This window comes from Nocardia rhamnosiphila NBRC 108938, from assembly GCF_000720425.1.
GTDB classification, from domain to species: Bacteria; Actinomycetota; Actinomycetes; order Mycobacteriales; family Mycobacteriaceae; genus Nocardia; species Nocardia rhamnosiphila.
The window spans coordinates 742,471-800,141 of sequence record NZ_JOAJ01000001.1 but is presented as its reverse complement, the minus strand read 5'-3'; the positions used below and the strand labels follow the sequence as shown (position 1 = coordinate 800,141).

38 protein-coding genes are annotated in these 57,671 nt (G+C 69.2%); 18 read left to right on the top strand and 20 right to left on the bottom strand.

Annotated elements, in window-relative coordinates:
- Positions 1 to 51: 51 nt before the first annotated feature.
- Positions 52 to 558: a DUF4232 domain-containing protein gene (locus IG75_RS0103705; protein ID WP_030519714.1), complete on the top strand. Its 507-nt coding sequence runs from the start codon at positions 52 to 54 to the stop codon at positions 556 to 558.
- A gap of 171 nt (positions 559 to 729) precedes the next feature.
- Positions 730 to 2,466: a ubiquinone-dependent pyruvate dehydrogenase gene (gene poxB, locus IG75_RS0103700; protein WP_030519713.1), complete on the top strand. Its 1,737-nt coding sequence runs from the start codon at positions 730 to 732 to the stop codon at positions 2,464 to 2,466.
- A gap of 79 nt (positions 2,467 to 2,545) precedes the next feature.
- Here the strand turns inward: poxB and IG75_RS0103695 are convergent, their stop codons facing one another.
- The 3 genes from IG75_RS0103695 to IG75_RS0103685 all read right to left on the bottom strand — a co-directional run bounded on the left by IG75_RS0103695 (position 2,546) and on the right by IG75_RS0103685 (position 5,457).
- A complete protein-coding gene (locus tag IG75_RS0103695; RefSeq protein ID WP_030519712.1) occupies positions 2,546 to 4,219 on the bottom strand; it encodes a bifunctional 3'-5' exonuclease/DNA polymerase in 1,674 nt (557 codons plus the stop codon).
- A gap of 144 nt (positions 4,220 to 4,363) precedes the next feature.
- Entirely contained in the window at positions 4,364 to 4,876 is a 513-nt protein-coding gene (locus IG75_RS0103690; protein ID WP_156058608.1) for a hypothetical protein, read from the bottom strand.
- Between the two features lie 134 nt (positions 4,877 to 5,010).
- Positions 5,011 to 5,457, bottom strand: coding sequence for an SPW repeat domain-containing protein (locus tag IG75_RS0103685; protein WP_081876610.1), 447 nt, complete (start codon positions 5,455 to 5,457; stop codon positions 5,011 to 5,013).
- Between the two features lie 99 nt (positions 5,458 to 5,556).
- On the opposite strand from IG75_RS0103685, the gene IG75_RS0103680 reads away from it, so the two are divergent.
- The 3 genes from IG75_RS0103680 (at position 5,557) to IG75_RS0103670 (ending at position 7,644) form a co-directional block, all read left to right on the top strand.
- Positions 5,557 to 6,111, top strand: coding sequence for a TetR/AcrR family transcriptional regulator (locus IG75_RS0103680; protein ID WP_030519709.1), 555 nt, complete (start codon positions 5,557 to 5,559; stop codon positions 6,109 to 6,111).
- Between the two features lie 176 nt (positions 6,112 to 6,287).
- Positions 6,288 to 6,455 carry a hypothetical protein gene (locus IG75_RS40090; RefSeq protein ID WP_245713101.1) on the top strand — a complete coding sequence of 56 codons (168 nt, stop codon included), beginning with the start codon at positions 6,288 to 6,290 and terminating at the stop codon, positions 6,453 to 6,455.
- A 52-nt stretch (positions 6,456 to 6,507) separates the two neighbouring features.
- Positions 6,508 to 7,644: a 3-ketosteroid-9-alpha-monooxygenase, oxygenase component gene (locus IG75_RS0103670; RefSeq protein ID WP_030519707.1), complete on the top strand. Its 1,137-nt coding sequence runs from the start codon at positions 6,508 to 6,510 to the stop codon at positions 7,642 to 7,644.
- Here the strand turns inward: IG75_RS0103670 and IG75_RS0103665 are convergent.
- From IG75_RS0103665 to IG75_RS0103645, 5 genes are all read right to left on the bottom strand, one after another.
- On the bottom strand, positions 7,627 to 8,256 hold the full coding sequence (locus tag IG75_RS0103665; RefSeq protein WP_051714374.1) for a TetR/AcrR family transcriptional regulator: 630 nt from the start codon (positions 8,254 to 8,256) through the stop codon (positions 7,627 to 7,629). The genes IG75_RS0103670 and IG75_RS0103665 overlap by 18 nt on opposite strands.
- A 162-nt stretch (positions 8,257 to 8,418) precedes the next feature.
- Positions 8,419 to 9,171 carry an IclR family transcriptional regulator gene (locus tag IG75_RS0103660; RefSeq protein ID WP_030519705.1) on the bottom strand — a complete coding sequence of 251 codons (753 nt, stop codon included), beginning with the start codon at positions 9,169 to 9,171 and terminating at the stop codon, positions 8,419 to 8,421.
- 162 nt (positions 9,172 to 9,333) lie between these two features.
- Positions 9,334 to 9,987: an IclR family transcriptional regulator gene (locus tag IG75_RS36000; protein ID WP_036512124.1), complete on the bottom strand. Its 654-nt coding sequence runs from the start codon at positions 9,985 to 9,987 to the stop codon at positions 9,334 to 9,336.
- Positions 9,988 to 10,168: 181 nt separating this feature from the next.
- Positions 10,169 to 11,095 (bottom strand): biphenyl-2,3-diol 1,2-dioxygenase, encoded by a 927-nt coding sequence (bphC, locus tag IG75_RS0103650; RefSeq protein WP_030519703.1) that lies wholly within the window; start codon positions 11,093 to 11,095, stop codon positions 10,169 to 10,171.
- 36 nt (positions 11,096 to 11,131) lie between these two features.
- Complete coding sequence (locus tag IG75_RS0103645) at positions 11,132 to 12,304, bottom strand: acyl-CoA dehydrogenase family protein (protein WP_030519702.1); 1,173 nt, start codon at positions 12,302 to 12,304, stop codon at positions 11,132 to 11,134.
- A gap of 248 nt (positions 12,305 to 12,552) precedes the next feature.
- On the opposite strand from IG75_RS0103645, the gene IG75_RS0103640 reads away from it, so the two are divergent.
- The gene (locus IG75_RS0103640) at positions 12,553 to 13,038 is read left to right on the top strand and encodes a nuclear transport factor 2 family protein (RefSeq protein ID WP_030519701.1); all 486 of its coding nucleotides are present in this window, start codon (positions 12,553 to 12,555) and stop codon (positions 13,036 to 13,038) included.
- 129 nt (positions 13,039 to 13,167) lie between these two features.
- Here the strand turns inward: IG75_RS0103640 and IG75_RS0103635 are convergent, their stop codons facing one another.
- The 3 genes from IG75_RS0103635 to IG75_RS0103625 are packed head-to-tail and all read right to left on the bottom strand — an operon-like array spanning position 13,168 to position 15,370.
- The gene (locus IG75_RS0103635; protein ID WP_030519700.1) at positions 13,168 to 14,310 is read right to left on the bottom strand and encodes an oxidoreductase; all 1,143 of its coding nucleotides are present in this window, start codon (positions 14,308 to 14,310) and stop codon (positions 13,168 to 13,170) included.
- Positions 14,311 to 14,316: 6 nt separating this feature from the next.
- A complete protein-coding gene (locus IG75_RS0103630) occupies positions 14,317 to 14,850 on the bottom strand; it encodes a nuclear transport factor 2 family protein (RefSeq protein ID WP_030519699.1) in 534 nt (177 codons plus the stop codon).
- Between the two features lie 16 nt (positions 14,851 to 14,866).
- Entirely contained in the window at positions 14,867 to 15,370 is a 504-nt protein-coding gene (locus tag IG75_RS0103625; protein ID WP_030519698.1) for a flavin reductase family protein, read from the bottom strand.
- A gap of 261 nt (positions 15,371 to 15,631) precedes the next feature.
- Between IG75_RS0103625 and IG75_RS35995 the strand changes: the two genes are divergently transcribed.
- Positions 15,632 to 16,000, top strand: a complete 369-nt coding sequence (locus IG75_RS35995) for a hypothetical protein (protein ID WP_030519697.1) — start codon at positions 15,632 to 15,634, stop codon at positions 15,998 to 16,000.
- A gap of 21 nt (positions 16,001 to 16,021) precedes the next feature.
- Here the strand turns inward: IG75_RS35995 and IG75_RS0103615 are convergent, their stop codons facing one another.
- A complete protein-coding gene (locus IG75_RS0103615; protein ID WP_030519696.1) occupies positions 16,022 to 16,627 on the bottom strand; it encodes a TetR/AcrR family transcriptional regulator in 606 nt (201 codons plus the stop codon).
- 115 nt (positions 16,628 to 16,742) lie between these two features.
- Here IG75_RS0103615 and IG75_RS0103610 point away from each other — a divergent pair, with 115 nt between their 5' ends.
- The 9 genes from IG75_RS0103610 (at position 16,743) to IG75_RS0103570 (ending at position 27,969) form a co-directional block, all read left to right on the top strand.
- The gene (locus IG75_RS0103610) at positions 16,743 to 18,299 is read left to right on the top strand and encodes an acyl-CoA synthetase (protein WP_030519695.1); all 1,557 of its coding nucleotides are present in this window, start codon (positions 16,743 to 16,745) and stop codon (positions 18,297 to 18,299) included.
- A 12-nt stretch (positions 18,300 to 18,311) separates the two neighbouring features.
- A complete protein-coding gene (locus IG75_RS0103605; RefSeq protein ID WP_030519694.1) occupies positions 18,312 to 19,499 on the top strand; it encodes an acyl-CoA dehydrogenase family protein in 1,188 nt (395 codons plus the stop codon).
- Complete coding sequence (locus IG75_RS0103600) at positions 19,496 to 19,846, top strand: YidH family protein (RefSeq protein WP_030519693.1); 351 nt, start codon at positions 19,496 to 19,498, stop codon at positions 19,844 to 19,846. Before IG75_RS0103605 ends, IG75_RS0103600 begins: the two co-directional genes overlap by 4 nt.
- Positions 19,843 to 20,145 (top strand): DUF202 domain-containing protein, encoded by a 303-nt coding sequence (locus tag IG75_RS0103595; RefSeq protein WP_030525787.1) that lies wholly within the window; start codon positions 19,843 to 19,845, stop codon positions 20,143 to 20,145. Before IG75_RS0103600 ends, IG75_RS0103595 begins: the two co-directional genes overlap by 4 nt.
- Positions 20,146 to 20,196: 51 nt before the next feature.
- Complete coding sequence (locus IG75_RS0103590) at positions 20,197 to 21,387, top strand: serine hydrolase domain-containing protein (RefSeq protein WP_030519691.1); 1,191 nt, start codon at positions 20,197 to 20,199, stop codon at positions 21,385 to 21,387.
- Positions 21,388 to 21,539: 152 nt separating this feature from the next.
- Complete coding sequence (locus IG75_RS37185; protein ID WP_063045231.1) at positions 21,540 to 22,883, top strand: MFS transporter; 1,344 nt, start codon at positions 21,540 to 21,542, stop codon at positions 22,881 to 22,883.
- A 57-nt stretch (positions 22,884 to 22,940) separates the two neighbouring features.
- Entirely contained in the window at positions 22,941 to 25,004 is a 2,064-nt protein-coding gene (locus tag IG75_RS0103580; protein WP_081876722.1) for an alkyl/aryl-sulfatase, read from the top strand.
- A 186-nt stretch (positions 25,005 to 25,190) separates the two neighbouring features.
- Entirely contained in the window at positions 25,191 to 26,951 is a 1,761-nt protein-coding gene (locus IG75_RS0103575) for a glycoside hydrolase family 15 protein (RefSeq protein ID WP_030519688.1), read from the top strand.
- A 49-nt stretch (positions 26,952 to 27,000) separates the two neighbouring features.
- Complete coding sequence (locus tag IG75_RS0103570; RefSeq protein WP_051714180.1) at positions 27,001 to 27,969, top strand: SDR family oxidoreductase; 969 nt, start codon at positions 27,001 to 27,003, stop codon at positions 27,967 to 27,969.
- On the opposite strand, the gene IG75_RS0103565 is transcribed toward IG75_RS0103570, so the two are convergent.
- The 4 genes from IG75_RS0103565 to IG75_RS0103550 all read right to left on the bottom strand — a co-directional run bounded on the left by IG75_RS0103565 (position 27,955) and on the right by IG75_RS0103550 (position 33,983).
- Positions 27,955 to 29,058, bottom strand: coding sequence for an enolase C-terminal domain-like protein (locus tag IG75_RS0103565; protein WP_030519686.1), 1,104 nt, complete (start codon positions 29,056 to 29,058; stop codon positions 27,955 to 27,957). The two genes, IG75_RS0103570 and IG75_RS0103565, sit on opposite strands and share 15 nt — an antisense overlap.
- On the bottom strand, positions 29,055 to 31,964 hold the full coding sequence (locus IG75_RS0103560) for an FAD-binding and (Fe-S)-binding domain-containing protein (protein ID WP_051714372.1): 2,910 nt from the start codon (positions 31,962 to 31,964) through the stop codon (positions 29,055 to 29,057). The genes IG75_RS0103565 and IG75_RS0103560 overlap by 4 nt, the downstream gene beginning before the upstream one ends.
- Before the next feature lie 160 nt (positions 31,965 to 32,124).
- Positions 32,125 to 32,466 carry a hypothetical protein gene (locus IG75_RS0103555; RefSeq protein WP_030519684.1) on the bottom strand — a complete coding sequence of 114 codons (342 nt, stop codon included), beginning with the start codon at positions 32,464 to 32,466 and terminating at the stop codon, positions 32,125 to 32,127.
- A 20-nt stretch (positions 32,467 to 32,486) separates the two neighbouring features.
- Entirely contained in the window at positions 32,487 to 33,983 is a 1,497-nt protein-coding gene (locus IG75_RS0103550; RefSeq protein ID WP_030519683.1) for a molybdopterin-dependent oxidoreductase, read from the bottom strand.
- Positions 33,984 to 34,552: 569 nt separating this feature from the next.
- Here IG75_RS0103550 and IG75_RS0103545 point away from each other — a divergent pair.
- Together IG75_RS0103545 and IG75_RS37180 are read left to right on the top strand one after the other, a co-directional pair.
- Positions 34,553 to 51,763 (top strand): non-ribosomal peptide synthetase, encoded by a 17,211-nt coding sequence (locus IG75_RS0103545; protein WP_051714178.1) that lies wholly within the window; start codon positions 34,553 to 34,555, stop codon positions 51,761 to 51,763.
- Positions 51,760 to 52,482 carry a DUF6875 domain-containing protein gene (locus tag IG75_RS37180; protein ID WP_051714177.1) on the top strand — a complete coding sequence of 241 codons (723 nt, stop codon included), beginning with the start codon at positions 51,760 to 51,762 and terminating at the stop codon, positions 52,480 to 52,482. Before IG75_RS0103545 ends, IG75_RS37180 begins: the two co-directional genes overlap by 4 nt.
- 33 nt (positions 52,483 to 52,515) lie before the next feature.
- Here the strand turns inward: IG75_RS37180 and IG75_RS0103535 are convergent, their stop codons facing one another.
- The 4 genes from IG75_RS0103535 to IG75_RS0103520 all read right to left on the bottom strand — a co-directional run bounded on the left by IG75_RS0103535 (position 52,516) and on the right by IG75_RS0103520 (position 57,469).
- Positions 52,516 to 53,421, bottom strand: coding sequence for an SAM-dependent methyltransferase (locus IG75_RS0103535; protein WP_030519680.1), 906 nt, complete (start codon positions 53,419 to 53,421; stop codon positions 52,516 to 52,518).
- 250 nt (positions 53,422 to 53,671) lie between these two features.
- Positions 53,672 to 55,087, bottom strand: a complete 1,416-nt coding sequence (locus tag IG75_RS0103530) for a bifunctional lysylphosphatidylglycerol flippase/synthetase MprF (protein WP_081876606.1) — start codon at positions 55,085 to 55,087, stop codon at positions 53,672 to 53,674.
- Between the two features lie 149 nt (positions 55,088 to 55,236).
- Complete coding sequence (locus tag IG75_RS37175) at positions 55,237 to 56,196, bottom strand: AraC family transcriptional regulator (RefSeq protein WP_051714176.1); 960 nt, start codon at positions 56,194 to 56,196, stop codon at positions 55,237 to 55,239.
- 52 nt (positions 56,197 to 56,248) lie between these two features.
- Positions 56,249 to 57,469, bottom strand: coding sequence for a cytochrome P450 family protein (locus IG75_RS0103520; protein WP_162183772.1), 1,221 nt, complete (start codon positions 57,467 to 57,469; stop codon positions 56,249 to 56,251).
- Positions 57,470 to 57,671: the final 202 nt, after the last annotated feature.

Genomic DNA, 57,671 nt, shown 5'->3' with positions numbered 1-57,671 from the left:
TGATCGAATGGCCCAATGATGTATCGCATTTCGAAAGAAACCAGAACATCGATGAAGTGGCGCGTCGCGGGCGCGGCCGGGGCCGCGACGGCAGCCGTGGCAGCGGTGACGATCCCGGCCGCGACCAGCGCCGCCGCGCCTGCCCGGTGCGCCGCGGAGACGCTCGAGCTGAGCACCCGCGAGCGCCCCTCCGACTCGCCCGGTCAGAGCCGGTTGGAAGTCGTGCTGACCAACACTTCCGCGCAGAGCTGCGCGGTACAGGGCTTTCCGGGCGTGGACCTGGTGGGCCCGGAAGATCCGACCTTCGGTCCGACCTACCAGCTGCCCCGCCAGGCCGCGGATCCCGCACCGCTGACGGTGGAGCCGGGCGCCGCGGTGAGCAGCCTGCTCACCTATCTGCCGGACGGCCCGGACGGCTGGGTGCCGGTGACGCTCGTCGTCACTCCGCCGGATACCACCACCCGGCTACAGGCGCCGTGGCCGGCGGGCGTGAGCGTGCAACGCCAGGATGGCGCCACCCACCCGGGCACCTTCATCGGCCCGCTGCAATCCGCCTGATCACCCGCCCGACCGCCGCGCCGACACCGATCGGCGCGGCGGTTCTCGTCGCGGGGACAGCAGACTTCGATCGAGCGAGAGCCGGGCGTTTCGACAACAGGATCCGAGACAGCTCTTCCACCGACCCGCATGTCCGGCTACATCCCGGCAATCACCGCGTAGGGTCGGGCCATGGCGACTGTCGCTCAGCATATGATCACGGCATTGCAGGTCAGCGGCGTCCGCCGGGTCTACGGACTGCCCGGTGACAGTCTGAACGGGTTCACCGACGCGATACGGCGATCCGACGGCATCACCTGGGAGCATGTGCGGCACGAAGAGGCCGCCGCGTTCGCGGCCACCGCGGAGGCGGCGCTGACAGGCCGGCTCGCCGTCTGCGCCGGAAGCTGCGGGCCGGGCAACCTTCATCTGATCAACGGACTCTACGACGCCCAGCGCACCCGGGTACCGGTGCTGGCCGTCGCCGCGCACATCCCGATCGGCGAGATCGGATCCGGATACTTCCAGGAAACCCATCCCGAGGATTTGTTCCGCGAGTGCAGTGTGTACTGCGAGCTCATCAGCAGCCCCCGATCGGCGCCGCGTGTCGTGGAGATGGCGATGCGGGCGGCGGTCGAGGAGAACGGCGTCGCCGTCGTCGTGATACCCGGTGAGGTCTTCCAGAGCCGCCTGTCCGGTGACCGGTGGAGCAGCCGGCCGGTGCTGCCGTCGCGGTCGGTGGTGCGGCCGGACGACTCCACCCTGCGCCGCGCCGCGGACATCCTCGATGCCGGGTCGCGGGTGACGATTCTCGGCGGCGCCGGTACCGCCGGCGCGCACGCCCAGGTCATGGCGTTGGCCGATACGCTGAACTCGCCGATCGTGCACGCATTCCGCGGCAAGGAACACCTGGAGTACGACAACCCGTACGACGTGGGAATGACCGGACTGCTCGGGTACGCCTCGGGATACAAGGCGATCAAAGAAGCCGACGTGCTGCTGATGCTGGGCACCGATTTCCCGTACACGCAGTTCTATCCGGAGGATGCCGCGATCATCCAGGTCGACATCCGCGGTAGCCACCTCGGCCGGCGCACCCCGGTCGATCTGGGCATGGTCGGCAGCGTGCGGGACACGATCGACGCGCTGTCGCCCCTGCTGGAGCAGAAAACCGATCGAACGCATCTGGACAGGTCGCTGCGGCATTATCGGCGCACCCGGCAATCGCTGGACGCGCTGGCGGTCAACGACAGCGACCGCACGCCCATCCGTCCGGAATACGTCGCCGGAGTGGTGAATCGACTGGCCGCCGACGACGCGGTGTTCACCTTCGACGTGGGATCGCCGACGATCTGGGCGGCCCGCTATCTGACCATGAACGGCCGGCGCCGACTGACCGGCTCGTTCACCCACGGCACGATGGCCTGCGCCCTACCGCACGCGATCGGTGCGCAGACGGCCCATCGGGGACGCCAGGTGATCGCCCTCGCCGGAGACGGCGGACTGACGATGCTGTTCGGCGAGCTGATCACGCTGTTGCAGAACGACCTACCGGTCAAGGTGATCGTGTTCAACAACTCGTCGTTGAACTTCGTGGAATTGGAGATGAAGGCGGCCGGGGTGGTGAATTTCGGCACCGACCTGTCGAATCCCGACTTCGGCGCCGCCGCCCGGGCCATGGGAATGCAGGGGCGCCGCGTAGAACAGCCGGCCGACCTGGAGCCCGCCATCGCGGAGGCGCTCGCGCACGAGGGTCCCGCACTCGTCGACGTTGTCGTGGCACGGCAGGAATTGACGATTCCGCCGGCCATCTCGGCAGAACAGGCCAAGGGGTTCACCATCTATGCCATCCGTACCATCCTCGCCGGCCGCGCCGACGAACTGCTCGACCTGGTCACCACCAACGTCGCCCGGCGCATTCTGGACTAGCCACGTCGCGACGCTCCCGGCCTCCCGGCCTCCCGGCCGATGATGGATCGCCGCCCGGGATCGTCGACGGGACGGATGCCTACTTCGCGTCTCCGTAGCACTCCACCACCGCCGTGGTGAAGGGGAACCGCACCGGTGTCGGCCCGAAAGCCAGCCGGCCCGCGGTATCGGCCGCGGTGGTGATCATTTCGGCGACCTGCGTCGCTTCCTCCGCCGGACAGTGCACGATCACCTCGTCGTGCTGGAAGAACACCAGCTCGGCACGGAGCCCGGCACGAGATATCGCATGTCGCAGACCCGCCAGCACCAAGAGGGCCCAATCGGCGCCGCTGCCCTGCACGACGAAGTTACGCGTGAAGCGACCCCGGGCGCGCGCCGCCGAGGTGCTGCGGTATTCGCCGGAATTCGCCCGGGACAGTTCCTCCTGGTCCGATGGCACGACCGATACCGGCGGGCAGGTCCGCCCCAGCCAGGTGCGGACCAGACGACCCTCCTCGCCGGCCCGCGCCGCGTCATCGACATAGGCCACCGCGGCCGGATATCGCCGGCGCAGACCGGCCAGGTGGGTCAGGGCATCGCCGGAGGTCTGGCCGTAGATGGCGCCCAGCAGGGCGAGCTTGGCTTGCGCGCGGTCGCCGCCGAAGCCCCGGGCGGCCAGATCCGCGTACAGATCCGCATCCCGGCCGGCCACCTCCATCAACCCCGGATCGCGCGAGACGGCGGCGAGTATCCGCGGCTCCATCTGGTCGGCGTCGGCCACGACCAGGGTCCAGCCCGGGTCGGCACGGATCGCCCGGCGGATCACTTTCGGGATCTGCAGGGCGCCACCGCCATTGGTGGTCCAGCGGCCGGTCACCGTCCCACCGGGCAGGTATTCGGGACGGAATCTGCCGCCGTGTACCCACTGTTCAAGCCAGGACCAGCCGTGGGCGGTATACAGGCGGTACAGCGTCTTATAGGCCAGCAGGGGCGCTACCGCGGGATGGTCGATGCGCTGGATTTCCCATTTACGGGTGGAGGACACGAGGATTCCGGCGCGGGAGAATGCCCTGATGATGTCGTTGGGCAGGTCCGGACGGACTCGCACCCCGTCCCCGAAGGCCCGCGATACTTCCTCGGCCAGCTCCGCCAGCCGGCGTGGTTCCGCGCCACCCGGAAAGCGCTCCCCCAGCATTGTGTCCAGCAATTCGCGGTGCACGTCCGCGCGCCACGGGATGCCCGACCGCGACATCTCCGCGGCGACCAGCATGCCCGCCGATTCGGCGGCGAGCAGCAACCGCATGCGCTCGGGATGCGTGGTGGCCGCGGTCCGGGCGAGCTGACCCGCGTAGACCTCCACCAGGGCGGTGAATTCGTCGGTGCCGGACGGCAGCGGTACCGGGCCCGACTCGAACAACGACGGCTGGCTCTCGGCGGCGCGCACCGGGGCATCCGGCGGAACGGGCAGGTTGTGTAGCCGAGCCCACGCGGCCGCCAGCGAACGGGGCTGACCCGACTGCCCCTCCTCGTACCCGATCAGCAGCGCCTCCGCGGCCTCCACGTCGTAGCAGCGCTCGACCCGCACACCGGCCGCCGACAGGGATCGATGGATCTCGGCGGTGGACCGCCACACCCACCGCTCGACGTCGGGGCGTGACCGTACCGCCTCGGCGAGCGAAGGCTCGTGGACCACCGCGGCGGCGGGCCGGCCGGCCGGATCGAGTGGACACAGATATGCGCCCCCGTCACCCGACTCCGCCACCGCCCACCGCACGTCCCCGAGTCTGGCACCAGGGTCCGACAGCCACGGCGACGGTCCCTCGCGTCGCATGACGGTTCACCGGCGAGCCGGCCGACACCGGTCAGCACCTGCTTCGGTACCACGACACACTCCACGGAGCCCCGCTGTGCCGCCATCCTACGGAGACCGGGTCGGCGCCGCTGTCCGAAATCCTCCCCATCCCAGCGGAAGTTCGACCCGACCGGCCCGTATATCGGCGACCAGGTGGGCGTAACCTTCGCGAGCCTGTCCGAGGTGAAACCACGACGTACGACGGAGACGCCGGTCCGCGGAGTGGAGCACGGTCCACCGAGCCTCGGCGTATCGGGTCGCGACCTGGTCCAGGGCCTGTCCGAGTGAGTGGGTATGGGTGCGAACCCCGGTACGGTGCGGCAGATATCGCACCCGCCAGGCGTCGATATCCGCCACCACCGTGGTGATCCGCTGCCGCAGATCCGCTTCGCCGGGCGGTACGGACGGTCGGGCCGGATTCAGGACAATGGCCAGTAATGCGGCACGCAGCTCGCCCAGTTCGCGGGAAAGGCCCACCAGCACCGGACCGCCGTCGGTATCGAGATGACCCGAGATCGCCGCAAGCAACCCCTCGGGCGAAAGCAAGGCCGCGGAGCCGTCCCCCGGGACTCCTTTCACGGCTCCGCGGATTCCCGGGTCCACGCGCCGGGCCGCGGCATCTCCCTGGCGGTCCCTGCGACTCCGCAGCGCAGGCACCGACCCGGCGCCCTCCCGGTCCCGGGAACGGGCCCGATGGCTCGGACCATCGGTGTTCATGCAGCACTACCTGATCGGTTGCTGCGGCCGGCGCCTGCGATCTCGTGGTGCCGGATCTGCCGCAGTCGGTACGTCACCAGCTCGTCGACCCGAGCGGCCTCGGCAACGTTACCGGCCTCGTCGCTCACGTAGGCCGTGCCCGCCAGCAGGGCGAGGAGCAGACCGGTCGTCCACGCCACCCATCCCGCGCCCTCGGCGACGAACCCGCCCACCCAGGGCGAGATGAACAGCATCAGCCCGATCACCGAGAGGGTCCAGTGGTCCTTCGTGGGATTTCGGGCGAGTAGCGACCACATCGCGTAGATGACGGTCAGCGCACCCAGCCCGAGTGTGAGACCGGTCGCCGCCGCGGTCGTATCGGTCCATACCGGGGTCGCCGCGGTCGCCAGCCCCAGCGCCATCGCACCCCATCCGACGATCGAGTTCCTGTTCGGTCTCCTCATGTCATACCTCCTAATCGCTACGCTACACGTATCGTAGCGCGAAGGGTTGGCATGATGGGCACGTTGTGAGGTACCGAACACAGAGGCAAGGGAGACCCGATGGCCGAGGCGCCGGCACCCCGTGACGAACGGATCACCACCGCGACATTGGAATTGCTGCGCGCCAAAGGGCCGAAAGCGGTCACCGTCGAGGCAGTCGCCGCACTGTCCGGGGTGGCGAAGACGACGATCTACCGCCGATACAGCAATCGCGGCGAAATGCTCACCTCTTCGTTGAGTTCGATCGCCGAGCCGGAGTCACCCCCGGATACCGCGACCTTGCCGGCAGTGCTGCGCTGGGTTGTCGAACAATCCCTGCACGTCGTCGACGCGAGTATCGGACCGGGAGGTGTGGCCGCACTGCTCACCGACGACGATCCGGAATTCACCACCGTGATCCGGTCGCTGCTCGTACAGCATCGCCATCGACTGTCCGAGGCGCTGAGCCGAGCGCTCGCGGCGAAGGCACCGCGAGCGGACCTCGATGTCGAAACCGTCCTGGACATGATCGTCGGTGCCTATCTCGCGGAGATCGCGCGCAGCGGCAGCGTCCGGGACGACTGGAGTGAGCGGGTGCTGTCCGTGATCACGGCCGGTGCTGTTCCGCTGGACTGAATTCCTGTGGCCTCCGCCACAGCCGGTTCCTAGCCTCGACTCATCCGAGGAAGGGATCCGGGAAATTGCAGCCGCTCGCCTGTCACACCTGTGCCGCTCGTGTGTCCGTCGCGAAGTACAGCCCCGCTCACACGAGCATCCAATGGACCGCCGAGGCCTCGCGTACATGCCGGGAAATGGCCGCCCCGACAGGGGCCGGCCGCGGCGGCTACCTGCTGCGCTGCGAATCCCTCGACCGCACGGTCGACGACGCGGTGGCACGCGGCGAAATCGCGACGACCACCCGGTCCGAGCCGGCTGTCGCGCCCCTTGCCGCCGGGAAAGACCGGCGCACGCTCCGGTGACCACAGTTCACGTCCAGTCCGTTCGATCCACCTACACATCACTGGAGAACCCATGACCGCCACGCACGAGCGGATCGAGATCCGCACCATCGATACCGGAACGAACCCCGAGCGTTTCGCGCGCGGCTGGCACTGCCTCGGCCTGGCGAAGGATTTCCGGGACGGCAGGCCGCACCAGATCGAGGTCTTCGGTACCGAAGTCGTCGTTTTCGCCGACTCCACCGGCGAGATCCATGTGCTCGACGCCTACTGCAGGCATATGGGCGGCAACCTCGCGCGCGGTGAGATCAAGGGTGACACCATCGCCTGCCCGTTCCACGACTGGCGCTGGAACGGCAAGGGCCGGTGCGAATCGGTCCCCTACGCTCGTCGTACGCCCAAGGTCGCCCGCACGCGCACCTGGACCACGATGGAGCGCAACGGCATTCTGCTGGTCTGGCATTGCCCGCAGGGCTCCGAACCGCCCGCCGAGCAGGCGATCCCGGAGATCGAGGGATACGAGGACGGGCTGTGGAGCGACTGGACCTGGACGACGATCCGGGTCGAGGGGTCGCACTGCCGCGAAATCGTCGACAATGTCGTCGACATGGCGCATTTCTTCTATGTGCACTATCAGATGCCGGAGTACTTCAAGAACGTCTTCGACGGTCACATCGCCGGACAGCATATGCGCTCCTACGGTCGTGACGACATCAAAACCGGTGTGCAGATGGACCTCCCGGAAGCGCAGACCATTTCGGACGCGTTCTACTACGGTCCCTCATTCATGCTCGACACGATCTACACCGTCGCCGAGGGCACCACCGTCGAGTCCAAGCTCATCAACTGTCACTACCCGGTCGGCTCGAACTCGTTCGTCCTCCAGTTCGGCACCATCGTCAAGAAGATCGACGGGATGACCGAGGAACAGACCGCGGAGATGGCCACGCTGTTCACCGATGGGCTCGAAGAGCAGTTCAAGCAGGACATCGAGATCTGGAAATACAAGACACGCATCGAGAATCCGCTGCTCACCGAAGAGGACGGCCCCGTGTACCAGCTTCGCCGGTGGTACAGCCAGTTCTATGTCGACCTCGAAGACGTCACTCCGGAGATGACGCAACGCTTCGAGTTCGAGGTCGACACCGGCCGCGCGCTCGAGTCGTGGCACAAGGAAGTGGCGGAGAACCTGTCAGCTTCCGGCGAGTGACGTCGCCGTCCGCTCCGCCCCGGCCGGGGTGGAGCGGGGGCGCATCCCGTCGACGAACACCGCGATCACGGTGCGGGCGAGGCCGGACAGGGAGCGCTGCGGATCCGGCCGGAACCAGCGGGAGGCGTGCCAGACCGCGTCGTAGAGGAGTTCCCGGAATGCCTCGGAATCGATATCGCCGCGCAGCTCGCCGGCCTCGACCCCCTCTCTGATGGCTTCACGCCAGGCGACCTGCATGATGTCGGCGGTCGCCGACATATCGGCCTCCACCACCCGCTCCCGCATGTATTCGCTTTCGCGGCGCCAGATCGCCGTGGCACCGTGGTACTGCTCGCTGGTCGCCAGCGCGACCTCGGTGAGCGCCTCGAGACGTTCGATCGGCGGCAGATCCCGCGCCAGCACTGCTTTGCAGCGCGCCGCCAGGTCCTCGATGTACTCGCGGATGAGTTCGGTGACGATCGCTTCCTTGGACGGGAAGTAGTGGTAGAGCGCGCCCGAGTACACCCCCACCGCATCACCGATCTCACGGATGGTCGTCGCGGAAATCCCTTTGCGGGCGAAGATCTCGGCCGAGCGGTCGAGAATCAGCTTTCTGCGTTCCTGCGGGTCCACGGTCATCCCCTGTCGGATTCGAGCGCTACTTGCCTGTTCGGCCGATTCTGTCACATCCATTGATCAAACGGTCAATGGGTCCTGTGCAGCGACGCCGCCGCTACATCACCGGTCATACGCCGGCGGTGGACGGCGGGCAGGCACTCGTTCGCTGAGCACCGCTCACACCGCACGCCGCGCGGAGTCGCACGCGTCGTGGTTGCGCCAGATCGCATGCGCCGCCGACCGGACCGAGATCGCCAGCGGTACGAAGTCCACACTGCCGACCGGGCCGGTCACCGAGACGGCTCCCACACAGGTCCGGTTGTTGCCGATCGGGGCGGCCACACAGGCGACGCCCGCGACGCATTCCTCGCGTTCGTAGGCCACGCGCTGCTGACGGATGCGGGCGATTTCATGGCGCGGTAGCGCCTCTGTTCCCCTCGATGCCGGAGACGCGGCCGCCGCATATGCGGCGACCCGATCCGCGGCGGCATGGGCGATGAGCGCCTTACCCAGCGCGGTGCGCGCGGCCGGCTGCCGTCCGCCGATGCGCGAGGGGAGGGCGATCCGCCCGAAGCCGACCTTGTCGAGGTAGCGCACGTCGTTGCCGTCGAGAACGGCCAGATGGACGATCAGTCCACTCGTCTCGTGGAGTTCGTGCAGGATCGGATGCGCGGCCCGGTGCAAGCAGTCGTGCTGCTGCGCGAGGGCACCCCACTCGAACATCCGGCGACTCAGCCCGTACATCCGGCCGCGCCTGCTGACCCACCCCACCTCGACGAGCCGGGAGAGCATCCGGTGCGCGGAGGAGCGCGGCAGGCCGGTCCGGCCGGACAGCTGGGACAGCGTGAGTTCGGCACCGTCGCGGAACCCGTCGAGCAGAGTCGCGACCCGGTCGATGACGGCCGGAGGGAATTCGTCGCTGTTCTTCATCGAACCTCCATCGGGGCGCAGGCCGCGCCGCGGCCGCAAGTCATAGATCAAGCGCTCAATCAATGGCCGAGATGACGATAGCAGTGCTGTGCCGTAGGTCGGAAAATCAGGTGTCGACGGTCTCGATCCCACGATCGCAGCAGCGGAGACGCCGGGGCCGCCTCAGGCGGCGAGCCGCGATATCACTACATCGGCGGCCGCAGCGAGATCGCGTACGGCGCCCTCCGGGGTCCGCCCCGCCGGGCCGGCCAGCGAGAGCGCGGCGGCCTCCTGCCGCCCGGCCTCGAAGGCGAGCGCGACGCAACGCACCCGCTCCCCCGCACGGCCTCGCACGACTCGGTCCCGGAGCGTGGACCCGGACCCGTCACGCAGCGCCAGCAGAGCGGCGCCCTCGACGGTCCCCGGCGCCGGAAGGCGCTGCCCGACGCGGCCACACAGCACCGAAGCCGCCCATCGGCCACCGATCACTTCGAGAAACAGCAGGTCGTCACCGTCGAGAACAGTCAGCTGCACGGCCATTCCGGTGCGTTTGCGCAACTGGTACATCGTCGGGGCGGCGGCCTGATACATCCGGTCGTGCCGACGCGCCTCGGAGCCGAGCTCCACCAGCTTCGGACCGAGGCGATAGGCGGTGCCGTTCCGGCGCAGCCAGCCGACCTCCACGAGCTGCGACAGCAACCGATGGGCGGACGACCGGGGGAAGCCCGCACGCTCGGCCAGCTCGGTGAGCGTCAGGGTCTCGCATTCGCGGAAAGGTTCGAGCAACAGAAGGACCCGCCCCACAACGGTCTGGGATCGGTCGTCTACAGCGGTCACGGGCAACTCCGGCAGCGAGAGGGCATATCTTATTGATTGATCAAACAATCAACAAAATCATACCGGCGCGGCGACGGGGCCTCCAGCAGACTTTTCACCCAGAGGGAGACAACGACGCGGAAGAGCACCGCGACAGTCGTCGCGGTGCTCTTCCGGTCCGCGCCGGTGAGCCGTACGGGGTTCAGCCGGCCGTCGGGATGAACGCTTTCAACGGCTCGGCGCCCGACTGATCATGGCCCCAGTACGCGTCCGCGGTGATCTCCTCGGACGTGTAGTAGCGCTCGTCGACGAGCATGCCGTCGGTACCGAACTCGAGATCCCATCCGCCGGGGGCGCGGACGTAGAACGAGATCATCTTGTCGTTCGTGTGCCTGCCCAGCGTGGAGGAGATCGAGAACTTCTGCCGGTTCACCCGATCGAGTGCCCGGCCGACCGCGTCGAGGGTGTCGACCTCGGTCATCAGATGCACCAGACCCGGTTCGGCCGTCGGCGGGGCCGGGCACAGCGCGAGGCTGTGATGGCGCCGGTTGATACCGAGGAAGCGCACCCGGCTCAGCCCCTCGTCGTCCAACCGGATCGAACCCCGGGGCAGGAAACCCAGTACCCGGGTGTAGAAGTCGTACGATTCGGCGAACTTCGCCGAGGGCAGCACCACATGGCCCAGGCCGTACTCCCCGGTCACCCATCGTCCGGCGAACGGAGTCGCCAGCGGGCTGTGATCGAGGACCGGGCCGAAGAACACCTCGAGGCGCGTCCCGGCCGGATCGTCGAACGCGATGGCCTGCTCCACGTCCAGATACGCGCATTGCTTCCGCGACAGCACCTCGACGGTGTGTCCGGACTCTTCCACGGCTTCACGCACCCGCTGGAGCGCGAACTCGTCGCGCACTTCCCAGCCGACGGCCAGTGCCCTGTCGGAATCGCCGGGCAGGACGGCGATGCGGGCGCGGCGTTCGTCGATGCGGGCGTACAGCCCGTCCCGGTCGGGACCGGAGCCGACGGCCATGCCGAGGCCGTCGATGAGCAGTTCGCGCCAGCGCGCGACATCCTGGCTCCGGACCCGGAGATACCCGAGACCGCGGAGTTCTGTTCTGGGGGGTTCGGTCATTGTTTCGTCCTCGACAGTCTCGACGGTGAAGGGGTGTCAGATCATTGCGCGGTACGGACCCTGGGGGTCACCACCCAGTTGTGCGAGTGCCGCCGCGTGGTAGGTCGTGCCCGGTACATGAATGGCGTGGGTGAGGCCGACATGGGCATCGCGCCAGAACCGCTGCATCGGCGTCTTCAGATGTACCGCCGCACCACCGGCGCGGGCGAAGACCTCGTCCATCGCCCGCACCGCGCGCCACGCCGCGGAGATCTGGGTGCGCCGGCCGATCGCGCGTTCCTCGAACCCGATTTCCTCGCCGCGCTCGGTCTTGTCCCAGAACCGGTCGACCGTCTCGAGCAGGGCGAGCCGGGCCGCGGAGATCTCCGACGCCGCCTCGCTGACGGCGTACAGGACATAGGGATCTTCTTTGATGGGCACGCCGGTGACCTGGACGCGCTCCCGCTGCGCCGCGATGTAGCAGGCGAGCGCGCCCTCGGTCATCCCGATCAGCGATGAGGTGATGCCGAGCGGGAAGAGGCACGAGAACGGGAAACGGTACAGCGTCTCGTCGCGGCCCGCGTGCCGCCAGCCGTTACCGCTGAGCACGATATCGGCGTCGATCGTGCGATGCCCCGGTAGGAAGGCATCTTCGACGATCAAGTCCTTCGAACCGGTGCCACGCAGGCCGAGCACATTCCAGCTGTCGTGGTCGATCCGGTAGTCCGAGCGCGGCAGCACCACGTGCAGTACCGCGCCGGTGCGGTTACCGTCCGTATCGCCGACGGCAGCGCCGATCATGATCCAGCCGCAGTGATCGGTGCCCGAGGAGAACGACCAGCGGCCGTTGAGGATGTATCCGCCCTCGACCGGGACCGCGATGCCCATCGGCGCGTACGGCGAGGCCATCCACATATCGTTGTCCGCGCCCCAGATCTCCTCCTGCGCCCGGGGATCGAAGAAGGCCAGTTCCCACGGATGCACGCCGACGATGCCCGCCACCCAGCCCGCGGCGCCGTCGAGGGCGCCGAGGGCCATGACGGCTTCGGCGGCCTCGCGGGGATGACCTTCCGCACCGCCGTACTCCTGCGGCTGGAACATACGCACGATGCCCGAGTCACGCAGATGTCTCGCGGTCGCGTCGGGCAGCCGCATCAACGCCTCGCCTTCCGCGGCTCCGGCGCGGATCTCCTCCGCGTGCGCCATGATGCTGTCCAATACCTGGCCCATATACGACTCTCCTGGGAAGCGGCCCGCCGAGGGCCGGGAAACCGGTGTTCCTGGGCGGAACCGGTCGGGGACGAACTGTTCGGCCCGCGCGGCACGCGGGACTCGATCCGACAAACATGGCAGCGACGAGGTGACGGCACACCCGGGTTTCCGTTGAGCGGAAGGCTCGAGGTCCGCTGCAGGCGAAGTCGGTAGAACAGGAGACCGGGCCGCCCGCCCGGGTGCCCGGAGTCTCGGAGAGGACCGATATGACCGACACCGCAGATCTGGTGGCCGCCCTGCTCGACCGGGTGCGGGCCCTCGAGGACAAAGCCGCTGTCCACGACGTGCTCACCGCCTACGGCCCCGCCGTCGACGCCGGTGACGCCGACGCCGTCGGCCGGTTGTGGGCCGAGGATGCCGTATACGACATCGACATCCGGGTGATGGAAGGACGCGACGCGATCACCGAGATGGTGCGCACCGCGCCGCATCAGGAATACATCCACGAAGGTTGCGGGCACCTGCTCGATCCCGTATACATCCGGGTCGACGGCGACACCGCGGTGGCGACCTGTCATTCGCTACTGCTGCGCCGCGACGCCGGGAAGGATTCGTTCCGCGTGTGGCGGGTCACCGCCAACCGCTTCGAACTCGTCCGCGCCGACGGCACCTGGCTGATCCGGCGCCGCACCGCGCGACTGCTGGACGGTAGTGCCGCTGCGCGGGACCTGCTGAGCCGCGCCGGCCGTTGAGCCGGCCGCCGGGCAGCGGTACCGCGGCTTCTCGAGGACGCGCTGACGGCGATGGCCGGCGTGGGAGCATCGGCACCGGCCGCCCGGCGTCGAGGGTTTCCATCCAAGCGCCGGCCCGGCCGCCGTGGGTCAGTGCAGATTGCCTTCGTGGACTGCGCGGTCGAACGGCGTCAGCGGCGAGCCGGTGCGCAGAGTCGTCGCCAGCGCCGGATCGGCGAGATGCATGCGCCCGATCGCGATCAGGTCGAACTCACCGGTCTCGATGCGACGTTCCACCTCGCCGATATTGTCGACCACCTCCGCGGTACCCTCTATCCGGCTGTCGCGCAACGGCTTTCCGAGGCCGACGCTGCCCACCGCCATGGCGTGCGCGCCCGTGAGTTTCCTGGCCCATCCGGCCAGCGACAGGTCACTGCCCTCGAACGCCGGGAGATCGAAGCGGCGGATGCTGGCATCGAAGACGTCCACCCCGGCATCGGCGAGCGACCCCAGGATCACCTGCAGTTCGTCGGGCGTCTCGGCGATGCGTGCGGTGTAGTCCTGTTGTTTGTGCTGGGAGAAGCGGAAGAAGATGGGTAGCTCGTCGCCGACGGCGCTGCGGACGGCCTCGACCACCCGGGCGGGAAACCGGCTGCGCGCCAATGGATCACCGCCCCACCGATCGTCACGGATGTTGGTGTCGGGCCAGAGGAACGAATCCAGCAGATAGCCGTGACCACCGTGCAGTGCGATACCGTCGAAGCCGAGCTCGGCCGCGTTGACCGCGGCGTCCGCGAAGGCCGCGACGACCTCGGCGATATCGTCCTCGGTCATCGGCCGCGTGAGCCGGGCGGCACGCGCGACATAGTCGTCGGGATAGGACGTGATGCCCACGGTCCCCCACCGCCCGGACGGACGCATCGGCGTGATCACCGGATCGACCGCGCCCATCGCGCCCCAGAGTGGTCCGACGTGCCAGAGCTGTGGAACGATCCGACCACCGGCCGCGTGCACCTCGTCGACCACGGTCCGCCACCCGGCCAGCGCGGCCGCGCCGTACATCCGGGGCACCCGCGGGTTGTCGACCGCGGCGGGATGGTCGACGGCGACGCCCTCGGTGATGATCAGGCCGGTCCCGCCGGCGGCACGACGCCGGTAGTACCGGGCGACCTCGGGGCCGGGTACGCCGGCGGGCGAGGCCGACCGGGTCATCGCGGACATGACGATCCGGTTCGGCAATTCCAGGGAGCGGATGGCCAGCGGCCGGAACAGAGCGGCATGATGAGCGGTCATCATTTGTCACAGGGCTTTCATGAAGCGGAAGAAATCCGGCGGAGCGTCGACCCGCAAGCGGGTGAGCTTGCGGTAGCCGATCAGCCACCGCCCTGCCACCTTGCGGTATTCCTCGTGATAGTGGCCGTACCCGTGCAGGTGCAGTTCCTCGTCGCCGTCGGACCACCACAGCAGGTCTTCCATCGCCCAGATCCCGCGGGCGGTGGTGGCCGAGGTCAGCTCGATCTCCGGGGTGTGCCCGTGATGCACCGTGGTCACCGGTACCGGGCCGTCGAGCAGGGCACGGATCGTATCGGCCAAAACCTGGTTGCCGACCACACGGTTCGTGGTGTCGCCGCTGCGGGGTTGTTTGTCGTCGGGGAGGCCGCCCCAGGTCTCGCTGATCACGTCCTCGGTGTGCAGTCCGGCGTACCTGTGCCACTGTTTGGTGTCCATATACCGCAGACGGGCCGCGAAGACGCGTTTGATCTCTTCTGTCGCCAGCACGGCTTCAGCGGCCGAGAGGCCGGGCGGAAGATGATTCGACTTATGTTCCGACATGGCCGAGCACACCTTTCTAGGCGCTGAGCAGATCTGCGCGCGGGTCGATTCCGAACTTGCCCCGGAAGAAGATCATCGGAGCTTTCCGGGCGACGGTTTCCAACTCCACCACCCGGCCGATCACCACATCGTGATCCCCGGCCCGGTGCACCTCGGACACCTCGGCGTGTACCCGCATGAGCACACCGGGCAACGACGGAGTCGACCACTTCGAGGTCTCGCAGTCGAGTCCGTCGAACTTGCGCCCGTCGCGCGAGCCGAACCGCGCGCACAGGTCGGCCTGCTCCTCGTTGAGCACATTGACGGTGAAACGCCCGGACGCGCGGATGCGCGGCCAGGAACGACCCCGGTGATCGGCGCAGAAGAGGATGAGTGGCGGGTCGAGCGAGACCGACGCGAACGACTGGCAGGCGAACCCGACCGGGCCCTGTTCGTCGCTCCCCGTCACCACGGTCACCCCGCTGGCGAATTGGCTCAATGCGCTGCGCATCGCGGCCGGCGACACCGACTCCATGGTCATCCGAGCTACCTCCGTTTCCGTTGTGCGGTCGCAAGCTCCGACTGCGTCGACGCTGCGAGCGTATGGCCGGCCGGGGGCGGTTCCCACTCTCCTCTCGCTCAGTGGAAGCCTCTGCCGGACGAGCGGCATCCGCTTTCTCGCTCAACAGAAGCGGCGCTGTGGGCACGCCGGCCGCCTGGCACCCTCTGTCGAGGACGGCACGCCCGTGAACTGACCGCCCGGCACAACGACCGGCTCTCGGTCACGCACTGGCTCGAAAGTGTGCAGGGCCTGCCCACCGCCGCGCACCTGGTCGCCCTGATCGCGGCACATCGGGATCACTCGGTCTGCCTGTGCGGTCCGCAGCCGTTCATGGACGCCGTCCACGACGCGACCGCCCGGGCGGGCATACCCCGCAACCGGGTACACGCCGAGACCTTCACTTCACTGTCGGGCGATCCCTTCGCCGAGGTCACGCTCCCCGAGGCCGCCGAGGATGCCGCCGACGCGGCGATCGTCTCGGTCGGCCTCGACGGGGTCGCCACTGCCCACCCCACGGGCTCCCTCGACCCGGCTGGGCCGATAGCGCGCGGGATCCACACTTCCACGTCACATGACAACACAGTGACCAGAGCACACGGGGTTCGCTGACCCACTCGTACGCCGAACCGGTCAGGCGGGTGCTTCGCCCTCGAACCCGGAGGCCCAGAACCGGCCGCGCAGCGAGAGGTCGCGGAGCATATTCGTGACCTCTTCCGGTGACATCGCCGGGGTTTCCGGTTCCAGCCACCACTGCAGGACCGTGATCTGCTCGCCGACCCAGGCCCGGGCCAGCAGATCGATATCGATATTAGGGGTGGCGCCCTGGGCTTCCGCGCGCGCGGCGAACACCACCGCGGCGATGGCGGCCCGGTCGTCGATGAACCGGCGCAGCGCGCGCCCGTCGCCCTCGCCGCGCAGGATCACCCGGTAGGTATCGCGCTCCTCGGCGGCGTGCCGGAACATCTCCAGGATCGGCTTGCCGGTGAAACCGACCGACGAGGTGGAGACCAGTGGTCGCTGCCGTTCCTGTAGTTCGTCGATCAGGTCGGTGACGATGTGGTTCAGCAGATCGTCTTTATCGGTGTAGTGCGTGTAGAAAGTGGCGCGGCCGAGATCGGCACGCGCGGTGATGTCCTCGACGGTGACGCTCGCATAGCCACGTTCGAGGACCAGCGAGATCAGGGCGTCACGCAGCGCCCGGCGGCTGCGGCGGACCCGGCGGTCTTCGGCTGGCACGGGTTCCCTTCCTTGTAGAGATCCGTCTGCGATCGAGCATATCGCGTGCATTGACAGGGCGCCTGTAATTAGACAGTATGTCCAGTTACAGGCACATTGTCGGTTTGGAGTTTCGATGAATCTGGGCGGTTATCTGACCCGCAGCGCCACCTTCTGGCCGGACCGGGAAGCGCTGGTGTGCGGCTCGGCGCGCTGGACCTACCGGCAACTGGAGGCCGAATCGAACCGGCTGGCGTCGGCACTCCTGGCCCGAGGGCTGGCGCCGGGCCAGGCGGTGGGCACCTACGCCGCGAACTCGGGCGAGCTGGTGGTCACCGAAATGGCCCTGTCCAAGGGCGGTTTCGTCCGCGTACCGGTGAACGCCCGGCTCGGTGGCGACGAACTGGCGCATATCCTGCGCGATGCCGAGGTCCGGGTGCTGTTCGTCGACCCGGCACACGCGGAGACGGCAGCCGCCGCGATCGCGCGAGCCGGCCTCGTCTGCGCCCTGGTCGAATACACGGGCAGCGTGGCGGGCACGGAGCGCTATCAGGAGGTACTCGGCACCGGATCGGCGGACCCGATCGCCGTGGATGTATCGGCCGATGCCGCGGCGGTGCTGAACTACACCTCGGGTTCCACCGGAAAGCTGAAGGCGGCCGTGCAGACGCACGGCAACCGGCTGGCCAATATGCGCAAGCGCCTGATGAGTCCGTCCGGATCGACGCAGTCCGACGATCGATACCTCGCTCCGGGGCCGATCACCCACGCCTCGGGGATGATGCTGCTGGCCGTGCTGGCCCGGGGCGCGACCGTGGTGATCCTGCCGGCCTTCGATACCGAGCGGTTCCTGCGCACCGTCGAATCCGAACGGATCACCACCACTTTCGTGGTGCCCACCATGCTCAATATGCTCATGGAGCACCCCGCGATCGCCGACGTGGACCTGTCGAGTCTGCGGATACTCGGTGTCGGCGGCGCCCCGGTGTCGCCGCAGCGGTTACGCGACGCGGTACGCGTGTTCGGTCCGGTGGTCATGCAGGGCTACGGCCTGGGTGAGACCACCAGCGGCATCACCGTACTCACCACCGAGGACGTGGTGCGCGGTATCGAATCCGATCCGGAGTTGCTGAAGTCCTGCGGCCGGCCGGTTTTCGATACCGAGGTCCGCGTCGTCGACGAGACGAGAACGCCGCTGCCCGCGGGTGAGATCGGCGAAATCGTCGCCCGCGGCCCGGACTGCGTCCGCGAGTACTGGCACGAACCGGAACTGTCGGCGGAAACCTTCCGGGACGGCTGGGTGCACACCGGCGATATCGGCTTCTTCCGCGGCGACGGCTACCTGTTCATCGTCGACCGCAAGAAGGACATGATCATTTCCGGCGGTTTCAACATCTACTGCAGCGAGGTCGAGGCCGCGCTGTACGAACACCCCGATATCGCGGAGGTGTGCGTGGTCGGGGTGCCCGACGAGCAATGGGGGGAAGCGGTCAAGGCAGTGGTGGTGCCCCGCGCGGGCACGACACCTACCGAACAGGAACTGATCGAGCACTGCGCGAACCGGCTGGCCCGGATGAAGAAACCCCGGTCGGTGGATTTTGTGGCGAGCCTGCCGATCAACCGCAACGGCAAGATCGACCGCCGCGCCGTCCGCGACAGCTACTGGGCCGGTACCGGCCGACGCGTGAACTGACAGGAAGATGCGATGACCTTCACCCTCACCCCGACCTACGACGACAACCCGCGGCTGCGGGATCTGGTCCGGCGGCTGCGCGACTACCTCGACGGTGAACTCGCCGACTACGAGGCAAAACTCGGCCTCACCCGGGAATCCCGCTACGGACGCGAGGTCCTGGAACCGGTGTGGCGGCGCAGCCGGGAACTGGGTTTCTACGGGATCCACCTACCCGTCGAATACGGCGGGCAGGGACTGTCTTTCACCGAGCTGGCCGCGCTCAAGGAAGAAGTCGGCGCCTCGCCCCGGCTGTTCTCCTCGTCGGTGCTCGGCGATATGGGCGGACCGCTGCGGGTGGGCTCCATTTTCGAGTACGCCACGCAGCACCAGCTCGAGAAATATCTGCTGCCGGTGCTGCGCGGCGAGCGCGCGTGCTGTTTCTCGCTCACCGAGCAGGATGCCGGTTCCGATGTACGCGGCATCCTGACCACCGCGACCCCGGAGGGGGACGGGTGGCGGCTGAACGGTCACAAGGTGTTCTCCAGCGCCGGCCCGTTCGCCGACTTCTCCATCCTGGTGGCCCGGATGGCCGACACCGCGGGCGAACCCACCGATACGTTCTCCGCCTTCCTGGTCGACCTCGATACACCGGGCTGCACCGTGGCCGACGGGTCGACACCGATGTCGGGTGAGCACATCGAGGCCGATATCGTGCTCGACGACTGCTACGTCGGGCCCGATCAGCTGCTCGGTGAGCTCGGGCAGGGGCTGCGGATCGGGCTGGGCCGGGTCACCGTGAACCGCCTGCTGCACTGCCCCACCGCACTCGGCGGCGCCCGCCGGGCGCTCCAGCTGTCCCTCGACTACGCCAGAACCCGCCGGGTCAACGGCGCGCCGCTCGGTATGCTCCAAGCGATCCAGCACCGGCTCGCCGATATGGCCGCCGACTACTACGCCGCCCGCTCGATGACCTACGACGCGCTCGCCGCGCTGGACGCGGGAGCGCGACCGCGGACAGAGGCATTCCTGTGCAAACTGTTCGTCGCGGAGAAGGCCTTCACCATCGCCGATCACGCGGTGCAGATCCACGGTAAGGCCGGGGTGGTCCGCGGCGGCGAGATCGAGGGTCTGTTCCAGAAACTGCGGATGTTCCGCATTCTCACCGGCTCCTCGGAGATCCAGCGCAACGGTATCGCCCGCGAACTCCTGCTCTCATGACCACCGCGCTCGATACCGGGACCGAACGGGAGCCGGACTACCGCTTCACCCTCGCCAACGAGCGCACCTTCCTCGCCTGGATCCGGACCGCACTCGGCCTGGTCGCCGGCGGTATCGCAGTCGGCCAGCTGTACGCGGCCGGGGCGGCGCCGATCGTCCACAAGGCGATCGGCGCGGTCTGCGCGCTGCTGGCCTGCCTGATCGCGGTCGGCGCCTTCCGGCATTGGCGCCGGGTGCAACGGGCCATGCGCCGCAATGCGCCACTCCCCCGCCCGCCGTTGATCACCGTGACCGTCGCCGGGGTCTGCGTGGCCGCGTTGCTCTCGGTCGCGCTGCTGGCGCTGTGACCGATGAGGGGTTACAGCCCGAGCGGACGGTCTTGGCCTGGCGGCGCACGGTACTGGCGGCGGCGGTGGTGCCGGCGCTGCTCGTGCGCGCGCTCGTCCGCGAACCGTCGGCGGCGACCCTGGTCGCGCTGGGGGCCGCCACCGTGGTCCTGGTGGCGCTCGCGGCCGCCGCCCGGCTGCGCCGCCGGCGCTCGCTGCGCACCCCGGCCGACCCGCGGCCCGTACCCGAGCTACCGGCCGCGGTGATCTGTGCGGGAATCGGGTTGACCGCCGGTTGTGTCCTGCCGCTGCTCTTCTGACCCACCCGTTACCGACCCCGGCACCGCGCCGCGACGAACTGGAGTATCACCATGACCAGAGCCGTGAATCCCTCCGATATGGTGTGGACGCGCGGGTTCCTCGACCCCGTGCACGTGCGTCAGCACGTCACGACCATCCGGGAGATGAGCCCGACCCGCACCGTATGGCGCGGTTCCGGGGGCCCGCGGCTGCTCCCCGAGGCCCCGGCGGAACTGGACGAACTCCCGATCCGCTGGACGTGGGACCGCACCGTGCCGCTGAGCCTGGCGCTTCAGGAATCCGATACCGACGCACTGGTCGTGGTGCACCGCGGCCGGCTGGTGTACGAGCAGTACCTGCACGGGTACCGGCCCCATGAGCCGCACCTGAACGCCTCGCTGACGAAGTCCTATATCGGATTGCTCGCGGCACTCGTCGAGGACCAGGGCCTGCTCCGGCGCACGGCCACCGCCGAATCGTATGTACCCGAACTCGCCGGCACCGGATTGGGCGCGGCCAGCCTGCAGGAACTGCTGCACATGACGACCGCGGTGGACTTCGGCGGCCGGCCCTACGACCGGGTCCTGGAGGCACACCGCTTCTGGGCGGTGGTCTCGCCGGCTCTGCGGCCGGCCGGCTACGCCGGCCCCACGACCATCCTCGATCATCTGGCCACCAGTCGCGCGACCGGACCGTTCGGGGCGGAGTTCCGCTACGACAATGCGAACACCGAGGTGGTCGCCGAGGTACTGCGGCGGGTCACCGGTGTCCCGACCGCCGAGTTGTTCGGTGAACTGGTCTGGTCCCGGGTCGGCGCGGCGGAGGACGCCTATTTCGTCGTCGATTCGGCGGGCCGGGAAATGGCCTGTGGCGGATTCGCCGCCACCGCTCTCGACGGAGCGCGGGTCGGCGAGATGCTGCGCTGCGGCGGAGCCGTCGAGGGACGGCAGGTCGTCCCGGAGGCCGTGGCCCGGTCGATTACGGCGGTGCCCGACGGCCCGACCAGGCGGGTCCGGCTCCCGCGCGATCCGGTCGACACTCCGCCTCGGCTGGGTTACCACGACTTCTGGTGGATTCTCGACGACGGTCTCGGCTCGTATATGGCCAGCGGTATCCACGGTCAGCGGTTGTACGTCTGTCCCGGCCGGGAACTGGTGATCGTGCACTACGGCGCGCATATCCTCTCGCCCGCCGTACCACCGCCGCCGCTGGTCCCGCTGTTCGCGCAGATCGGCGGCGCCGTGACCGGCCTGCGGGCCTGAGCGCAGCGCCTTCTACCAGCACATTCGAATCTTACTGAACAATTTGTCTTGTTATAGACAACATATCCAGTACTATTCAGTGTGACTCGCCGCACACGGATCGGGTGTCTCCACCCCGGGCACGCGCGCGAATTCTTCGAGAAGGACATCCCATGACGCAACTCGCGGATCTCACCGCGCCCGGCAACCGGCTCAGGCGCGGAAAGAATCTGGCCCTGCTCACCGGCTCGTCCGCGATGGACAATGCCGAGGCCAATGTGACCTCGGTGCTGTTCCCGCTGATGCGCGAGGCCCTCGGCCTGTCGAACTCGGCGCTGGGCACGATCGTGGCCGTCGGCAAGGGTGTCGGCATGGTCGCCGGGGTGCCGTGGATGTTGCTCGCGACCCGCTATCCCAGAAAAACCGTGCTGGCGATCTGCGCCGGATTCTGGGGAGTGTGGTCGATCGCCGCGGGCACCGCGAACAGTTTCGGCCAGTTCGTGGTGCTCTACGGTATCGCCGCGGCCGGGTTCGCCGGAGCCGGGCCGATCGCGCTGGCGATCCTCGGCGATATCTACGACGACAACCATCGCGGGCGCGCCACCGGCGCGCTGTACGGCGGGGTCGCACTGGTCACCGGGATCTCCGGGCCGGTCTTCGGCCTGCTCTCCGGTTCCGCGAACGGCTGGCGCTACGGTTTCTACCTCTCCGGCGCGATCACCCTCGTACTCGGGGTGCTGATCCTGTTCTGTCTCGACGACCCGGCGGCACACGCCCGGCACGACGCGGAAGGGCCGACCCCCGCGCAGATCGAGGACCGGGCCCGCAGCCTCCGCGGCTCGCTGCGCGAACTGTTCGCGATACAGACCTTCCGCTACATCCTCGTGCAGCGGATGTTCTCCGGGCAGAACGTGATCATGAGTTTCGCCGCGACATTCATGGTGACCGAGCGCGGCATCGGCACCGCGACCGCGGCGGCGATCGCCCTGCCCTTCGCACTCGGCTATATGGCGGGGACCTTCGGGGGCGGCCGGCTCAACGATCTGTGGCACCGGGCCCGGCCCCGCACCGGCCGGGTCGCCATGCTGCAGGTGAGTCAGCTGGCCTTCGCGGCGGTGGCGTTCCTCGCCACGCAGCTCGTCTGGCAGCAGACCGCGCTCTACGTGGCACTGTTCACCGTGCTGGGCTTTCTCCAGGGCCAGGTGCCCGTCACGAACCGGCCGCTGATCATGGCGGTCGTGCCCCCGCATCTGCGCGGACTCGCCTTCGCGGTCTCGGTGTCCACGGTCGAGGCACTCGCCTACGCCGGCTACGCGCTGCTGGTCGGGCGCCTCGGTGACGCCATCGGACTGCAAGGGGCGCTACTCCTGGTCACGGTGCTGCTGACCACCGCGAACGGGATCTGTTCGGCGGCGTTGTACCGGCCCTATGCGCGCGACAGCGCTGTTGTCGCCGCCCGGTGGCCGTCGCCGCCGCCGCTCGCGCCGACGGGTCCGGCGAGCGCCGGCGAGAAGTGACGGGCCGAGTTCCCGTGTGCTGTGTAGTCGTCCGCGGACAGTAGGTGAGTGGAGATCATGTCGGAAACCAATGGAGTGGGCGGCGTTCCCGCCGGACCGGAGGCCGGGAGCGGCCCGCGGGTATCCCGGCGCGGGGTCCTGGGACTGGGCGCGGCCGCGCTCGCGGCCACCGCGGTGGGTGCCACTGCCTGCGAATCGTCGCCCGCGGACGCCCACACCTACGCGGAGGTGACCGAGCCGAGCGACCATATCGTCGCACAGCACCGGCAGGCGGCGCAGACCCTGCCGCTCTCGGACACCGCCGATCTCGCCGACGCCGACCGGGGCCGGATCGCCGGGCTCGACCCGGGTGTCGTGCGTGATGCCACCGGCAAGGTCGTCTGGGACAACGATTCGTACGCGTTCCTACGGGAGCCCTGCCCGCCGTCGGTACATCCGAGCCTGTGGCGTCAGTCGGGACTGGTTTCGAAACAGGGGCTCTACGAGGTGGTCCCGGGCATCTACCAGGTCCGGGGCCTGGACCTGTCGAATATGACGCTCGTGGAAGGCACGACCGGCGTCGTCGTCATCGACCCGCTGATCTGCCGGGAGACCGCGGTCGCCGCGCTGGCGCTGTACCGGGCGCATCGCGGCGACCGTCCGGTGACAGGGCTGGTCTACACGCATCCGCACGTCGATCATTTCGGCGGCGCGCTCGGCGTGACGACACCGGACGACGTCCGGGCGGGCCGGTGTCCGGTACTCGCGCCGGCCGGATTCCTCGAACACGCCGTGGCCGAGAACGTCTACGCGGGCCCGGCCATGGCCCGGCGATCCGCCTACATGTACGGCGCGGCACTGGACCGGGGACCGCGCGGGCAGGTCGGCTCCGGTCTGGGCCAGACCACCTCGACCGGTGCCATCGGCCTGATCCCGCCCACCCGCGATATCACGCACACCGGGCAGGAGGAGACCATCGACGGCGTCCACATGGTGTTCCAGATGACCCCCGGCACCGAGGCGCCCGCCGAGATGAACTTCTATTTCCCCGCACATCGGGCGCTGTGCACGGCCGAGAACGCCACCCACACCATGCATAATCTGCTCACCCTGCGCGGCGCACCGGTCCGGGATCCACGCATGTGGGCCGCGTATCTCACCGAGGCGATCAACCTCTTCGGTGGTTCGGCCGAGGTGGCGTTCGCCTCGCATCACTGGCCGACCTGGGGCGCGGACCGGGTCGTCGAATTCCTCGCGCTACAGCGTGACCTCTACGCCTACCTGCACGATCAGACGCTGCGCCTGATCAACCAGGGGTATGTGGGCAGTGAGATCGCCGAAATGCTGCAGCTCCCACCTGCCCTGCGCGACGCCTGGCACACCCGCGGCTACTACGGCTCGGTGAGCCACAACGTGAAAGCCGTATACCAGCGCTACATGGGCTGGTTCGACGGCAACCCGGCGCATCTGTGGGAGCATCCGCCGGCCGAATCGGCCACGCGGCACGTCGCCGCGATGGGCGGCGCGGACGAGGTCCTGAAGAAAGGGCGCCGGGCCTACACGGAGGGCGACTACCGCTGGGTGGTCCAACTCGCGAACTACGTCATTTTCGCCGATCCGGGAAATATCGCGGCGAAACAGTTGCAGGCCGCCGCTTTCGAACAGCTCGGCTACGGCGCCGAGAATGCCACCTGGCGCAATTTCTATCTCTCCGGGGCGAAGGAGCTACGGAACGGCCCGTTCGGCACGCCGACCACTTCGGACAACGCGGGCCTGCGTGCGGCGCTGACCGTCGACATGGTCTTCGACGCGCTCGCCGTCCGTCTCGACGGTCCCGCGGCCTGGGATCGGCAGATGATCGTGGATTGGCGGATCAGCGACGAACAGCGCACGCATCGGATGGAACTGCGCAACGGTGTGCTCGTTCACTACGATCTGGCCGCCGGGCACCGCGGACCCGCGCCCGACGCCTCGTTCGCGCTCACCAGGGCGATGCTGCTCGGGGTGCTGCTGGCGGGCCGGGATGTCGGCGAGGCGGTCCGGGCCGGGAGTATCGGTGTCACCGGGCACCCCGCGATACTGGCGCAGTTGAAGGAATTGCTCGACACCCCGGACCGGAACTTCCCCATCGTCACACCCTGATTCGGTGGTGGCCAGGGGCGCGCGCGACAAGTGAGCATCCCCCGGTGAGGTCGTCGGACGGTGCAGCCTGTCCGACGCCCCGCGTGGCACGCAGAGCCCGAAGGCAGCTGCGGGTGGCCCGACAACTCGGGTCAGCGGTTGCCGGGGCCGGTGGTTACTCCCCGGACCGGGTGGTACACGGCCGAGGTGAACGGGGTTCCGGTCGGCTCACCGCACGTGCTGCGGGAGTACGCACTGCTCGCCGATGGGCAGCGCGGCGCGCTCGTGGGGCCACGGGGCGATATTTCCTGGATGTGTGCCCCCGACTGGGACAGTGACGCGGTGTTCGCTTCGCTGCTGGGCGGGCACGGAATGTACGCGGTGGCCCCGACCGGGCCGTTCGTCTGGGGCGGCTATTACGAATCGGGCTCGTTGATCTGGCGTTCCCGCTGGGTTTCCGGCTCGTCGGTGATCGAGAGCCGTGAAGCGCTCGCTTTCCCCGGATGGTCGCGGCAGGCGGTGCTACTGCGGCGGATCGTCGCTGTGCACGGCGATGCCGAAGTCGAGGTGGTACTCGCCCCGGCCGCCGGGTTCGGTGCGCACCCAGCGCGAGAACCCACACGCGACCACGACGGTGTCTGGACCGCTCGCCTCGGGCCACTACGGCTGCGGTGGTCCGGCGCGAGCTGGGCGGCACCGGACCGCGGGCCCGGCGGTCCGTTCTGGGCCGGGCGGATCACCGTCCCCGCCGGTGGCCACCACGATCTGGTCCTGGAATTGTCCGCGGGCAGGCTGCCACCGCAGCCGCCGGATCCGGATTTCCTCTGGGACGAGACCGCGGACGGGTGGCGGCGCCACGTACCGGCGATGGCGCCCACGGTGGCCGACCGCGACGCCGGCCACGCGTACGCGGTGCTGCGCGGCATGACCGCCGCGAGCGGCGGCATGGTGGCCGCCGCCACCACGAGCCTGCCCGAGCGCGCCGACCAGGGCGAGAACTACGACTACCGGTATGTGTGGATCCGGGACCAGTGCCTTGCCGGACAAGCCGTCGCCGCCGCGGGCGGCACTCGATTGCTCGACGATATGGTCGATTTCGTCACCGAACGCCTGTGCGCCGAAGGTGCCCGACTGGCGCCCGCCTACACCGTGGGCGGGGACCCGGTGCCGGAACCGCACCCGCTGGACATGCCGGGCTATCCCGGCGCCGAGCCGCTGACCGGCAACCGGGTGTGCGAACAGTTCCAGCTGGACACCTTCGGGGAGATCCTGCTGTTCCTGGCCGCGGCGGGCCGCGGTGACCGGCTGTCCGAAGAGCATCGCCGCGCCGTGCAGATGGCGGTGTCGGTGATCGCCGAACAGCACGAACGGCCCGATGCCGGGATCTGGGAACTCGACAATCGGCACTGGACCCATTCACGGCTGACCTGTGCGGCCGGTTTGCGCGCGGTGGCGGCCTGTTCCGCGACCGGAGCGGACGCGCCGGTGTGCAGTGCGCTCGCGGATACTCTGATCGCCGCCGCGTCGCGCGATTCCCTGCATCCGAGTGGGCGCTGGCAGCGCGCTCCGCACCTTCCGGGTGTGGACGCCGCACTGCTGTTGCCGATGATCCGCGGTGCGCTGCCCGTCGACGACCCGCGCTACCCGGCCACTTTCGACGCCGTGGCGGCGGAGTTGTGCGACGACTTCTACGTGTACCGCTTCCGGCACGACGAGCGGGCACTGGAGGTCACCGAGGGTGCGTTCCTCTTCTGCGGATTCACGATGGCGATGGCCGCGGCCCAGCTCGGCCGTCCGGTGACGGCGATGCGGTACTTCGAACGTAACCGCGCCGCCTGCGGTACACCCGGGCTTTTCGCCGAGGAGTTCGATATCCGCCAGCGCCAGTTGCGCGGCAATCTGCCGCAGGCGTTCGTTCACGCGATGCTGCTGGAATCGGCGATTCGGCTGGCACCGCTCGGGAAATGACGCGAACCGACCGTGATCGGCGGTCGCGACGCGGAGGAAAGGAGACGGTATGGCGGGTTCGCAGCATGTGGTGATCACCGGTGCCAGTGGCGGCATCGGCCGGGCGACCGTGCGCCGGTTCGCCGCCGACGGTGCCTCGATCACCTTGCTCGCGCGCGGAGTCACCGGGTTGACCGCCGCCGCGGAAGAGGTCCGCGCGGCCGGTGGGCGGGCATTGCCGATCAGCACCGATGTCGCCGACTTCGCGGCGGTGGAGTCGGCCGCGGACCGGGGCGAAGCCGAATTCGGGCCGATCGATGTGTGGGTGAACTCGGCGTTCGCCACAGTGTTCGCACCGATTTCACAGATCGCGCCGGACGATTTCCGGCGGGTCACCGAGGTCACCTACCTGGGGTCGGTGCACGGGGTGATGGTGGCGCTGACCCGGATGCGCCGCCGCGACCGGGGCGCGATCGTCCAGGTGGGCTCGGCACTGGGTAAACGGTCGATTCCGCTGCAGTCGGCGTACTGCGGCGCCAAGCACGGCATCGATGGATTCGTCGAGTCGGTCCGGGTCGAACTGATGCACGAACACAGTGGTATCCACCTCACGATCGTGCAGGCGCCGGCGGTGAACACCCCGCAGTTCTCCTGGGTGCGCTCGCGACTGCCGAACCGCCCGCAGCCGGTGCCACCGATCTACCGGCCCGAGGTCGTCGCGGACGCGATCGCGTTCGCCGCGGCCCACCCGCGGCGTAAACAGTACTGGGTGGGAGCCAGTACGGTCGGCACCGTGCTCGGTCAACGATTGGCACCCGCGGTGCTCGACCGGTACCTGGCGCGTACCGGCTACTCGGCACAGCAGACCGAGGCCCGCGACACCGCGCGGGCCGGCAACCTGTGGGAGCCCCTCGACAACGCCGCGGGGGCCGATTTCGGCGCGCACGGCCGTTTCGATACCCGGGCACACCGGCGGTCTCCGCAGACGTGGCTGGCCGAAGGCGCCGAATCGCTGGCCGCCCGGCTACGCCGGCACTGAGACCCGGAACGGAGCGGCGGTCGCGGCCACGGTCATCCCGTGGCCCGGCCGGTCGCCGGACGGGAGCAGGCCGCCACCCACCTCGGGTGCGCCGTCGACCAGGAGCGGTTCCAGGCGGGCGTGGTCGATGAACCATTCCAGGTGGCGAAGGTGAGGCACGGCCGCGGTGACGGGTGCGTGCAGGGCGGGCGCGCAGTGCGCCGAAACAGGTGTGTCGTGTGCGGCGGCCAGCGCGGCGCATTCGAGGAAGCCGCTGTAGCCGCCACAGCGGGTGAGGTCCAGTTGCAGGCAGTCGACAACATCGACGAGTCGCGTCGCGTCGTAGGCGTTGTAGATGTATTCGCCGGCCGCCACGTCGGCGCGCACCGACGCACGGACCACGGCCAGCCCGTCCGGATCGTCGCTGGTGACCGGTTCCTCGAACCAGATGACGCCGAGCCGGTCCAGTTCACCGCCGACGCGGCGCGCCGAGCCGGTCGAGTATCCGCCGTTGGCGTCGACCATGAGCCGGGCGCGTCCGTCGAGCAGGCCGGCGGCCTGCTCGACCCGGTGCAGGTCGCGGTCGACCGAGGTCCCCCGATCCTGCCCGATCTTGATCTTGATATTGCGGCAGCCGGCCGCCAGCCAGCCGGTGATCTGGTCGGCCAGCGCGGTATCGGAGAGATCGGTGAAGCCGCCCGACCCGTAGACGGGGGTCGCGGCCCGGGCGGCACCGAACAGCGCCGGCAGTGGAACTCCCAGTACCCGTGCCTTCAGATCCCACAGCGCGATATCGACCGCGCTCAACGCATGCGCGACCACCGCCGCGGTGCCGGTATTACGGCAGGCACGCCGCAGGTCGGTGCGGATACCGGGTATGTCGAATGGATGGCGGCCGCACAGTACCGGGGCCAGCTCGTGGGTGACGACCGCGGCCGCGGCCGGACTGGTGTAGCTCCAGCCCAGACCGCGTACCTCGCCCGCGCCGAGTTCGACGGTGACCGCGGTGGTGGCGTCCCAGGTCAATGTGCCGTCGGATTCGGGGCCGGGAGTCGGAAAACGGTAGACCCCGACCTTCACGGACTCGTCGATGCGGAGATCGCGGGTCATCGGGGACGCGGGTCGGCGAGGGCTGCGGCGAGCAGTTCGGCCAGGTGGCGCGGCCGGGCGTCCGGGGCGAGCTGGCGGATCTGGGTGCGGCAGCTGAAACCGTCCGCCAGCACCTCGGTACCCGGGGCCCGGCCACCGAGCGCCGGCAGCAGCGCGTCTTCCGCGCATGCGACCGAGACGTCGTAGTGGCCGCGCTCGAATCCGAAATTACCCGCCAGACCGCAACATCCGGCGTCGAGCACATCCACCTGGGCACCGGTGTCCCGGAGCAGTGCGCGGTCCCGGTCGTAGCCCAGGACGGCGTGCTGATGGCAATGCGGTTGCACCATGGTCGCGGCGCCCACGGTGGGCGGTGCCCACTCCGGCGCGTGCCGGGTCAGCATTTCGGCGAGGGTGTGGGTCTGGGCGGCGAGGCGGTGTGCGTCCTCGTCGCCGTCGAGCAGTTCGGGTAGGTCCGCGCGGAAGACGGCGGCGCAACTCGGTTCCAATACGACGATGGGCGTGCCCGCGCGCAGCTGCGGCTCCAGGATGCGCAGGGTGCGGGCCAGCACACGTTCGGCGGTGGCCAGCTGACCGGTAGAGATCCAGGTGAGCCCGCAGCACACCGTCCGCGGCGGCAGTTCGACCCGGAAGCCCGCCGCGTCCAGGACCTGCACCGCCGCCCGGGCGATATCCGGTTCGAAGTTGTTGGTGAAGGTATCCGGCCACAGCAGCACGGTGGGCCGGGTACCGGCGGCCGTGGCCGGGCCGGCGAAGGTCTCGGTGAACCGGGCGGAGGCGAAGCGGGGCAGTTCCCGGCGGGGGTCGAGTCCGCCGGCCCGGGCGACGAGCCGCCGCAACCCGCGGGTATGGGTGAGCGCGTTGGCCACGGGCGCAGCGCTGGTGGCGAGCCGGGCCCACAGCGGGATCCAGCCCATCGAATAGTGGGCCATCGGCCGCGGCCGCCACCGGTAGTGGTGGGCGAGGAACTCGGCTTTGTAGGTCGCCATATCGACATCGACGGGGCAATCGCTGCGGCATCCTTTGCACGCCAGGCACAGGTCGAGGGCGTCGCGGACCTCGGTGGAACGCCAGCCGTCGGTGATCACCTCACCGTTGAGCATTTCGAACAGCACCCGGGCCCGGCCACGGGTCGAATGCTCCTCTTCACGGGTCGCCCGGTAGCTGGGGCACATCACGCCGCCACTGTCACCGCGGCATTTCCCGACCCCGACGCAGCGGGCCGCGGCCACGCTGAACCGATGGTCGTCGTCCGGGAAGGCGAAGTGGGTGGCCGGCTCCCACGGCCGGTACGCGCTGCCCTGCCGCAGATCCTGATCGAGGCGGTGCGGATCGACCACCTTGCCCGGGTTCATCCGGTTCCGGGGATCGAACACCGATTTCACCTGCCGGAATGCCTCGACCAGCCGCTCCCCGAACATGATCGGCAGCAGTTCGCCCCGTGATTGGCCGTCGCCGTGCTCACCGGACAGTGAGCCGCCGTAGGAGACGACCAGCCGCGCGCTGTCCTCGGCGAACGCGCGGTAGTTCGCGATTCCCGCGGCGGTACGCAGATCGAACGGAATGCGGGTGTGCACACAGCCGTGCCCGAAATGCCCGTACAGCGAGGAGGACTCATAGCCGAACCGGTCCAGCAGCCGGTCGAAATCACGCAAATACTCGCCGAGCCGTTCCGGCGGTACCGCGGCATCCTCCCACCCTTCGTGGGTTTCGGCCCCGCGCGGCGGATAGGCGGTCGCGCCCAGCCCGGCTTCGCGGGCCGCCCACAGTTCGGCTTCGCGTTGTGGATCGTCCAGCATGGTCGAATCGGCGCCGGCGCGGCGGCCGAGTTCCTCGGCCATCGCGCAGGCCCGGCGATCGGCCTCGGCACGATTGTCGGCGTCGAACTGCACCATCAGGTACGCGGACCCGTCCGGCAGTTGCCGTAGCGCGGGTTCGGCGAGGTGCCGGGTGTGCTCGAGCTGGATCAAGCGGTGATCCAGACCTTCGAGGGCGGCCGGCCGGTGCGCCAGGATCATCGGCACCGCATCCGCGGCGCGGTAGATATCGTCGAATCCGAGCACTGTCAGCGCGGTCGCCGGCGGGCGCGGCACCAGCGCGATCTCCGCACGCAGCACGGTGACCAGCGTGCTCTCGCTTCCGACCAGCAGTCCGGCCAGGTCGACGCCGTATTCCGGGAGGAGTGAATCCAGGTTGTAGCCCGAGACCCGGCGCGGGATCCGCGGATACTTCGCACGGATTTCGGCGGCGTAGTCCGCCGCGATCGCGCGCAGCCGTGCCACGAGGTCACCGGCGCGCGGATCGTCGGTGACCACGGTGTCGCCCGGGCCGACCCAGGCACGGAAGCCGTCGTAAGTGAGGATTTCCAGTCGCCGCACGGCATCGACGGTTTTGCCGTAGGCCTGTGCGGTGGAGCCGCACGAGTTGTTGCCGATCATGCCGCCGAGGGTGCAGCTGACGTGGGTCGAGGGTTTCGGCCCGACCATCAGTCCGGTCTCGGCGAGTTCGCTGTTGAGCCGGTCCAGCGCGATACCCGGTTCGATCACAACCGTACCGGCCTCGCGATCCACCGACACCACCCTGGTGCAGTACTTGCTCCAGTCGATGACCACGGCGGTGTTGCAACTCTGGCCGGCCAGACTGGTCCCGCCACCCCGGGACACCACCGGCACATCGTGGGAACTGCAGATACCGATCGCGGTGGCGGCATCCTCCGGGGTCCGTGGCACCACTACGCCGATCGGGACCGCACGGTAGTTGGATGCGTCGGTGGAGTAGGTCGCGCGGCTACCGGAATCGAACCGTACCTCCCCGGCGACACGCTCGGTGAGCTCGATGCGCAATGCATCCAACGGCCATCCGGTGCCGGCGCGCGGCCGTCGAGCAATGGTTTCCGAATCTGTCATATCGAGTGACATCCTCCCTGCGAGGACCGGCTCGGAGGTGCAGCGACAGCTCGCGCGTACCCACCACGGCACCTGCTATTCACGCCGCATCGGGGACCTCGCGCATGAGGACGACGCCCGCCCGGTGGCCCGGGAGGGCCGTCACCGTCCGGTGACCCGATCAGCGTTCGATGCCGTTGTCGCCGAGAGCCCAGGCAGGTGACAGCCGGACCTCCGGCGGTGGGCTGCCCGCCGGCCGCCAATCGGCGCACAGCCGCTCGAATTGTTGCCTGAGCCGGGGCAGGATCGGCCCGGTCGGCGTGGTGCGGATGAGGTCACTGGTGAGAGCGACAAGTTCCCGTTCGAGCGGCGCGGGTAAGGAGCCCAGCATATCGCGGTGCCGCTGGGCGCGGTCGCGCTCGCCGGGTTCGGTGTCGCGGCCGCGGCCGCCGAGCACCCGCGCGCGGATATGGGCGACGGTCAACTGGGTGGGATGCGTGGCCTGCTCGATGGGTCCGGTCATGGTGGTTCCTCGCCGGCGTGTCAGATTCCGGGGGCGTTGCCGTAGTAGAGCTGGTCTTCACGGTAGCCGCCCTGGCCCATACCGATATCGGTGATGTCGTCGACGAATTCGACGGCCTCTATCCATTTGACCATCTTGTAGCCGAGCTGGTTCTCCAGCCGCAGCCGTAGTGGCGCGCCGTGCTCGATCGGCAGCGGCGCGCCGTTCATTTCCATCGCCAGCAGTGCCTGCGGCGCACGGGCGATGGCCATCGGGACAGCTTCGTAGAAGTACCCGTAGCGGCCGCGTCCTTCGGTGAGCGCTTTGTCGTCCATGGCGTAGAACACCACGTGGGTCACCGACGAGGCGGGCCGGACACAGTTGATGAGCGCGGTGACCGGAACCCCGCCCCATTCGGCGATACCGTTCCAACCCTGGATGCAGTTGTGGTTGGTGATCTGGCGGGTGAAGCCGAGCGACGCCAACTCCGGTAGCGACAGGGTCATCGGACGGGCGACCAGCCCGCCGACCGGCAGCCGGTAGTCACGGAATCCACCGGCGGCCAGCCTGCAGTAGTCGTCGTCGGTGGGCGGGTAGCCGTTGACCCGGTGATATTCGGAGATATCGCTGCGTCGGTAGTGCTGCCGGGGGCGGCTCAGGCGCGACAGCAGGTATTCGAATCGGTGCACCACGACCCCCAGCGCCCGTTGCGCCTGCCGCGGCCGTGCGCGGGAGAAGACGGTGGCCAGGATGTGCACGAGCACGACCAGGACGAGCACCAGGCTGCCGGCCACCGTCGCCGGGACCGGAGCGGCCTCGGCGGAACCGAGGAAGATCTTGCCGAACTCGCTGGGCAGGCCGTGCACGACGACCATGAACACGTGCACCACGATGAACACGCAGAAGGCGCACAGCCCGAGGAAATGGATGCTGCGTGCGCCCTGTTTGCCACCGAACATCCGCCCGTATCGGGGGAATCGCGCCAGCACTGCCGGTGACATCGCTGCCCCCGAGGCGATCTGCACCGGCGCGAGTACGAACACCACCGCGAAATAGGTCAGTTTCTGGGCCGCGTCGAAGGGCTCTCCGGGCAGCTGCTCCGGAAGCCGGAATTGCAGGTAGGTGCCGACATCGCGGAGCGCGTCCGGCACGATGCTCCATTGTGTGGGTTCCAGGTTGTGCCAGTACCCGGTCGCGAAGACCATGGCGATGTACACGGCTCCCGTGACGATCCAGAACTGCACGGTCAGGAAATGCCAGTGTCGTCCCAGGCCCAGATTGCCGCGGCCGGGCAGCGCGATCATCGGATGCCAGTGCCGTTCCTCGTCCAGCGAAATCCAGGGGCGCCGTTCGGTGGCTCCGTAGTTGTGCCGCGACAGCCGCAACCACTCCCGCCCCGGTGGGCAACCGTCGCTCCAGTACAGCTTCGGCATCGAGGAGAGCACTTCGATACCGGAGCGGATCAGCAGCGTCACGAACAGTATGTTCAGCGCGTGGGTGACGACCACGAAGAGCGGGAACTCCGTCACTGGATCCATTTCGGTCTCCTCGTCGCTGCCGATAGGACGCCACCGAAAAATCGGACAAAAGCCACCGAGCTCGCATTTCGGGTACGTGATACCTCGAAGTATGTCGCGGTAGCCGTATTCCATTATCTCGCAGCGCTGCCGCGATTCCATCGTCCGCCGGGTGTCGCACCACTATCGGACGATGTCGTGTATTCGATAAGAGCCGGCCACGTGGTGAAGAAACCATAAGGCGCCGCGCGTACCGAACGGCCGGATGACATCCGAGGGTTACCCGGTCGACCGAACCGGACTTTGGGTACGAAAACTCTTGCTGCGTCAGGCCGGTAGCCGGTTCAGGCGGACAAAGTGTCGACCAGGTGTAACGAATTACCGGGACGTTGTTTATCGGAGCGTGACGTCTTCCGGTATTTCGCACGAAGCTCGACATGATCGATACCGTAAAGACTGGATCCGGTTACGGCACACGCTGCCGATTTCGGGGCTGCGGGAAAGAACTCGGGGCGCTAAACGAAATTTCGGTCTGTACTCGGGCAAAAACCTCTGCTTACACTGAGGGCGGCCGCTTATGGAGGAGAGCTATGAACCGCTCGGACCCCTATTTCGAGCCAGGATCGGGCGGAAACGGGACGGCCCGGTCCGGGACTACGGTCGGAAATCCCGTTCCCCTGTCCGCCGGGCAGCGGGGGCTGTGGCTCGCGCAGCAGCTGCGCCCGGATATCCCGATATCCGAGGCGCAGTACATCGAACTACACGGGGACCTGGATATCGAGCTGCTGCGCCGTAGTCTGCTTCGAGCGGGCCACGAATTCCAATCCGGCTACCTACGTCTGGTGGAAAACGGCGGTGAACCGCAGCAGTTGTACGACCCGTATCTGGCGTCGACGGGGCCGGTCCTCGATATGCGGGGCGAACCGGATCCGATGGCGGCGGGTATTCAGTGGATGCGCCGCGAATACACGGCACCTCTCGATATACTCCGGGACCGCCTGTTCGCCGGGGCGCTGTTGCAGGTCGGCGACAGACATTACCTGTGGTACAACCGGGTTCACCACGTCGCGCTGGACGGCTACGGCGCGATGACCATGGTGAACCGGGTCGCGGCGCTGTACACCGCGGCGGTGCAGAACGGGACCGCGGAGCGCGATGCCCCGGTGGAGCCGTGCCGGGCGGCGGATCTGCGTACCTTGTACGAAGCGGATCGCAGCTATCGGGAGTCGAAGAGGTTCACCGATGACCGGGCGTATTGGCTGGAGCGGCTCGCCGATGCGAAGGAGGGATCGAGTCTCGCGACCGGTTACGCACCAGCGTGCGCGGAAAGTGTGACCGTGCTCGGCGAACTGGCGCCGGAGACGGTGGCCCGGATAGACCGGTCCGCGACAGCGCTGGCCGCGAGCCCGGCCGCCGTGGTGATCGCCGCCTTCGGGTGTTATCTGGCCCGGATGACCGGCCGGGACGACGTCTTGGTCGATATCCCGGTATCGGGGCGCACCAACGCCGTACTACGGCGCTCCGGGGGCGTGTTCGTCAATGTCGCGCCGTTCCCGATCGCGCTCGGCAACGGAGACACGGTGGCAACGCTGGTGCGGCACGTGCAATCCGACCTGATCGGCGCCCTGCGGCATCAGCGCTGCGGCCTCTACGATATCCGCGCCGCCGCCGGCAACAACGGAGAGCATCGCTACGCCGGCCCGATGGTGAATGTCATGTTCTTCCCCCAGAAGATACGGTTCGGGCCGGTCACCGGGGAATTCCATATCCTCAGTTCCGGACCGGTCGACGATCTGCTGGTCGATCTCTATCAGACCGGCGATCCACCGCGGACGATCCTGCACTTCATGGCCAACCCCGACCTCTACACCGAGTCCGAAGTGGCGGCACACCGCACCGGATTCGCGCAGTTCCTGGATGCCTTCGCGGCCGCCGGGCCGGACATCGGCCTCGGACACGTCCACCCCGACAGTGCCCGGACCGGCGCCCGGATCCGGCGCCGCCGCGAAACCCTCGCGTTCTGGCAGGCCACGCTCGCCGACCTACCGGAGGAGCTGCCGCTACCGTTCGATCGGCCGCGTCCGGCGGTGGCGTCGGACCGGCGCGGGCGCCGCCGGCTCGGATTGGGCGCGGAGCTGGTCGGTGCGCTGGAAGGATTCGCACGGGATCGCGGCACCTCGTTGTTCACGGTGGTCCACGCCGCGACGGCGGTGCTGCTCGCCCGGTTGAGCGGTTCCGGTGATATCGCGGTCGGCGCCCCCGTGGCCCGGCGCGGCGCCCGCGCCGCGGCCGGGGCGGGCCCGGCGTTCGACGATGCGGTGGTGCTGCGGACCGAAATAGATTCCGGTGAACCGTTCACCGGGTTTCTCGACCGCGTGGCACGGATCGATTCGACCGCGTTCGACCATGCCGGGATCCCGTTCGCGCGGCTGGTCGAGGAGCTGCGCCCACCCCGGTCACCGGCACGGCATCCGCTGTTCCAGGTCATGGTGGCCTGTGGGAGCCCACCACACGCGGAGCCGGACCCGAGTGATCCGGACGCCGCGGCAACGGACCTTCTCGAGGCACCGGGGCTCGATCTGCGGGTCGCGGTGTCCGACGCCGGCACCGCCGGATCGACCGTCACGGTCGACTACTCGGCGGACCTCTTCGATGCGGACACGGTCGACTCCCTGATGGACCGATGGATCCGGATCCTGGAATCGGTGGCCGCCGAACCGGAGGCCGCAGTGGGATCGATAGACATACTGGACGCTACCGAACGCGCGGGATTGCTGACCCGGTCCGGCCCCGGCGCCCCGGCGCCCCGTACCTTCCCCGAACTGCTGGCCGCGGCCGCTGCCCGGGACCCCGGCGCGCCGGCGCTCGTATTCGGCGATACCCGGATCGATTACCGGGAGCTGGACGAGCGCTCCAACCGATCGGCCAGGGCGCTCATCGCGCGGGGCGCGGGGCCGGAAAGCGTCGTCGCCGTAGCGATGCCGCGCTCCCCCGATTCCGTTCTCGCCCTCTGGGCGGTGGCGAAGTCCGGTGCCGCGTTCCTGCCGATCGACCCGTCGTATCCGGCTGCCCGGATCACCCATATGATCACCGACTCCGGTGCCACACTCGGTCTCACGGTCGACGCGGTGCGCGAGAAACTCCCCGGCACCGTCGACTGGCTGCTGCCCGGCGCCCACGACCCGCCCGGCGACACCCGGCCGCTCACCGACCGCGACCGGACCACTGTGCTGCGGCCCGGGCATCCGGCCTACCTGATATACACCTCCGGTTCCACCGGCACGCCGAAAGGCGTGACCGTGACACATGCCGGACTGGCCGCCCTCACCGCCGAACAGCGCGAACGCTATACGGTCACCGGTGAATCACGCACCCTGCACCTCGCCTCACCGAGCTTCGACGCCTCGGTCTGGGAATTACTTCTCGCGGTGGGGTCCGGCGCCACGATGGTCATCGCCGAGCACGGTACCTACGGCGGCGGAGAGCTGGCCGATCTGGTACGCCGCCACCGGGTGACGCACGCGGTGGCGACCCCGGCCGCATTGGCCTCGGTGGATCCGGCCGGCCTGGACAGCCTGCGTGTCGTCGTCGCCGCCGGTGACGCCTGCCCGCCGGAGCTGGTACGGCGCTGGGCCGTTGGGGGCCGCCAGTTCTTCGATGCCTACGGACCGACCGAGGTCACGATCATGGCGAACCACAGCGCGTCGTTGGCGCCGGGAGACCCGGTCACCATCGGCGGCCCGGTTCGTGGTGCCACGGAGTGGGTACTGGACCGGCGACTGGAGCCCGTCCCGGTGGGCGTGGCCGGTGAGTTGTACATCGCGGGCGCGCTACTCGCCCGCGGCTACCACCACCGCCCGGGAGCGACCGCCGCGCGCTTCGTCGCCTGCCCCTGGAATCCCGGCCGGCGGATGTATCGCACCGGGGACATGGTCCGCTGGACCGCCGCGGAAACCCTCCAGTATCTGGGCCGGTCGGATTTCCAGGTCGAGATCCGGGGCGTGCGAATCGAACTCGGCGAGATCGATACCGCCCTGGCGGCCTGTGAGTCCGTGGCATTCGCCGTCACCGTCGGCCATCGTACCGGCTCCGGTACCGCCGCGCTGGCCTCCTATGTCGTACCCGCACCGGATCATTCGATCGACGTCGCGTTCCTCACTGAACACCTGCGCGCCCTGCTGCCGTCCTATATGGTCCCACCCTCGATCACGGTGCTCGAGCATATCCCGCTCACACCGGCGGGCAAACTGGACCGCAAGGCGCTACCGGACCCCGTCGTCACCGGCACCGTGCCGTTCCGGCCGCCCGGGACACCGGTCGAACGAACCATCGCACGAGTCTTCGCCGAGGTGCTCGGTCTCGGCCCCGTCGGTCTCGACGACTCCTTCTTCGCGCTCGGCGGCGACAGTCTGACGGCCACCCGTGTCGCCGCCCGGCTCGGCACGGCGCTGGGTGCCGAGATCCCGGTGCGGTTGTTGTTCGAGGCGCCACGGGTGTCGGCGCTGGCCATCGAGGTGGAGGGTCAGATGCGCACGGGGCGGCAACGCCCGCCGTTGATCGCCGGACCCCGTCCCGACCTCGTACCTCTGGCGCCCGCCCAGCAGCGGATGTGGTTCTTCAACCAGTACGACACCCGCTCCGGTGCCTACAACATGCCGATCGCGGTCCGGCTGCGCGGCGAACTCGACCTCGGCGCCCTCCGTGCGGCGATGACCGATGTCGTGGGCAGGCACGAATCGCTGCGGACGCGTTATCCGGAACGGAAGGGCACGCTGACCCAGGTGGTCGAATCGGTCGACGCCGTCGATCGTGAGTTGAGCCCGGTGCCGGTCGGGCCGGACCGGTTGATCGCCGCGATCACCGACCTCGTACACGAGGGATTCGACGTGAGTGCCCGGGTACCGGTGCGTACCCGGTTGTTCCGCGTGACCGGCGGAACGGAGACCGAATACGTGCTGGCCGTGGTGGTGCACCATATCGCCGCGGACGGCTTCTCCATGGCGCCGCTGGCCCGCGATGTGGCGACCGCGTATGCCGCCCGTGTTCGTGGCGAGGCACCGTCGTGGCCGCCGCTGCCCGTCCAGTACGCCGACTACGCCCTGTGGCAGCGCACTGTCCTGGGCGACCCCGCCGACCCCGGATCACTCAGCGCCCGGCAGATCCGCCACTGGACGGAAACGCTCGCCGATCTACCGGAGGAGCTGCGCCTGCCGTTCGATCGGCCGCGCCCGGCGGCCCGGTCCCACCGGGGTGCGAGTCACCGATTCGGGCTGAGCGCGGACCTGGTGGGAAAGCTGCGCGCGTTCGCCCGCAACCGCAGCTCGTCGTTGTTCATGGTGATCCACGGCGCGCTCGCGGCAACTCTCGCCCGGTCGAGCGGTTCCGGTGATATCGCGATCGGTACGCCGGTGGCCGGGCGGGGCGCCGCCGTCCTCGACGACGTGATCGGAATGTTCGTCAATACGGTGGTCCTGCGGACGGAGGTCGACCTCGGCGAGTCGTTCACCGCCTTCCTCGACCGGGTCGAGCGGATCGACCTGGCCGCGTTCGGGAATGCCGACGTTCCCTTCGAGCAGTTGGTGGACGAACTCGCTCCGGAGCGGTCCCAGTCGCGGCATCCACTGTTCCAGGTGCTGCTGGCCTTCCAGAATCTGGCCCGCGCCGATCTGGAACTGCCCGGCCTGGACGTATCGGTGCTCGACCTACCCGAGGACGTCTCACGATTCGATCTGCAACTGGTGCTGGCCGACGACGAGAGTGGCGGGCTGGCGGTGACGGTCACCTACTCGACGGAACTGTTCGACGCGAGCACGGTCGAATCCCTGGTGCGCCGCTGGGTTCGGACATTGGACGCGGTGGCAGTCGATCCGGCCGTCCCCGTGGGATCGATCGAGGTGCTCGAACCCGCCGAACATGCCGATCTGCTGACGCGTTCCGGCCCGCCCGGTGTCGCGCCCCGCACCCTGGCCGAACTGCTGGCCGTCGGTGCCGCCCGGGATCCCGCGGCAACGGCGCTCGTCTGCGACGGTGCCCGGATCGATTACCGGGAACTGGGTGAACGCGCCGGCCGATGGGCCCGGATGCTCATCCGGCGGGGCGCCGGTCCCGGTGACATCGTCGCGGTGGCGATGCCGCGGTCCACGGATTTCGTGCTCGCGGTCTGCGCGGTGGCCGCGTCCGGTGCCGCGTTCCTGCCGATCGACCCGGCGTATCCGGCTGCCCGGATCACCCATATGATCACCGACTCCGGCGCCGTACTCGGTCTGACGATCGACTCGGTACGCGATCGGCTGCCCGGCACCATCGACTGGCCGACCCCGGACGACACCCCGGAGCGGGACGACGGCACCGGACCGGTCTCCGACGCCGACCGGGTGCGCCCGCTGCACCTCGACGATCTCGCCTACGTCATCTACACCTCCGGGTCGACCGGGCTGCCCAAAGCCGTCGCGGTCGGTCACCGCGGGCTGGCCGGCGTCGCGAGCGAGCACCACGACGGCCTGCACATCGGACCCGGTTCGCGCGTCCTGTGCCTGTCCTCGCCGAGCTTCGACGTCTCGATACTGGAACTGCTTTCGGCATTGGCCGCCGGCGCGACGATGGTCATCGCGCCCGGTGAGGTCAACGGCGGCGACGCTCTCGGCGAACTGCTCGACCGCGAGCAGGTCGGTCACATACTCATCACCCCCTCCGCGCTGTCCACCGTCGACGCCACCCGATGGCCGCTACCGCGCCTGCGCACACTGATGGTCGGTGGCGAGAGCTACGGGACCGAATTGGTGCAGCGCTGGAGCCACGGCCACGAGGTGCTCAACACCTACGGGCCCACCGAGCTCACGGTCGCCGCGACCCGGCCGAACCGGATGGTGGCGGGCGAACCGGTGACGATCGGTGGCCCGATCCGCGGTGCCACGGTGTGGATTCTGGACCAGCGGCTGCAGCCTGTCCCGTCCGGGGTCCGGGGTGAGCTGTATATCGCGGGCCCGCTGCTCGCCCGCGGCTACCATCACCGGCCGGGCACCACCGCCGAACGCTTCATCGCCTGCCCCTGGCAAGCCGGTCGGCGGATGTACCGAACCGGAGATATGGCCCGGTGGACCGCGAATGGAACCATCCAGTATCTGGGCCGGTCGGATTTCCAGGTCAAGATCCGCGGCCTGCGTATCGAACTCGGGGAGATCGACGCGGTATTGGGCGCTCACGAGTCCGTCGGATTCGCCACCACCGTCGGCCACCACAGCCCCTCCGGCGCCGTGGCGCTGGCCTCCTATGTCGTTCCCGCGCCGGGCCGTTCGATCGATACAGCACAGCTGACCGAATTCCTCGGCGGCCGCTTGCCGACCTATATGATCCCGCCGTCGATCACCGTGCTCGAACACGTCCCGCTCACACCGGCGGGCAAATTGGATCGTAAGGCGCTACCGGATCCGGTCCGCGCGGACAGCACACCATTCCGGGCGCCACAGACACCGCTCGAACGCACCATCGCCGGGGCATTCGCCGATGTACTGGGTATCGACACCGTCGGACTCGACGATTCGTTCTTCGCGCTCGGCGGCGACAGCATCATGTCGATCCTGCTGGTGACCCGGGCCCGGACGGCGGGCGTACTGTTCTCCGCGCGCGAGGTGTTCGACCACCGGACGGTCGCCGGGCTGGCCCGGATCGCCGTCCGGGACGACGAGGCCGCGCGGGCTTCCGCTTCGGTGGAACCACCCGGCGCGGGTGTGGGACCGATCCCGCTGACGCCGGTCATGCACTGGTTCACCGAGCACACGCGATCCGGAACAGGCCGCATCACCCAGGCCGTGCTGCTGGCTCTGCCCACCGGAACAGAGCGGCGGCGGCTGGCCGAAACCGTGCAGGCGGTCCTCGATCGGCACGATATGCTGCGCTCCCGGTTACGCCGGGCCGACGACGGACGCTGGACCTGGGAGACGTTACCGGTCGGCGCGATCCGATCCGACGACATCATCCATCGGGTGGCCACCGCGGCGGTGCCGGGTAGCCCCGGATTCCGCGCCGTGACCGCCGCGGAATCGGCGGCCGCGGCGAACCGGCTCGACCCGGGTGCGGGCATCGTGGCGCAGGTGGTCTGGTTCGATCCGGTGGACCCCGCGGTACCGGACCGGATGCTGATACTGGTGCATCATTCGGCGATCGACGGTGTCTCCTGGCGGGTCCTGGTGCCGGACCTCGCGATCGCGTGGGCGCGGACGGAATCCGGCGAACCACCCGATCTCGCCCCGGCAGGGACATCGATGCGCGGCTGGGCGCACGGGCTTGTCGAGGCAGCTCATCGCCCGGAGCGAACCGCGGAACTCGGCCGGTGGCAGGCCGTGTGCGCGGAACTCGATCCGGTGATCGGGTCCCGCCCCCTCGACCCCGCGGTCGATGTGGCCGAGACGGTGCGCACGGTAGAGGTCGAGCTCTCGGCCGAGGTCACCGCGGCGCTGTCGACCGATATGCCCGCCGCATTCCACGGCACCGTGGCCGACGGCCTGCTGGCCGCGCTGGCGCTGGCGACGACGAAGTGGCGCCGCGAGCGCGAACCCGAGGAAGCCGGCAACCGGCCCGCGGCGACGGTGATCGGTCTCGAAGGCCACGGCCGCGAGGAAGAGGTCGTCCCGGGCGCGGATCTGACGCGGGCGGTCGGCTGGTTCACCACGAGTTTCCCCGTACGACTGGATCTTTCCGATATCGACCTCGACGACGCGTACGCCGGCGGGCCGGCGATCGGCGCAGCGGTCAAAGCCGTCAAGGAACAGTTGCGCGCCTTCCCGGACCACGGCATCGGCTACGGCCTGCTGCGCTACCTGAACGAGGACACCGCACCGGCGCTCCGCGCGCTGCCCACGCCGCAGATCGGGTTCAACTACCTCGGCCGCATCCTCGCCGGACCCCGCGAGCAGGCCCAGCCATGGCAGCCGGTGGACGACGGCGGCGACTTCTCCGGCGCCGTACTCGCCCATGCGCTGAATCCGGATATGCCGGTCACCGCGGCGCTCGATATCACCGCCCGGATCGTCGACGACGGGGTCCGGCAGCACCTGCGGGCGATCTGGTCGTATCCCGCCGGAGTGCTGGACGCCGCGGAGGTCCGCCGGGTCGCGCAGTCGTGGTCGGACGTGCTGACCGCGCTGGCGGCATACGCCCGGAATCCCGGGGCCGGCGGATTGACACCGTCGGATCTGGATCTGATCCCGCTGGGGCAGTCCGAGATCGAGCGGCTCGAGCAGAGATATCCCGCAGTACAGGACATCTGGCCGTTGACCCCGTTGCAGCAGGGTCTGCTGTTCCACGCACTGGCCGCCGAGGAATCGACGGACGCGTATGTGGTGCAGCTGGTCCTGGAACTCCGGGGCCGGGTCGATCCGGAGCGGCTGCGGCGGGCCGGACAGCTGCTGCTCGACCGGCATGCGAATCTGCGCACCGCATTCGTCACCGATATCGGACCGGTCCAGGTGGTCGACAGCGGTGTGGCGGCGCCCTGGTCGGAGGTCGATCTGTCCGGTCTGGACGACGACGCGCGAGCCCGGGAGTGGGAGTTGCTGACGGCCGCGGACCGGGCGACCCGGTTCGACCCGGCGCGCCCGCCGCTGTTGCGCTGGATGCTGGTCACCACGGGGCCGGACAGCTACCGGCTGGTGCTGACCCAGCATCACCTATTGCTCGACGGCTGGTCCACCCCGCTGTTCCTGCGCGAGTTGCTGGTGCTCTACGCCACCGACGGTGACGTCGCGGTGCTGCCCCCGGTCCGGCCCTACCGGGACTTCCTGGCCTGGCTCGGCGGGCAGGACCGGACCGCGGCGCTCGAGGCCTGGGCCCGCGCATTCGACGGTACCGATGAGCCGACTCTGGTGGCTCCGGCGAACCCCGGGCGCGGCTACACCGGATCCCGTGATGTGATCGGCGAACTGACCGAGGCCCAGACCACGCGGCTGACCGGCCTCGCACAGGCCCGGGGAGTGACTCTCAATACGGTGGTCCAGGGGGTGTGGGCGATCGTGCTGGGCCTGTTGACTTCCCGCGACGATGTGACCTTCGGGTCGACGGTCTCCGGGCGTCCCCCGCAGATCCGGGATATCGAATCGATGATCGGGTTGTTCGTCAACACCCTGCCGGTGCGGGTCCGGCTCGATCCCGCCGAGAGCGTGGGACACCTGCTGGAGCGGATCCAGGCGGAGCAGGCCGCCCTGCTCGATCACCACCATGTGGGCCTGGCCGATGTCGAACATGCCGCCGGGCCGGGGGCGGTGTTCGACACGATGACGGTGTTCGAGTCCTATCCGGTCGACCGCGGCGGGCTGACCGCGGAGACCGATATCGCCGGCCTGCGGGTTGCCGGCGTGACCGGTACCGACGCCGCCCACTACCCGGTGGGCGTGGTCGCGCACACCGACACCCGGCTCCATCTCCGCGTCACGTATCTGCCGGAACTCTTCGACCAGGACGCGGCGGCCGCGATATTGCGCCGGATACTGCACGTACTGGACCTCCTCGTCACAGACCCGGATCGGCCGCTGGGCCGGCTGGAGCTGCTCTTCCCGGCGGAGTACCGCGAGCTGCTCTCGGTAGCGGGCGATCCGGCGGTGACCGAGCGGGTCCTCCCGGAACTACTGGCCGCCGGCCGAGACCCGGAGGCGGTCGCGGTGGTGTGCGGAGACCGCCGGTGGACCTACCGCGAACTCGACGCGCAATCGAATCGGCTGGCGCGGTGCCTGATCGCCCGGGGCGCCGGACCGGAAACCGGTGTCGCGGTGGCGTTGCCGCGGTCGGTCGAGTCGGTGCTGGCACTCTGGGCGGTGGCCAAATCGGGGGCGGCGTTCGTTCCGGTGGACCCCGCCTACCCCGCCGGCCGGATCGAGCACATGCTCGCCGATTCGGGTGTGACGGTGGGGATCACCTCGGCACAGTGGCGGGATCGGCTGCCCGGACCGGTGCACTGGCTGGTCCTCGACGAACCGGCGACGGCCGCGGACGTCGCGGCCGCGACGGCGGCACCGGTCACCGATGCGGAGCGCACACTGCCCATGCGGCCCGATCAGGTGGCGTATGTGATCTACACGTCCGGTTCGACCGGGGTGCCGAAAGGTGTGGTCGTCTCGCATCGCGGGTTGGCGAATCTGCTCGCCGATCAACAGTCGCGTTTCGGTATCGGGCCGGCCACCCGGGTCCTGCATGCCGCCTCACCGAGTTTCGACGTGGCAGTCATGGAACAACTGTGCGCGTTCGGGTCGGGCGGACGGCTCGTGATAGCACCCCCGGCCGCCTACGGCGGTGACGAGCTGGCCGGGATCCTGCGCCGGGAGCGAGTCTCCCATGCCGCGCTCACTCCCACGGTGCTGGGGACGATCGACCCGGCCGGGTTGGCGTACCTCGAAACGGTCGCGCTGGGCGGCGAGGTGCCGCCACCAGAACTGGTGTCGCAATGGGCGCCGGGGCGGACTCTGCTCAACAACTACGGTCCCGCGGAGGCCACGGTCGAAACCCATGCCTCCGCACCACTGGTGGCGAACGAGCCGGTGACGATCGGGCGCCCACACCGCGGGGTCGGGCAGGTCGTCCTCGACACGTGGTTGCGCCCGGTGCCGGTCGGGGTCGTGGGCGAGTTGTACCTGGCCGGTCCGGGCCTGGCGCGCGGCTATCGCAACCGGACGGGTACGACCGCGGCCCGGTTCGTCGCGGATCCGTTCGCGGGGCCGGGACGGCGGATGTATCGGACCGGCGACCTGGTGCGCTGGTCGCGGCAACCGGACGGGAGCCCGGCACTCGAGTATGTGGGCCGGGCCGATGCGCAGGTGAAGATCCGTGGTTTCCGCATCGAACTCGGCGAGGTCGAAGCGGTGCTGCGGGCCTGCCCGGGTGTGGCCCGCGCCGCGGCGGCCGTACACCGCGACCCCGCCACCGGAGACCGGTTGATCGGATATGTGGTGCCCGAACCCGGCGCCGAAATCGATCCCGCCACAGTTCTGGCCGACGCCGGCGAGCGGTTGGCCGCGCATATGGTCCCCGCGCAGGCGATGGTGCTCGACGCACTGCCGCTGACCGCGACCGGCAAGCTCGATCGCGCCGCGCTCCCCGCGCCGGACCTCACCGCGGCCCGGACCGTATCCCGGGCCCCGGTCACCGGGTCGGAGAAGACGCTGGCGCGACTGTTCGGGGAGGTACTGGGACTCGACGAGGTCGGTGCGGACGATTCGTTCTTCGCGCTCGGCGGCGACAGCATCATGGCCATCCAGCTGGTGACCCGGGCCCGGGCGGTGGGACTGGTGTTCTCGGCAGGTGCGGTGTTCGACCACCGTACGGTCGCCGGGCTGGCCCGGATCGCGGTGCCCGACAGCGGCGCCGCGGCACCTTCCCGTCCGGCGGAACTGCCGGGCGGAGGCGTGGGTCCGGTGTCACTCACCCCGATCATGTGCTGGATGTTCGAACGGGGCGGCTTCGACCGCTTCTGCCAATGGGTCGAGCTGACACTGCCGGCCGATATCGACGCCGCCGGTATCGGCGCCACCGTCCAGGCGGTACTCGATCACCACGACATGCTGCGGGCCCGGCTGTACCCCGATCCGGCGCATCCGTCGGGGTGGGCGCTGCGCGTGGAACCGGCCGCGGTATCGGCCGCCGCGCTCATCCGGCACGTACCGGCGGACTCGGCCCCCGGGAGCAGCGCGTTCGCCGCGCTCACCGCGGCCGAGGCGGACGCGGCGGCCGGCCGCCTCGACCCCGCGGCGGGTGTGGTGCTGCAACTGGTCTGGCTGGATCCGGCCGGTGAGCCGGGCCGGTTGCTCGTCGTCGCACACCACCTCGTGGTCGATGGTGTGTCGTGGCAGATCCTCGTCCCCGACCTCGCCGCCGCGTGGGCCCAGGTGCGGGCCGGGCAACGACCGCACCTCGCGCCCGTCGGTACCTCGATGCGCCGCTGGGCGGACGCCCTGCACACCGCTGCCGGTGACCACGGCGAACTCGACCGGTGGCGGTCGGCTCTGGGCACCGGCGATCCGCCGCTCGGCTCCCGGCCGATGGATCCGGCCGTGGATACGCAGGCCACCGTCGCCACCGCGCAGATCACGCTGTCTCCCGCGGTCACCCACGATGTGCTCACCACACTCCCCCGGGCCTTCCGCGGCAATGTGGACGACGCGCTCCTGACCGGGCTCGCGCTGGCACTGGCCCGGTGGCGGCACCGTCGCGGTGTCACCAGCGCGGAAACGCTGCTCACCCTCGAGAGTCACGGCCGCCACGACACCGTGCTCCCCGGGGCCGACCTCACCCGCACCGTCGGATGGTTCACCACCACCTATCCGGTGCGACTCGACCTGTCCGGTATCGATATCGGCGACGCGTTCGCCGCCGGAGCCGCCGCCGGAGCGGCGGTCAAATCCGTCAAGGAACAGCTCCGGCAGGTACCCCGCCATGGAACCGGCTTCGGATTGCTGCGCTATCTCGACAGCGAGACCGCTCGCGAGCTGCGCGCACTGCCCACCCCACAGGTGAGTTTCAACTATCTCGGCCGGTTCGACACACTCCCCGCGGCCGCGTCGGCCGAGTGGATGCCGGCCGGCCCGCGAGCCGCCGGCGGCGCACAGAATCCGGAGGCACCCGCAGCCGCCCTCCTGGGCATCAACGCGGCCACCACCGACACGCCCGGCGGGCCGGCGCTCACCGCCGCCTGGGAATACCCCACCGGCGTTCTCGACCCGGTCCAGGTCACCGAGCTGATGGAATTGTGGCGCGACGCGATGACCGCGCTGGCCACACACGCGGCCCGCCCCGGCAGCGGTGGCCCGACCCCTTCGGATATAGATCTCCTCGACCTGGACCAGTCCACGATCGACCGGCTCGCGGCCCGGCAGCCGGGACTGGACGACATCTGGCCGGTCACCCCGCTGCAGGCCGGGCTGCTGTTCCATGCCCAGCTGGCGGCCGGTGATCTCGACGCCTACGTGGTGCAGCTCTGCCTGGAGCTCGGCGGGACCATCGACGCGGACCGTCTCCGGCGCGCCGTGCGGGATCTCCTCGGACGGCATCCGAACCTGCGCACCGCCTTCGACCGCGACAGTGCGGGGAGACCGGTCCAGGTGGTGCGCCGGCACGTCGACGTCCCGTTCGGCCGGATCGGGCTGCCGGGGCGGGACGAGGCGGCGCTCGAACTCGAGCGGATCATGGCGGCCGACCGCCGCGCCGGTTTCGACCCGGCCGGCCCGCCGCTGCTGCGGCTGACATTGATCGATCTGGCCCCGCAGCGGTACCGGCTGCTGGTGAGCATGCATCACCTCCTGATCGACGGCTGGTCGACGCCCCTGCTCATCCGGGAACTGCTGCAGCTCTACGTCGGCGACGGCGATCCCGCCCTGCTACCGCCCCCGGTGCGCCCCTACCGTGACTATCTGGCCTGGTTGCGGGCCCAGGACCGGGACGCGGCGGATGACGCGTGGGCCCGGGCCTTCACCGGCGCGGTCGAGCCGACCCTGCTGGCGCCCGCCGACCGCGGCCGCCGGCAGACCGCCGCCGGGCGCGAGGTCCACCGGCAGCTGAGCGAAGACCGCACCACGGCATTGGTCACCGTGGCCCAGCGACAGGAGGTCACGCTCAACACCATCGTCCAGGCCGCCTGGGCGATAGTGCTGGCGACCGAGACCGGCCGCGAGGACGTGGTGTTCGGCGCCACCGTGTCCGGCCGCCCCCCGCAGCTCGAGGGCATCGAATCGATGGTCGGGCTGTTCGTCGACACGGTGCCCGTCCGGGTACGGCTCGCCCCCGGCGACACCCTCGCCCGGCTGCTCCGGCGGATCCGGGCCGAACAGACCGCGCTGCTGGACCATCAGCATCTGGGGCTCGCCCGGATCCAGAACGTGGCAGGCCCCGGCGCCCTGTTCGACACCGTGACCGTCTTCGAGTCCTACCCCATCGATCGGACCGGGCTGTCCGAGGCCGCCGATCTCGCCGGCCTCCGCGTCCTGGGCGTCCACGGCCGCGATGCCGCGCACTATCCACTCGGTCTGATCGTCGAGCACGGCACCCGGTTGCGCCTGGGCTTCGAATACCTGCCCGAACTCTTCACCGCGGACCGCATCGAAGCACTCGCCGACCGGGTACTGCGGGTACTGGACGCCGTCGCCGAACATGTCGATCTTCCGCTCACCCGGCTCCGGCTGCTGTCACCGGACGAGCAGGCCGCCCTGGTACCTGTCCGGGGCCGGCCCGGTACGGCGCTGTCGGTGCTACCGCAGGTGCTGACCTCGGCGATGACACCCGATACCGAAGCAGTGGCCGACGACGGCGTGCGCCTGACCTACCGTGAACTCGATGAGCGCTCGAACCGATGGGCGCGGGTCCTGCTGGACGCCGGAGTCGGACCGGAGTCGTTCGTGGCACTGGTGCTGCCGCGTTCGGTCGACGCCGTCGTCGCCGTCTGGGCGGTCGCGAAAACCGGCGGCGCGTTCGTCCAACTCGACCCGGCGGATCCGGACGATCGGATCGCCCGCATTCTCACCGATTCCGGCGCCACCACCGGGCTCACCTCGGCGGACGTCCGGCACCGGCTGCCGGACACGGTCGACTGGCTCACCCTCGACAGTCCGTCCTTCGCGACGGCGACGGCCGCGGCATCACCCGCCGCGATCACCGATTCCGCGCGCGCGACCGTGCTCCGCCCCGAGCACCCGGCGTATCTGATCTACACCTCGGGCTCCACCGGTACCCCGAAAGGCGTCGTGGTCACCCATGCCGGAACCGCGAATCTGGCCGCCGAAGCACGGGAGCGGTTCGGTCTCACCTCCGCCTCCCGGGTACTGGCCGCCGCCTCCCCCAGCTTCGATGTCTCCATTCTGGAATGGCTCGGCGCCGCGGCCGCCGGAGCCACCGCGGTCCTCGCCCCCGCCCGCGTGGTCGCGGGCGCCGAACTGGCCGCGGCGATCGACGCCGGGCACATCACCCACGCGGCGCTCACGCCGACCGTGCTCGCCTCACTGGACCCGGGCACGCTCGGCACCCTCGAGACCGTGGTTCTCGGCGGCGAGACGTGCCCGCCCGAGCTGGCGGCCCGATGGACGACGGACCACACGGTGATCAATACCTATGGCGCCACCGAGACCACGATCATGAGCTGTGCCGCCGCACCCCTGGGCACCGCTCCGGAGGGTCCCCTCCCGATCGGCGGCCCGATCCGGGGCTTCACCGCCGTGGTGCTCGACCGCGGGCTGCGTCCGGTTCCGCCCGGAGCGGTCGGCGAGCTGTACCTGTCCGGGCCGGGCCTCGCCCGGGGTTACCACCGGCGCCCCGCCACCACTGCGGCCGGGTTCGTCCCGGATCCGTACGGACCGCCCGGCACGCGGATGTACCGGACCGGCGACCTGGTCGCCTGGAACGCCGACGGGTCACTCCGGTACGCGGGCCGCAGCGACCGGCAGCTCGAGATCGCGGGTAATCGCGTCGAACCCGGTGAGGTCGAGGCCGCCCTGCGCAGCGGGCCGGATATCGACCAGGCCGCCGTCACGGTTCACGACCGGGATGACGGCACCGGCCGGCTCGTCGGATACGTCGTCCCCGCCCCCGGCACCACACCCGATATCCCCGCCCTGACCACCTATCTCGCGACACGGCTGCCCACCCAGATGATCCCGGCGGCCGTCCTCACTCTCGACCGGCTCCCGCTCACCGCCACCGGCAAGCTGGACTACCGGGCACTCCCCGCCCCCGACCGGCGGTCCGCGGTGTACCGGCCGCCGGCCACGCCGCTCGAGACCACGGTGTGCGACGCCTTCGCCGGCATCCTCGAGCTGGAACGGGCCGGTGCCGACGACAACTTCTTCGACCTCGGCGGCAACTCACTGGACGCGGCCCGCTTGGCGGCGAGGCTGGGCGAGACGACCGGTGCCGACATGCCGCTCCACTGGGTGTTCACCGATCCGACGCCGCAGGCGCTGGCCCACCGGATCGAGTCCCGCCACCTCGGTGACGAGCCGGCACCCGAGGACGTGTTCGCGGTGCTGCTTCCGCTGCGCGGCACCGGACACGGCCCGCCGCTGTTCTGCGTCCACCCCGCCATCGGTCTGGCCTGGGGATTCAGCGGACTGGTGCGCTATCTCGATTCCGATCGGCCGATCCACGGGCTGCAATCACCGGCGCTCACCGAACCCGATACGCAGTTCGCCACCCTGGATCGGCTCGCGGACCGCTATGTCCAGGAGATCAGGGCCGTCCAGCCACACGGTCCGTACCACCTGCTCGGCTATTCGCTCGGCGGCACCATCGCCCACGCGATCGCCGTCCGATTGCGCCGGGACGGCGAGCCGGTGGCGACGCTGGCCATGATGGACACGCGCGTGGTCACCGCCGACAGCGTCCGCGCGCCCACACCCACCATCGGAGAGATGCTGACCGAGGCCGGTGCCGCCGACCCGGACTCCGCCGAACTCACGATGGCGGCCGCGGCCGAACTGCTGCACCGGCAGGGGGGGTTCGGCACCCTCCTGACCGCGGAACACCTCACGCGACTCCACCGTGACTACACCCGGCTGGTCGACCTGACCTGGCACCACCGGCCCGGGCTCTTCGACGGTGACCTGATCTATTTCCGCGCCGCACCGGAGAGGACGGACGACGGCGCCGCGCCGGCTCTCGCCTGGGCCGACCACATCACCGGCCGGATCACCGAACACCGTATTCCGATCCGGCACGAACAGATGACCGCCCCCGACGCACTCCGCGCGATCGGACTCGCCCTCACCCAGCACTTCCACTCCGTCCGGACTTCCCCGTCGCCCGGCCCCGACTCCAGCAAGGACAAGCGATCATGACCACCGACCGAGCCATAGGTAGACGCTCCGGAATCGAACCCGCCAGCCTGTTCGCGCCCGACCCGGTGAGCGCCGCCCTCGAGCACCCCCGCACCTCCGAACTTCGGCGGTGGACTCTCGATTACCTGTGCCGACCTCATCCGGATCTCGGCCGTCACGGTCCCGTCTGTCCGTATATGAGCCATGCCGTCGAGCGCCGGTTCCTGTGGGCGGCGTTCTTCGACGGTCCCCGGATCGATATCGAGCGCATCGCCGGGATCGTCGACGACCTCTACGAACTGTTCCCCGTCCTGCAGCCCACCAAGGAGCCCGACGCACGTTTCAAAGCTGTCCTCGTGGTCTTCCCCGATCTCACCGATTACACCGGTATCGAGGCCGTCCAACGCGACCAGAAGACCCGTTTCGTCCACGACGGTCTGATGCTCGGGCAGTTCTACCCCGGCTGCACTGTCGCCGGGCTGCACAATCCGCGCTTCCCGGCCCTCGATTCACCTCTCCCCCTGCTCGCCGTCCGGCATATGGTGGCCACCGACTTCCTGTTCCTCGACACCAGCCAGGAATGGATCGATATCTACCTCCATATCTTCGCCCCGTCCATTCCCGAATTCATCACCTCGGCGATGGCCGACCGGCTCGTGCACGAACCCGCTGTCCCGGACAGTGATCCGGCCGCACCCGAACCGGTGGGCGCGCGCGGCGGCGCACCGCGGCCCCCGTGATCACCGCCGCGCGGACGCGGCCGGTCACCCGCGCTATGCCGCGGGGCCCGGATTCCGCACCGCGGACAGGTACCGCGGCCGTTCCCAGTGCTGTTCGAGTTCTTCGGGGAGATCCGGAAGAACCAGACCGTAGGTGGCGGCCAGATCGGCGGGTGCGGCGGCCTGCACCGACCATCCGTGCCCACCCAGCCACTGTTCCGGATCCGTTCTGTCGTCGGTGTAGAACAGTTCGGCCGGGTCGATATCGCCGAACGGATTCTTGTCGAGATACTTCGTTTCGATCTTGGCGAAACCGCTGCTCGCCGCCCCGTCCGGGATGCTCTCCACCGCGATCCGGCTGCCGGCCGGGCTCAATCCGCCGATATGCGTGAACAGTGCGTCCTGAGCCGCCCCGGGCAGGTACGGCAGCAGCCCTTCGGCCGACCACGCCGTGGCCGCGGCCGGATCCGCTCCGGCCGCCGCCAGCGCGGCCGGCCAGTCGGAACGCAGATCCACGGCCACTGTGCGGCGTTCGGCGCGCGGTGTCGCCCCGTGTTCGGCCAGTACCCGGTTCTTGAACTCGAGCACATCGGGTTGATCGATCTCGTAGACAACGGTTCCCGGCGGCCAGTCGAGCCGATACGCTCGCGCGTCCAACCCGGCGGCGAGTATCACCACCTGCGCGATTCCGTCCCCGGCGGCCGACAGGAAGAAATCGTCGAAGAATTTGGTCCGCAACCCCATGAATCCGGGGACGAGCGGAGCGCCGGCAAGGGTCGGCGGATCCGCCAGTATGTCCAGAAAGTGCGGCTCACCGGCGGCGCGGACGAACAGTGCCGCGTACTCGTCGCGGATGAGCGGCTCCGGGAGCGCGGATTCCAGCGCTCGGAATGTCGCCACCCCCAACGCGGTGAGCCCGACACCGGTGACGATATCCCAGACATCTCCTTCGGTTCGCACGACGGAACCTCCCGATCGACGGTGGATACGGACAAGACGATCACGCGCGGAAGAGCACACCATGTTTGCCGCGGCCCCGGAAAAGACCCGTGAGCGGACGAGGCCGGCCACCGACGATTCTACTTCCGGAAGGGGACGTCGTACCGTCCGACCAGGTATTACTCCGGCTCGTCGCGGCGCGGAACGTCCCTGTGTTTCGTGAAGCACCGGTAGCGACCACGGTGTCCGTCGCTCCGCGGCCGGGCCGCCCTCAGTGTTCTCGGCGGTGCGGCATGAATTCCAGGGTGAGTAGCACCGCGGCGGCCACGACAATGTCCCGGCAGCGGATCAGGACATAGCGTCGCTCGGACAGCGCATGGAATTTGCACAGGAATCGATAGAGCGATTCCAGCCGTATCAGCGGATCGCCCAGGTGCACCAGCACGCGGGCCGACCGGGCGCCGGGTGATTTCCCCCGCCGGGCGAACAACTCCGGGAAGGGTGCGAAGGCCAGGGATATCCGGTGGATATCGTGATCCCTCGCATAGCCGACCAGATCGACGATCATGCGCTCGTTGACACCGTTGTACGCGTCTTTGCGCCGCCATGGGACGTCGAGGCTCAGTTCTTTTCCTTTTCCGGAGATCCCGTAGCGCTGGAAGCCGACCGCCCGCCCGTCCGCGTCGGCGGCGATGACGACCAGCATGTTCGGATGACGGCCGTCGAGCAGGTGATCGAGAATCATCGAGAAGCCGCGAACCTGTCTGCCCCGGCCCCACTGGTCGACAATGGCCAGTAGTTCGGCCCGCCGCGTCGCGGTCAGCGACGACTCGTAGCGCACCTCGGTGCCGACACCCGCGTTCACGGTGCGGTTCACCGCCTGACGCAGATTGCGGAACTTGCGGCCGCCGAGATCGAAACTGTCGACGTCGAGGACCACATCGTTGCCTATCGGCACCGCGTGCAGTCCGCGGTGCCGATAGGCGCAGACCTGCCACAGTTCGGCCAGGCCGGGACTCGCGCCCAGCACCGCGAGCCGCCAACCACGACCGGCGGCGAACTCGGAGAACGCCGAGATCAAGTCCGGGAACGCGGCACGGTCACCGACCGGGTCACCGCCGACCACCGCCATGCCGAAGCGGGTGCGATAACCGATGGCCGCGGTGGATCGCCTGTCGAAGAAGTACGCCTTGGCCGAGTGCATGGCGAACGGTGCGAGCGGGTCGCCTTCCGTGCGGGCGACCAGCTCGGCCACCCTGTCGATCCGATAGGGCTGCGATCCGGCGCGTTGCGGTAGTACCAGAACGAAGCCGGCGGCGGCGAGCAGGACGAATCCCACGCCGGGATGGTGGACGCGGTAGGCGACGCTGGCGACGGCCAGGACCAGTACCGCCACCGTGATGTGCGGGTACGTGATCGGATGGCGCAGGTACACGCCGCGGGCCACTAGCAGCGCGGATAGCGCGAGAGCCGTCGACCACGAATGGGCGGCGCCGCCGCGGGCGGTGACCTCGGCTTCGTAGAGCAGGATCAGCGCGATCAGCAGGATCACGATGACCGCAGACACCCGCGCCGCGGGTGTCGCGGGCGAGGAGATTTCACGGCCACCGAGAGGTGCGCGGCCCTCGGCCGCACCCACGGCACCGTCCCCGTAGTGGCGTTCCCCCTGCCATGACCGCTCTGCCATGGTGGTGCTCCCGCAGTTCGCGTATCCGCACCGTGCGGTATCCGTTCCGGCCGCCGGACGACTGCAATTCTAGCCATCCGACCCGATCCTCGACAGTCGCGCGCGATGCCCGTCCCGGCGGACGTGCCGACCCGCGGGGCGACAGGCGATCATCGAACCTTGTCGCCGCCGGCCCGTGCGGCGAGATCACTGCGACGGCGCTGCCGGTACTCCCGCGGCGTCTCTCCCGTCGCCTCCTTGAACGCGGTGGAGAACCACGACGCGTTGAACCCGCACCGGGCGGCCAGATCACCGATCGGCACCTCGGAGTAGGCGGGATCCCCGAGGAACGAGCACGCGGCACGCAGGGCTTCTTCGCGCCGCAGATCACGGAAGGTGATCCCACTGCGGTGCAGGATGGTGCGCACCTGGCGGGGCGACCAGCCCAGCGCCGCGGCGACGGCGGGCAGGCGGACGTCCCGGTGACCGATATGGGTGCGCACGTACCGCCGCACCTGTTCGGTCACCTCGCCGTGCTGGCCCCGCTGCGGGCTCACCTCACCGGCCGACAGCATGCACAGCAGTTCCCCGATACGACGGCACACCGCGTCGAACTCGCTCTCCGACAGTGCCGCTTGCTCGGCATGGGTGCTCCGGATGAGCGTCCGGGTGATTCGGCCGAGACCGGACGACATATCGAGTTCCGCGGTGCGTGTCCCGAACGAACCGGTGCGGTCCTCCATTTCGTCGCGCGGCACCTGGAACGCGTAGGCGGAGGACCGCGGGATGTGGAGATGACACACGGTATCGAGGACGGTGACCGCTCCCCGCCCGGGTCCGGCACCGGTGACACTGCCGTCCCGGTACCGGACCGTGTACGTCCCCTGCTCGGGAAGCACGACCCAGTAGAAATCGTCGCCCGCCACCCGGCGGATATGCGGCCGGGTCCGGCTCGAGGTCCGCGATCCGCGTTGATCCCAGCGCAGCAGCCGGTAGCCGGCGCTCTCCTGCACCGACATCGTCGCACTCCACCGGTCGGGTTCGTGGTAGTCGTGGTCCATCGGCATCAAACTGTCGGCGATGGTGGTCCACGATGCCGAACTCCGCGCGGTCACGCTGTAGAACTCCACGGTCCCGTCCTGGACGATGCTCCGGCGGGACCGGCCGGCCGGTGGGTTGCGGTCACCGCGGCTCGCCGAGCGAGATCGGTATGGACAGCGGCCCGATGGTGAAGAACGAGGGGGTGTAGGGGACCTCGTCCGGATCGATGGCGAGGCGCAGATCCGGCAGCCGTCGATACAGCGACGCCAGCGCCAGCCGCCCCTCGAGCCGGGCGAGCCCGGCGCCGATGCAGTAGCGCGGGCCGTGCCCGAAGCCCAGATGACCGGCCCGCTGTGCGCGGGTGATATCGAACCGGTCGGCCGTTTCGCCGTACTCCGCGGGATCGATTCCGCACGCCTGGTAGACCACGCCCACCGCATTGCCCTTCGGAATCGCCACACCCGCAATGGTCACATCTGTCAGGGTGAACCGCCAGCTGGTCATCATCACCGAATGGCGGTAGCGCACGGTCTCTTCCACGACATCGGCCCACCGATCGCCCGCTTTCGCCAAGCGGAGCTGCTCGGGATCCCGGGCCAGCGCGAGGATCGCATACCCCAGCATATGCACGGTGGTCTCGTGACCGGCGACGAGCATGATCCACAGAACCGCCACCAGTTCCTCGGTGGTGAGCCTGTCGTCCCGCTCCCGCGCCTGCACCAGACCCGAGGTCAGATCGGTCCCCGGCTCCCGCTCCTTCCGCTCGACCAGGTCGTACAGGTAGGCCTGCAGCCCGTTCTGCGCCGCGAAGGCCTGCTCGGGCGAACTGTTGTGCGCCAGCAGGGTCGCCGTCCAGCCGCGCAAACGACCGCGGTCCTGTTCGGGGACACCGAACAGTTCACAGATCACCGCCATCGGCAGCGCCTCGGTGAAGGCGGGCACCAGATCGACCCCGTCGCCGGCGGCGACCACCCCGTCGAGGAGTTCATCGATGATCGCCTGGATCCGCGGCTCCAGCGCCAGCACCCGGCCCGGCGTGAACGCCTTGCCGATCAAACCGCGCAGCCGGCGATGGTCACCACCGTCCTTGGTCGACAGATGTTCACCCTGGACCACCGCGCGCAACGGCCAGTCCTGGGGTATCGCGCCGTTGTGCAGGGCGGGCCAGTGCCGGGGATCCCGGGCGAACGTGGTGTTGTCACCGGCGAGGACCTCGCGTACGGCCGCGTAGGTCAGCGCCAGGTAGCCGGGTACGCCGCCGGGGAATTCGACCTCGACGACGGGCCCGGTCTCCCGCAGCCGGCGGCACGTATCGAGCGGATTCTCGTTCACAGCGGGGAAAGCGGGAAGTGTGGTCGACACGTGCATTCCTTTCGACAGGCCCGGGCGTCACCGGATGCTCGCCGAGGAGTATCGCGCTCCGGCGCCCCGGCCGACGACCGCGCGGCCCGACTGTGCCCCGAACCCGAAGAAGGTGGGCGGTAACCCGAAATACGCTGCCGCCGAGACGGATATCGCCCAGGAGCCGGCCGGTTACCCGCACCGGGACACGGAGCGATCGCGA

Coding starts and splice junctions, on each gene's coding strand:
- IG75_RS0103705 (WP_030519714.1), top strand. CDS start 52: ATGAAGTGGCGCGTCGCGGGCGCGGCCGGGGCCGCGACGGCAGCCGTG.
- poxB (WP_030519713.1), top strand. CDS start 730: ATGGCGACTGTCGCTCAGCATATGATCACGGCATTGCAGGTCAGCGGC.
- IG75_RS0103685 (WP_081876610.1), bottom strand. CDS start 5,457: ATGAGGAGACCGAACAGGAACTCGATCGTCGGATGGGGTGCGATGGCG.
- IG75_RS0103680 (WP_030519709.1), top strand. CDS start 5,557: ATGGCCGAGGCGCCGGCACCCCGTGACGAACGGATCACCACCGCGACA.
- IG75_RS40090 (WP_245713101.1), top strand. CDS start 6,288: ATGGCCGCCCCGACAGGGGCCGGCCGCGGCGGCTACCTGCTGCGCTGC.
- IG75_RS0103670 (WP_030519707.1), top strand. CDS start 6,508: ATGACCGCCACGCACGAGCGGATCGAGATCCGCACCATCGATACCGGA.
- IG75_RS0103660 (WP_030519705.1), bottom strand. CDS start 9,171: ATGAAGAACAGCGACGAATTCCCTCCGGCCGTCATCGACCGGGTCGCG.
- bphC (WP_030519703.1), bottom strand. CDS start 11,095: ATGACCGAACCCCCCAGAACAGAACTCCGCGGTCTCGGGTATCTCCGG.
- IG75_RS0103645 (WP_030519702.1), bottom strand. CDS start 12,304: ATGGGCCAGGTATTGGACAGCATCATGGCGCACGCGGAGGAGATCCGC.
- IG75_RS0103640 (WP_030519701.1), top strand. CDS start 12,553: ATGACCGACACCGCAGATCTGGTGGCCGCCCTGCTCGACCGGGTGCGG.
- IG75_RS0103635 (WP_030519700.1), bottom strand. CDS start 14,310: ATGACCGCTCATCATGCCGCTCTGTTCCGGCCGCTGGCCATCCGCTCC.
- IG75_RS0103630 (WP_030519699.1), bottom strand. CDS start 14,850: ATGTCGGAACATAAGTCGAATCATCTTCCGCCCGGCCTCTCGGCCGCT.
- IG75_RS0103625 (WP_030519698.1), bottom strand. CDS start 15,370: ATGACCATGGAGTCGGTGTCGCCGGCCGCGATGCGCAGCGCATTGAGC.
- IG75_RS0103610 (WP_030519695.1), top strand. CDS start 16,743: ATGAATCTGGGCGGTTATCTGACCCGCAGCGCCACCTTCTGGCCGGAC.
- IG75_RS0103605 (WP_030519694.1), top strand. CDS start 18,312: ATGACCTTCACCCTCACCCCGACCTACGACGACAACCCGCGGCTGCGG.
- IG75_RS0103600 (WP_030519693.1), top strand. CDS start 19,496: ATGACCACCGCGCTCGATACCGGGACCGAACGGGAGCCGGACTACCGC.
- IG75_RS0103590 (WP_030519691.1), top strand. CDS start 20,197: ATGACCAGAGCCGTGAATCCCTCCGATATGGTGTGGACGCGCGGGTTC.
- IG75_RS37185 (WP_063045231.1), top strand. CDS start 21,540: ATGACGCAACTCGCGGATCTCACCGCGCCCGGCAACCGGCTCAGGCGC.
- IG75_RS0103580 (WP_081876722.1), top strand. CDS start 22,941: ATGTCGGAAACCAATGGAGTGGGCGGCGTTCCCGCCGGACCGGAGGCC.
- IG75_RS0103570 (WP_051714180.1), top strand. CDS start 27,001: ATGGCGGGTTCGCAGCATGTGGTGATCACCGGTGCCAGTGGCGGCATC.
- IG75_RS0103565 (WP_030519686.1), bottom strand. CDS start 29,058: ATGACCCGCGATCTCCGCATCGACGAGTCCGTGAAGGTCGGGGTCTAC.
- IG75_RS0103560 (WP_051714372.1), bottom strand. CDS start 31,964: ATGACAGATTCGGAAACCATTGCTCGACGGCCGCGCGCCGGCACCGGA.
- IG75_RS0103555 (WP_030519684.1), bottom strand. CDS start 32,466: ATGACCGGACCCATCGAGCAGGCCACGCATCCCACCCAGTTGACCGTC.
- IG75_RS0103550 (WP_030519683.1), bottom strand. CDS start 33,983: ATGGATCCAGTGACGGAGTTCCCGCTCTTCGTGGTCGTCACCCACGCG.
- IG75_RS0103545 (WP_051714178.1), top strand. CDS start 34,553: ATGAACCGCTCGGACCCCTATTTCGAGCCAGGATCGGGCGGAAACGGG.
- IG75_RS37180 (WP_051714177.1), top strand. CDS start 51,760: ATGACCACCGACCGAGCCATAGGTAGACGCTCCGGAATCGAACCCGCC.
- IG75_RS0103530 (WP_081876606.1), bottom strand. CDS start 55,087: ATGGCAGAGCGGTCATGGCAGGGGGAACGCCACTACGGGGACGGTGCC.